Below are 57,671 nucleotides of genomic sequence, written 5' to 3'. Positions count from 1 at the left end.
CAAGTCATTTTAAAAATCTAAACGCTAAGATTATTTCCAAACAAATGGCGATTTCTTTTGTGCATTCTCAGCTTCATCGGTTGGTTCCAGTGTAATACCTGTGCGGTCTTTAAGTACACAGATTGCAATGAAAGCAATAACAGCCATAACCGTCAGATAGGTGCTTACCAAGAAAATGCCGTTAGCTTTAGTGATTAAAGCTGCAGCAATCAGGGGAGCAAATGCACCACCAATGATTGAACCCAGTGCATAAGTAATCGAAATACCAGAGAATCGAATAGATGCAGGAAAGAGTTCAGAATAATAAACAGCTTGCACACCATAGGTGATTCCAATTCCCATAGCGAGTATTGCTAAACCAAGCATAATGTATACATATTCACCAGTGCTAACCAATGGGAATAAGAATAGTGCAGTTAAAATTTGGATGATTGAACCTAAAATATAAATAGGTTTTCGACCAAATTTATCGGACATGACTGCTGAAAGCCAAGTAAAAAATGTCCAAATGACTGCAGAAGTACAGACTAAACTCAAAATTGTTGGTCGATCTAACGCCATGCCATTTGGATTAGTAGTAAAACTTTGAATGAAACCGCCTGCTGTCATATAACCAAGTGAAGTTGTACCAGCAGTAAGAAGGGAAGCTGTTAAAATAAGTTTTTTATACTCAGAAAATAGTTCCCGTATTGGTTTTTTTGCTGTGCCTTTACGCTCTTTTAATTGTTCGAACACTGGACTTTCTTCAACTGAGCGACGAATCCAATAGCCTAAACCAAATAAAATAATACTGAGTAAAAATGGTACGCGCCATCCCCATTCTAAAAATGCATCACCAGGAGAAACATAAGCGGTCATAATCACCAGAACAAAGGATGCAAGTAACAAACCTAGTGGTACACCTAACTGTGGAAATGAACTAAATAAGCCACGTTTTTTGGTAGGAGCGTGTTCAACAGCCATTAATACAGCTCCACCCCATTCACCACCTGCAGAAATACCTTGTAAAATACGCAATAAAATTAAAATAATCGGAGCTGCGATACCAATATTCTCATAGGTTGGAAGTAAACCAATCATGGTCGTTGTCCCACCCATCAAAAGCAAAGTCATAGCGAGTACAGCTTTACGTCCTAATTTATCGCCAAAGTAACCTGCAATAAAGGCACCAAATGGTCTGAAAATAAAACTAATACCAATCGAGGCGAAGACTAATAGAGTTCCGAAAGCAGGTCCGGCAGGTGTAAAAAAAAGTTGGTTAAAAACTAAACCTGCAACAGCAGCATAAATAAAATAATCATACCACTCGATGGTGGTACCAACGATGGTTGCTAAAGCAATTTTCTGTGTCCTCGATTGTTCGGGGATATCCATTGCAAGTTCTGGTGTATTCATTTCTATTTGCGAATTATTCATGCGAAATTCCTTTTATTCATGTCCATAAAACTACCTACTTTGATTAAAATGGCAGGTTGCTTGATGCAACCAACTGTTTCTAAAACCATTGTTTTGTCATTCATTTTGCAACTTCCTGTGCAAAGCTATTATTGAAATATATTTGATACATTTATTATTTATTTTAGTTTTAAAAAGTATCATTAATCGAATTTAGGTTGAAATTCATTATTCGTCAATGTTATTTACAAAAAAAGATACAGATAAATCTATAATATAAAAAAAAGGAATCATATTGATTCCTTTTTTGGTTGAGTCGAAATTATGCATCACGCTCGACAAGCGTTAAGATGTCATAGGTTGCAACCAATTCACCACGTTGGTTTTTCACTTTAATGTCCCACACCACCACGCCGTGAGGTTTTTGTTCTGGATCACGCAAGGTTTTTGGTGTTTTTTGCTTACAGGTCAGTTCCACTTGAATGGTGTCGCCAATTTTGACGGGCTCTACAAAACGTAAATTATCCATACCGTAATTGGCAATAACAGGGCCTGCTGCGGCATCTACAAATAAACCGGCTGCTGCAGATACAATAAAGTAACCATGCGCAACGCGTTCACCAAACAATGATTCTGCAGCGGCAATTTTATCCATATGTGCATAGAAATAGTCGCCACTCAAACCACCAAAATTAACGATATCTGCTTCGGTAATGGTGCGTCGTGCTGTTAGTAAACGCTCACCAATACGCAGTTCATCAAATGACTTTTTAAATGGATGCACGCGATCTTCAAAGACTTGTGCACCTGCTGTCCAGCGATGACCAATTTGGGTTAACACATTTGGTGAGCCTTGTAATGCTGTACGTTGCATATAATGTTTGACTGCACGTAAGCCTCCTAATTCTTCACCACCACCCGCACGCCCAGGTCCACCATGAACTAAAAGTGGTAGGGGGGAACCATGACCTGTACTTTCACGTGAACTTTCGGTATCTAGAATATGCAGGCGACCGTGCCATGGTGCAATTTTTGCGACTAAGCTTTCAATATTTTCATCCGCATTGCGTACAATGGACGCCACAAGACTGCCTTCACCTTTGGCAACCAAGGTTGCCAACTCGCTTTCTGTGCTATACGGCATCAGTGTCACCACTGGGCCAAACGCTTCAACCTGATGGACGTACTGTGCATCAAGCGGTTGACGGCAAAGTAAAACTGCAGGTGGATATAAGGCTGATTTTTCAGAATATGAACCATTTATAGTGATATCTTGGCGTAAATGGCTGCCAAAAATAATCTCAGCATCTTGTGCCAATATTTCGACTTTTTCTGCTACATCGAGCTTTTGTTTATAGCTCGCCAAAGCACCCATCGTCACACCTTCTTGGCTTGGATCACCCAATACGACTTTTTTCAGCTTCTCAATTAAACGCTGTTGCACCGTCTCTAATAAGGCCGTAGGGACAAATGCTCGGCGAATCGCGGTACATTTTTGTCCGGCTTTGGTGGTCATTTCACGGAAAATTTCACGGACAAACAAATCAATGCTTTCATCTGAGGCTTGGGTTGTCAGGATGGCACTGTTGACTGAATCCGCTTCCATACTAAATGGAATGGAATAGGCATTTAAATGCGGATGTGCACGTAATTTTTGTCCCGTTGAGGCAGAACCAGTAAATGTCACGGTGTCCTGTTCATTTAAATGTTCAAAGAGATCGTAGGTTTGACCGCAGATCAGCTGTAATGCACCTTCAGGCAAGAAACCACTTTCATGAATGGCTTTCACCACCGCATGGGTCAACTGAGCACCTTCGGTTGCAGGTTTTACAATACACGGCACACCCGCCAATAAAGTCGGTGCAATTTTTTCCAACATGCCCCAAATCGGGAAGTTAAAGGCATTGATATGTACTGCTACGCCGGCTTTGGGACTCAGTAAATGCTTAGCACCAAATGAACCATGTTTAGACAGTTGAATAAAATCATCCTCAATCCAAACTTTTTCATCGCTCAGCTCACGGCGGACTAAACTTGAGTAGGCAAATAAAGTGCCGATACCGCCTTCGATATCAATCCATGCATCTTTACGGGTACAGCCCGTTGCTGCGGCAAGGGCATAGTAGTCTTCTTTACGTTCCAATAAGTACTGTGCAATTTGCTTCAATGCATTGGCACGTTGATGAAAGGTCCAATTGGCAACACTTGAACCATGCGTTTTGGCATATTGCACCACGGCTTGAGTGTCAATGCCATGACTACTGACTTGGTAAATGGCTTGACCTGAAATGGCGTGAAATACTGTACGTAAGTCTGCTGATGCAACGTGTTCTTGTCCAAGAACCAATGAACTTAAGCGCAGTAAAGATTCCGATGGCTCATATTTGCCATCCACTGAAATGGTATTGTCTTGTGAATTTTGCTCAAGATCCAACATCGATATAACTCCATTTATGATACGTTGTTAATATTAAATTTATAATATGTGTTTCATAAATTGCATTCAAAAAAACAGATTGTCAATCAAATTCCCTGTTAAAAAAATTATTTTTTAGTATAAAAAAAATATTAATTAAGTAAAAACAATATCTTATTAATAGATGTTAAAAATATTTATATGATACCAATAAAAAGCAATTGAATTATTTTTTGTATCGTATTAATTTAAATCTAACGACACTTGGGATAAGTGAGACAACATGAACACGCAACAACAAAGATTTGATGACAACATTGTCAATAATGTATCGATTGAGCCAAAGGATTGGATGCCAGACGCTTATCGTAAAACTTTAATTCGCCAAATTGGACAACATGCACATTCTGAAGTGATTGGTATGTTGCCAGAAGGCAATTGGATTACCCGTGCGCCCACCTTAAAACGTAAAGCGGTATTACTTGCCAAAGTACAAGACGAAGCAGGTCACGCGTTATATCTCTATAGCGCAGCTGAGACCTTAGGCGCAGATCGTGACGATATGATGGATAAACTGATTGCAGGCCGCATGAAGTATTCATCAATCTTTAATTATCCAACCTTAAGTTGGGCAGATGTCGCAGCCATTGGTTGGTTGGTCGATGGCGCGGCGATTGTCAATCAGGTTGCTTTATGCCGTACCTCGTATGGTCCTTATGCACGTGCCATGGTGCGTATTTGTAAAGAAGAAAGTTTCCATCAACGTCAAGGCTTTGAAGCCATGATGCGTTTAGCAGAAGGCACACCTGAACAAAAACAAATGGCGCAAGATGCAGTCAATCGTTTTTGGTGGCCTGCACTCATGATGTTTGGTCCAAGTGATGACAATTCACCGAACAGTGAACAAAGCATGAATTGGAAAATTAAGCTGTTTAGTAATGATGCCTTACGTCAAAAATTCGTGGATAACACCGTGCCACAAGTTTTACAGCTTGGTTTAACTGTGCCAGATCCAGACCTGAAGTGGAATGAAGAGACCGGTCATTATGAGTTTGGTGAAGTGAATTGGACTGAATTCTTTAATGTGATCGCAGGTAAAGGTCCATGCAACCATGAGCGTATTGAAGCACGTCGTAAAGCATGGGAAGGCGGCAAATGGGTTCGTGATGCAGCAGCAAGCTATGCCAAAAAACAACAGCAATTCAATGATACGCGCAAAATTGCATAAGCATTTAAGTCATCAATGACATACAGGAAGTTTAATCATGGATAACAAAAACAATTGGTCTTTATACGAAGTCTTCGTACGTAGCAAACAAGGTTTAAGCCATCGACATGTGGGTAGCTTACGCGCACCGGATGATGAAATAGCCTTACAAAATGCGCGTGACGTGTATACCCGTCGCAACGAAGGTATCAGTATTTGGGTGGTCAAATCTGAGTTAATTACTTGTTCACAACCAGATGAAAAAGCGGAGTTTTTTGAACCACATTTGGATAAGGTTTACCGTCATCCAACCTTTTACAACATTCCACACGGCATTGAGCATATGTAATTGGAGGATCACAGCATGACCAATAAAGTTTTATCCGAATTTCTATTACACATTGGTGACAGCCAACTGATTTTGTCACATCGTTTAGCAGAGTGGTGTGGGCATGCACCTGAACTTGAGCTTGATATTGCACTTGCGAATATTGGCTTGGACTTATTAGGTCAGGCACGTACTGCGCTTTCACTGGCAGGGAGTATTGAAGGTTTAGGACGTGATGAAGATCGTTTAGCGTACTTCCGAACTGAGCGTGAATATCGCAATTTACTGCTCTGTGAACAACCCAATGGCGACTTTGCACAGACCATCGTACGTCAATGGTTAATGGATCATTATCATGCCTTGTTATTTGCCGCGTTAAGCAATAGCAACAATGCCGAACTGTCTGCCTTTGCGATTAAGTCTCTCAAAGAAGCGAAATATCACCAACGTTTTTCAACAGCTTGGATGGAGCGCTTAAGTCTGGGTACGCAAGAAGCACATGACAAGGTGCAACATGGTTTAAATCAATTGTGGCGTTTCACCGAAGAGCTATTTGCACTGACTAACGATGAAAAACAATTGGTAGAAGCCGGCATTGTTCCTGACTTAACAATATTACCTGCGAAATGGTTAGAACTAATTCAATCGGAATTAACGCGTTTCGAGCTACAACTACCACAAGAGGGAGCCTACCGTAGCGGAGCCAAGCAAGGTTTGCATACTGAACATTTAGGTTATGTCCTTGCCGAGTTGCAATATTTACAACGCAGCTATCCAGAGATGGTGTGGTAATCACAGCGTTCACAGGGAGTGAGTGACATGAACCGAATTCAACACGTTGAGCAGCAATGTTGGGAGATTTTACAACAGGTGTCTGACCCAGAAATTCCGGTGTTATCGGTCTTGGATTTGGGCATGATTCGTGGTGTAGAACTCAATGCAAGCCAAGAGATTGTGGTCCGTTTGACCCCAACTTATAGCGGTTGTCCTGCCACTGATTTACTCAAAGACGAAATCAAAACAGCGTTGTTGGCGCATGACATTCACCCTGTCAAAGTAGTGGTGGATTTATCTGAGGCATGGACCACGGATTGGATGAGTGAATCAGGTAAAGAAAAGCTACGCGAATACGGTATTGCACCACCACAAGGTTCATCTCATCTGTGTGGTACGCATGTGGCGCTGACGGATGGCGTGGGTTGCCCACATTGTGGCAGTGCACATACACAGCTGTTAAGCGAGTTTAGTTCTACTGCATGTAAAGCCTTATACCGCTGCAAAGACTGCTTAGAACCCTTTGATTACTTTAAATGTATTTAATCTAATGGACATCGATGTGCGCTGAACAGCACAGCAATAAAATAAAAGAAGGATTTTAACAATGAGTCAATTTATTCCCTTAACCATTAAATCAATCCAGCCGCAAACGGAAAATGCCATTTGTATTTCTTTTGCTGTGCAAGATGAACAAACCTCAGCGTTTCAATATCAACCAGGTCAACACCTGACTATTCGCCATCTCACAGAGCAAGGTGAAATTCGTCGTTGCTATTCGATTTGTAGCGATGTGCAAGAAGATATGAGTATTGCCATTAAAAAAATTGATCAAGGGCAATTTTCAACATGGGCAAATGAACACCTCAAAGTAGGGGATGTGTTAGAGGTGATGCCACCTCAAGGGGTATTTTTCCAAAAAGCAGCAAAAGTCGGTGGACAACATTATTTAGGCTTTGCTGCAGGCAGTGGAATTACGCCAATTTTATCCATCGTGAAATCAGTGCTGAATCGTCAGCAAGATGCCACATTTACACTGGTTTATGGCAATCGTTCATGGAAACAAACCATGTTTGCTGAACAAATCATGGATCTTAAAGATCGCTTTCATCAGCGTTTGCAACTGGTGAATATTTTTTCACGTGAATTGAATGACAGCGAGATCTTTAACGGTCGTATTGATACTGAAAAGCTCCAGCAGTTGGCCAAAGCCGGTTTGATTCGTACAGATACTGATCACTGCTTTGCCTGTGGTCCAGAAGAGATGATGACGGCCGTTGAGGAAATTTTGCCGACGCTAGGGATTGAGCGCAGCAAGATTCATACAGAACGTTTTAATACAGGTACGACTACAAAAGCATCAGCACAACAAGTTGCGCAACGTAGTGAAGAAAAGGTCAACATTATTTTAGATGGTCGTGAGTTGATCATTGAGGTATCAAAACAAGATGACAGCATCCTCGATGCCGCATTACGTGCAGGTGCAGATTTACCTTATGCCTGTAAAGGTGGGGTGTGTGCCACCTGTAAGTGTAAGGTACTTGAAGGTGAAGTCGAGATGGCCATCAACTACAGTCTTGAAGAGGATGAAGTTGCAAGAGGTTATGTCTTGAGCTGCCAAGCCCGTCCAACCACTGCCAATGTACGCTTAAGTTTTGATGAATAACGCCGTGTGGAATGAAAGTATGGACATGCAATATCTCAAAAGTAGTTCTCCAAAAACCGGTGTGGTGCTCATTGAACTGAATCGCCCTGAAAAGCGCAATGCCTTAAACAATGCCACATTGCAAGAGCTCGCGGATTATTTAACAACCTTAGATACAGACCGTGAAGTGCATGCAGTCGTGATTACAGGTCATTCACAATGCTTTGCTGCAGGTGCGGATTTGAATGAGCTTGCCCAACTTGATGTGGTCAGCATTCAACAGGATCAACGACCACAGTTGTGGAAGCGGATTGATGAGTTTTCAAAGCCTTTAATTATGGCCGTCAACGGTTATGCCTTAGGCGCAGGTTTTGAGTTGGCATTGCATGGTGACATTGTGTTGAGTGGTGAAAATGCACAATTTGCTTTACCAGAAATTGGTTTAGGCATGTTGCCCGGTGCAGGTGGAACACAGCGTTTGGCACGTCTCGTCGGTCAGCAACTGTGTATGCGTTGGGCAATGACAGGTGAAATGATCAGCGCCCAGACCGCATTGCAACACGGGATCAGCAGTCAAATTTGCCCAACAGCTTTAACGGTGCAATATGCCGTTGAATTGGCAGAAAAAATTGCCAAGCAAGCACCCCTAGCGATTCGTGTGATTAAACAGTCGCTAAAAAGTATTCATGAAGTGACCCTAAGCCAGGGTTTAAAACTCGAGCGTCAACATTTTGTGTGGTTGGCAGCAACCCAAGATCGTCAGGAAGGCATTCAAGCTTTCTTAGAAAAAAGACAACCCGCATTTAGAGGTGTGTAATGGATTACCAAACAATTATTGTCGAAGAAAAAAATGCAGTCGGTTATTTAACGTTTAATCGTCCAAAGCAACTCAATAGCTTTAATGAAATCATGCATCAAGAAGTTTCAGGAGTTCTCAAAGCATGGGCAAAAAATGCTGAGATTCGTGCAGTGGTGATTTCTGCGGAAGGTCGAGGTTTTTGTGCAGGACAAGATTTAAGTGACCGCGTGGTTGATCCAAATGCCGATGCACCTGATTTAGGCCGCTCGATTGAAATGTATTATAACCCACTGATCAAACTGATTACTGAAATGCCGAAACCAGTGCTGTGTGCAGTGAATGGTGTAGCAGCGGGTGCAGGTGCCAACATTGCTTTGGCGTGTGACATTGTACTGGCTGCAAAATCAGCATCCTTTATTCAAGCCTTTTGTCGTTTAGGTTTAGTTCCAGATTCGGGTGGAACATGGTTTTTGCCACGTTTGGTTGGTCGTGCGCAAGCAATGGCTTTGGCTATGCTTGGCGATAAGATTCCTGCTGAGCAAGCACAACAATTGGGCATGATTTGGCAAGTGGTTGAAGACGAAAAACTGAAAGCCGAAGCCAGCAAATTGGCAGAACATTTAGCGACACAACCCACTTATGGTTTGTCATTGATTAAAAAAGCCATTCATGCTGCAGCAGCTAATAGCCTCGATGAGCAATTGATTTTAGAACGTGATTTACAGCGTTTAGCAGGGCGTAGCAGTGACTATCGTGAAGGCGTACAAGCCTTTATGCAAAAACGTACACCACAATATACAGGATGCTAAATCATGGCAGAACTTCACTTACAGCATGCCCCTGTGGCAGTGATTGGTGCCGGTACCATGGGCATCGGCATTGCACAATTGGCGGCCATGCATGGCCATCCGACCCATGTGTATGATGTCGATCCACAACGTGTAGAAAGTGCTTTTGCTGCACTAAAACAGCAATTACAAAAACGTGTAGATGCCGGAAAAATGGCGGCTGATCTCTTGCAACTGACCTTGTCCAATTTAAACGTGGCAGCGGATTTACACGCATTAGCAGACAGCCAACTGATTGTAGAAGCGATTGTAGAAAACAAAGACGTTAAACAGAAGCTATTTCAACAGCTTGCTGATATCTGCTCGCCTGAGACGATCTTTGCATCCAATACATCTTCAATCTCGATTACTGCGATAGCTGCCAATATTCCACATCCAGAACGCGTGGTCGGTTTGCATTTCTTTAACCCAGCACCAGTGATGAAGTTAGTGGAAGTGATTGCAGGCTTAAAAACAGACCCAGCAATTTCTGATGCTTTAGTCAGCTTGATGACAGCATGGAAAAAAGTGCCAGTACGTGCAAAATCCACCCCTGGTTTTATCGTCAATCGTATTGCACGTCCTTATTATGCGGAAGGATTTCGTGCCCTGCAGGAAAATGCCACCACACCTGAGCAGCTTGATTTTATCATGCGTGAATGTGGACGCTTTTCGATGGGACCGTGTGAGCTGACCGATTTAATTGGCCAAGACATTAATTTTTCTGTCACACAGAGTGTCTATGATGCCTTTTTTGATGAACCGCGTTATCGTCCATCCTTAATTCAAAAAGAATTAGTCGATGCAGGCTGTTTCGGTCGCAAAACTCAACAGGGTTTTTATGACTATCGAACAGAACATTCTAAAAAAGTGTATCAACTCCCTGTGATTTACAGTAAATCACCTGAAAAAATTGAGGTGGTGGTCAAAGGTGATTGGTCACATTCACAGGGTTTGATCGCGCTATTGCAACAATGTAAACATATTCATCTGCGTATTGAAGCGGCGCCAATGGCTGAAATTCTCATCGGTGATGTGTCTTTACGTTTATCAATGGGGCAATCTGCCGAAATTGATTATGCATCACAAAAAGTGGTGTTGATGGATTGGCATGGTGATTGGGAAAAAGCCAAAGCCATTGCAGTTACAGCTTCACCAGCGTGTACAGAGATAGATCAAAAAACGATTGAACAGTTGTTTATCGGTCTTAATATTATCCCGATTTGGTCACAGGATCATCCAGGCTTATATGTGCTGCGTAGCATTGCCATGTTGGTCAATGAGGGGTGCGAGGCTGTTTTACATCAAATTGCATCTGAACAAGACATTGATTCAGCCATGAAATTTGCTGTGAATTATCCTAAAGGACCATTCCAATGGGCACAAGAATTAGGATACAACATTATTTTACAGACTTTGCAAAATCTGTATCGTATTTATGGTGAAGAGCGTTATCGTCCTAATCTATATTTATTAAAAAAAGCGGCACAAGGAAACGTGTCAACTCAGCAGCCATTACGCGCTGCCAGTTAAGGATAAAATGATGCAAGACGTATTTATTTTTGATGGGATTCGTACCCCAATTGGGCGCTATGCCGGTGGTTTAAGTAGTATTCGTACCGATGATTTGGCTGCATTGCCGATTCAGTATTTGAAGCAACAACATCCAAATTTGCCTTGGACGGAGGTCGATGAAGTGATTCTCGGCTGTGCCAACCAAGCGGGTGAAGACAATCGTAACGTGGCACGGATGGCAAGCTTACTTGCCGGTTTACCTGACAGTGTACCAGCCATTACCGTGAACCGTTTATGTGCTTCAGGTTTAGATGCAGTGGGGCTTGCTTCACGTGCGATTAAATCGGGTGAAGCGCAGTTTGTATTAGCGGGTGGGGTGGAAAACATGTCACGTGCGCCCTTTGTTCAGTCTAAACCGACGAGTGCATTTAGCCGTACACCTGAAATTTTTGATACCACTATTGGTTGGCGTTTTATCAATCCGCTATTTAAAGCCAATTTTGGCGTCGACAGCATGCCTGAAACTGCTGAAAACGTGGCAGAAAAATACAATATCAGCCGTGCCGATCAAGACCAATTTGCCTACTACAGTCAGCAAAAAGTCGCAAAAGCACAGGCTGAAGGTCGCTTTGAGCGTGAGATTCTACCAGTCGAGATTAAAAGCAAAAAAGGTGTAGTGCGTGTTGCTCTAGATGAACATCCACGTGCAGAAACCACACTAGAAGCTTTAAATGCACTTAAAGCACCATTTCGTAAAGAAGGAGGTTCGGTCACAGCAGGCAATGCATCAGGTGTCAATGATGGTGCTGCATGTTTACTCTTAGGTAATAACGCCTTTGTTGAGCAGCATGGTTTAACTCCCCAAGTGAAAGTTTTAGGGATCGCAAGTGCTGGTGTAGAAGCACGTTATATGGGTATTGGGCCTGTACCTGCAGTGCGTAAAGTTTTAGCACAAACGGGCTTAACTTTAGAGCAAATGGATGTGATTGAACTCAATGAAGCCTTTGCAGCACAAGCTTTAGCTGTGATTCGTGAACTGGGTTTAGCGGATGATGATGCACGTATCAATCCAAATGGTGGTGCCATTGCTTTGGGCCATCCACTTGGCATGAGTGGTACACGTTTAGTCCTTACCGCAATGCATCAACTGAAAATTCAACAAGGAAAATATGCGCTGTGCACCATGTGTGTGGGCGTTGGGCAAGGTGTTGCCTTAGTACTCGAAAATATCAATTCAGGACGTAATTGATTGACATAAAACCAGCTGTCGCGATGACTGCGTAAGGAGTAAGACAATGAATAAAAATGCAATGGAACACATCGAAACCGCATCAGTAGATGAATTACGTCAACTGCAAGTTGAGCGTTTAAAAAAGACGCTCAATCATGCTTATCATAACAGCACGGTGTATAAGCAAAAGTTTGATGAAGCAGGTGTACATCCGGATGATTTTAAACATCTTGAGGACTTAGCAAAATTCCCTTTTACCACCAAAAAAGATTTACGTGACAATTATCCATTTGGCATGTTTGCGGTGCCTCAAGAGCAAATTGTGCGCGTACATGCTTCATCGGGCACCACAGGTCAACCGACGGTGGTTGGCTATACCGAACATGACATCAATATCTGGTCGGACGTAGTCGCACGATCGCTGCGTGCTGCAGGGCTAAGCAGTAAAGACACCATTCAAGTGTCGTATGGTTATGGTTTATTTACCGGTGGCTTAGGTGCACATTATGGCGTAGAGCGTTTGGGTGCTACTGTCATTCCAATGTCAGGCGGGCAAACAGACAAACAAGCGCAGTTAATTCACGATTTTAAACCAACAGCACTCATGGTGACACCATCGTATTGCTTGAATATCATTGAAGCTCTTGAGAAAAAGTTTGGTTCAGCCAAAGACTGTTCTATTAAAACTGGTGTATTTGGTGCTGAACCTTGGACCAATGAAATGCGTAAAGAAATTGAAGCGCGTTTAGGTATTGATGCCTTAGACATTTATGGCTTATCTGAGGTCATGGGTCCTGGGGTGGCAATGGAATGTTTAGAGTCCAAAGATGGCCCAACCATTTGGGAAGATCATTTCTATCCAGAAATTATCAATCCTGAAACAGGCGAAGTGGTGCAAGATGGTGAGCTGGGTGAATTGGTATTCACGACAATTACCAAAGAAGGCATGCCGGTTATTCGTTATCGTACCCGTGATCTGACACGTTTACTGCCAGGCACATCACGTACAATGCGTCGTATGGATAAAATTGTCGGTCGCAGTGATGACATGATGATTATTCGTGGTGTGAATGTGTTCCCATCGCAAATTGAAGAGCAAATTTTGCAAATTCCACAATTAATTGCCAATTATCAGATTCATATTTGTAAGCAAGGTCACTTGGATACATTGCATATTCGCACTGAAATGCGTCAAGATAGCAGTCCTCAATTGGCGATGCAGCTTGCAAACCAATTAAAATCACAGATTAAAACCATGGTGGGGATTAGTGTGAGTGTTGAAGTGCTGAATGAAGGGAGTTTACCTCGCTCTGAAGGCAAAGCGCAGCGCGTTTTTGATATTCGACAATCCGCTTAAATGAACATGCCTGACGATAAAGGTCGTCAGGCAATTCAATAGGTAAATGAAAACGCAATGAATCCTAAATTAAAACAAATTATTGATGAGTTTATTCAACGTGAAGCGCTCAGTGGGACTTCATTGGTCATGACCATTTTTGGTGATAGCATTTATCACCGTGGCGGTGTCATCAGTCTTGCGAGCTTAATTCAGCTAATGGACGTATTTGGCTTGAATGAACGTTCAGTGCGTACGGCGGTCTTTCGTTTGGTACAAAATGGCTGGCTCAGTTCAGAGAAAATTGGGCGCACCAGTTATTACCGTATTACGGAAAGTAGTCGTCAGCGTTTTATCATGGCCGATCAAAAAATCTATGGCTTTAGTCATAAAGATTGGGATAAAAAGTGGGACTTGGTGCTACTGAGCTCAGTTGAACTTGAAAACAAATTGGTGTTAAAGAAAGAGCTTGAGTGGTTAGGGTTTGCCAATATTGCAACTAATGTCATGGCTTATCCAGGCTGTGATCAACAAAAGCTGCAAAATTTATTACTTAGTCATCAAATGACCGATCAAGTGGTGGTGTTTCGTGCCGAAACCCTAGAACTTTGGCAAGAATCTTATCCTACGATTAAACGTATGGTGGTTGTGAATTGGCCCATTCAAGAATTACATCAACGCTATGAAAAATTCATTAGTGATTTTCGTGAGTTTTTCTATTTTGTCGAGCAAGATGAAGAAATAGATGCCGTCCAAGCCTTTCAAATTCGTATCTTATTGATTCATCAGTTCCGTCGTATTTTACTTAAAGATCCAAATTTACCATTTGAGTTGTTACCGACGGACTGGCTGTCGTTAATTGCACGTAATTTAAGTACCAATTTGTATCAGGCGGTATTTATGGCAGGCGATGAGTTTTTCTTAAATGTTGCACGTACGGCTGAAGGCAGTATGCCGCCTGCACACCCACAGTTTTATAAACGTTTTGGTGGTTTAAAACAGCCAGATTTGAGCTATTAAATTAGCGTCTAATTTAAAATTAACAATAAGGATATAACAATGCCGTGCTATGCCATTGATGGCGTGATTCCAGTGGTCGATCCTAAGGCTTTTGTACACCCAAACGCCGTGTTGATTGGCGATGTGATTATTGAGGCAGGGGTTTATATTGGACCTTTTGCTGCCTTACGTGCCGATTTTGGCCGTATTCATATTCAAAAAAATGCCAATGTACAAGATTCTTGTACCATTCATGGCTTTCCAAACAGTGTGACCTTGGTGGAAGAGTATGGTCATGTGGGGCATGGTGCTATTTTGCATGGCTGTGTGGTACGCAAGAATGCCCTCATTGGCATGAATAGTGTGATTCTCGATGAAGCTGTGATTGGGGAAAATGTGATTATAGGTGCCAACAGTACAGTTAAGGCAAAAGCAGAGATTCCTAATAATATGCTGGTATTGGGCAGTCCTGCACGGGTGGTGAGAGCCTTAACCGATCAAGAAATTGCTTGGAAACGTCATGGTACAGCGCAATATATTGATTTGACCGAACGTTGTCTCAACAGTCTGCAAGAAGTGAAGCCTTTACCCCATGACACAGCAGAACGCTTAACATATAAAAATTTTCAGGCAGATCATGTCTTAAAGCAACAGATATAAGCTCCTCACATATTTAATTCATCGCGGTCCAAACGTCTCTGGCATGTTGCAAATATCCGCTTTGATATACAGCGTTGCACCTGATTCGGTGACGTGTAGATCAATAACATAATCTGAAGGGAAGCGCATCCAGGTTCCCGTAGGATATACATGGTGTGCTGAGCTAAGCGCACCTTGCAAGGATAAAAATTTCAATGCCATGTTCAGCACTTTCAGCCATGCATTGATTGGGTTTTAATTTTTCCAAAAAAGTCTGTTCAACATTTGATTTAAATAAGGAGCAGATTTCTCGGCCTTGCTGAATACGTCAATGCTTTGGGTCATGAGTATTAATGCGTGTTGGAGTCACTTCATGTTCTGTCATTTGTATGAGTTTGACAAAAATTTGGCAACCCATTTCACTCGATACCCGATGGCTAGATTGATGTGGATTACGCATATACCATCCTGCAAGATAGTGTTGATCCTCATTTTCAGTAAATGTTCCAGTTAAGACCAAAACCTCTTCACCAAGGGGGGGCGTATGTTCAGTGAATGAAGTCTGTGGCGAAAATTCAACCACACTGGTTGCGCGCGCTTTTTCTGCACAAATTCGGTCAAGCATCATACGATTGACTTGACCGCCTGGAGATTTGACCCAATGGTAATCTTGCGGAGTGATGATAATAGGTTTTGAAAAATCAGCATGAAGATGCATAACACAATACACGTTTGTAAATTTAAAGAGAAAATAAATGTAACTTTTTCAACAACACTATATGAGTTTAAAAACTAATGCAAGTTTTTGATTTATCGATTAAAATTCATTAAAAAGGACTGAAATGGGAAGGGGGATGTCGGTTGCATGTAAAGGTGGGGAGGCAGGTCCGAGTAATCACTAGGGCCTTAGTACAAGGAGATACTATGATGATTCATGGCTCAATTTAGCGGTTCAAAAGTATCCTTACACCGCATAGCAAGATCAGCATTGTGATTATCTATAAACAAAATACCTGTTGCGACTTTAACTTCTCCACAGCGCCCAAAATTTTATAATTTCAAGCACAAGACGGAATTTCTTACGAGCAGATTGCGACTTTACATAGTCATGCTGTGATATCGACTTGCGTTAATTTGCTTTAAAAAGCATGCAGTTGCTTGGACGTTTTGGTGATTCTAAAGATCACTCTTATTTACTTTTCAGTCGATGTTACAGTAAAAATTAGACTAAGCATCATTGGTTTACCATGGTTATATACATGGGCTTTTTGTGTTTCTTAGGAATTGATCAAAATGCCAAATATGTGTCAAAGCATATTTTAAAATGTTATCAAATTTTTCAAATATGCTGGGAGGATTGCTTGGCGTTAATATGACGGATAACAAGATGACTCTGGGAAAATAGGGTCATTAGTAAATCCTAAGAAAAACGTCATGTGATAATTTTTTGGAATCAAAGCATTAAACAAGTGATTAATGTGAGAAAATAAGAATAGCTTTTGTGCCAATTAAAGAATCAGAGAATTACGTAAGCCAGACAATAGGTCAATATCGTATTTAGGTTTGCATAATACCTTATTTAACATAATATACATTATACGAAATGCTTCAACTTTATTTACAAAGATGATAATTCACGGCTCTTGCACATCAACTGTATTCAAATTGCTATGTTCCTAAGCTACGCTAAAAATAAATTTGTCCTGACACAATCCTTAGACAAGAAAAAGCCATAACAATTGTTGCTATGGCTGTTCACATGTATTTCTATATTTAAATCAGTCTTCTGTTTTCCTGATTGTTAATTTAGGAAGATTTCATTTCCTCACTGCTAAATGCTTTTGTCTTTTGCTCTATTTGATCCGGCTTTAAAAATGATGATGCAATAATCGCAATCACTGCAAAGCCTGAAATATAGGCAATAATTAAATTTGGGCTTCCATCACCAATACTTAGCAATTTCGTCGCGATTAATGGTGCTAAACCGCCACCTAGCACGCCTGCAAATTGAACTGAGATTGAAATACCGCTATAACGTATTTCTGCTGGAAATTGGCGCGAAAATAACTGTGACTGCGGCGCATACATCAAAGGAAAAACCACACCAATACCAATCACAATGGCCGTCCAAACCAATACTGGATCTTTAGTATTTAACATCGCAAAAAATGGATAGCTGTATAAAGCCAGTACGCATAAACCAAATCTAAACATGTTTTTTTGCCCAACTTTATCAGACAAATGTCCAAAAATTGGCGTAATAACCATGATGACTGCAGCACCACAAATCGTTGCAAACAAGATATCTTGCCTAGGAATATTTAGCTGTGTGGTGGTATAGGCTAAAGCAAATGTCGATGCCAAATAGAACCAAGCATTTTCAGCAGCTCGAGATAAAATAATCGTAATCAACTGCTTAGGATGATTTTTAAAAACTTGTTTTGCTGGAACTTTAATTGATTTGGTTTGAGCTTTAACTTTTTCAAAGTCTGGTGATTCAGGTACTTTTACACGAATGTACCAACCTACAGCCAGTAAAATAATGCTGGCTAAAAATGGTAGACGCCAACCCCAGCTAAATAACGCTTCTTCAGGTAACATTGAGACTAAGCCTAAAGCTACCGAAGCGAGCAATAAACCACCACCGGTACTGGCTTGCGGTAAACTTCCCCAAAAGCCTTTTTTACCCGCTGGCGCATGCTCTACCGCCATGAGGACTGCTCCGCCCCATTCTCCACCCATGGCCATGCCCTGTATAAATCTTAAAATAATTAAACAGACCGTTGCCCAATAACCAATGGTTTCAAATGTCGGTAACAACCCAATCATCACTGTGGGAATACCCATCAACATTAATGTGACCAATAACATTGATTTACGACCGATTTTATCGCCAAAATGACCAAAAACAATGCCACCGAGTGGACGACCAATAAAGCCTACAGCATAGGTAGCAAATGCTGCCAATACGCCCGTTAACGGATCAAGATTTGGGAAAAAAAGTCGATTGAAAATGAGTGCTGCGGCAGCACCATAGATAAAAAAGTCATACCATTCGATGGTTGTACCCACCATGCTGGAAATACCCGCTAAACGATGCGAGGACTTAGCTGGTGGAGCTGTGTTTCCCTGTACATTTTGCATTGTTATCTTCCTTATTCTGCAAGATATTTGTAAATTGCATTTTCACGATGCTTGATTTGTATGATGATTTTCTTCTTGAAAATCAATATTTTTCAGATCTTATATATGTTTAATTTACGCTGAGTCACTTGTTCATATCGAATAAGAAATTAAGTATGAATATTGACCAATGGTTTGAACCGTTAAAGTTTATTTAAATCACTGATTAAATAGATATTTCCTCCAATATTTTGTCTAAAGTCGGACTAGACTGTTGCCACTTTGGCTGCTTGTCTTTATCCACAATTAATGCGCGCACACCTTCGACAATATCGCCATGTTGAAACCAAACGTCTTGTAAATGTCGTTCAATTTGCATGCATTGCTTCAGTGAAAGACCTCGACCTAAATGTTGGAGCTGTAAACTGATCCTTTTTGCGATTGGAGACCGTTGTTCCAAGGTATTGCGTATTTTTAACGCCCACGCTTGAGCATCATTATGCTGTTCATTTTCAAGACTATTTTCAATGGCATCAATGCTCTCAAAACCAAAATGCTTACGAATTAAATCTGCATTTTGACTGAGTTCACTTTCCGCTGGTCGAGTAATATATTTCGCAATCAATTGTTCAATATTTTCCTTGCTTAGTTGTTTAGAATTTCTTAAATCTTCTTCTAATTGAACAAGTTGCTCACTCGGAACATGGTAGTCAATCAAATCTAGGTATAACGCATCGCTGGCACTGATTTGATCGCCCGTAGTTGCCATGTACACACCAATATCATCTAAACGTGATAAAAAGTGTGTCGCAGCCACATCTGGGAAAAATCCAATGGCAGTTTCAGGCATGGCAAATCTAGATTTTTCGCTGCTGACAAGCACATGACATGCTTGGGCTAAGCCAAATCCACCGCCAAGTACATAGCCATCGAGTATGACAATAATGGGTTTTTCATACGCACGAATGGTATTCAGCATTTCATACTCAGCTTGAAAATAAGCTTGATGATCTTCTTTACCATTCATATAACTATCATAGAGATAGCGAATATCTCCACCTGCACAAAATGCTTTGGGACTATTTGAGCGAATAAGTACAGCATGAATATTAGTTTGATCAGCCCATAGCCCTAATTGCTGTTGAATCCCTTGAATCATTTCCAAAGACAAGGCATTTAAACTTGCCACGCGATCTAAACTGATTTGGCCTAAATGTCCATGTTCTTCAATCATTAAGTTATTTGTACTCATATCCGTATCATCCTTTTTTATTTTTAATTGTTTTTAAAATTGGCTTGGCGCTTTTCAACAAATGCTTGCATGCCTTCTTTTTGGTCTTGAGTGGCAAAAATCGAATGGAATGTTCTACGTTCAAAACGTAAACCTTCTTGCAAACTGACTTCAAATGCACGGTTAATTGACTCTTTGATCATCATGGTTGCGACTACAGATTTTTCGGCTATTTTTTCAGCAGCTTTTAAGGTCTTTTCGACCAACTCCTCTTTAGGGAAGACTTGAGCAACTAAACCACTCTGCTCTGCTTCTACTGCGCCCATTTGTCTCGCAGTCAGACACATTTCCATTGCTTTGGCCTTACCAATAGCAATCGTTAAGCGCTGTGTCCCACCTATCCCTGGGATTACTCCCAAAGTCACTTCTGGTAAACCGAATTTTGCATTATCGGCACAGTAAATAAAGTCACACATGAGCGCTAACTCACAGCCTCCACCTAACGCATAACCACTGACAGCTGCGATTAAAGGTTTACGGCGCTGTGCAATTCGATCTGCCAGATGAAAAAAATCATCCAAATAAATATTCGGAAAACTCAGTTCAGCCATTTCTTTAATATCTGCACCAGCGGCAAAGGCTTTTTCAGAACCTGTAATAACCATACAACCGATGGTTGGATCTCGATCTAAATCATCTAAGGCTAAATTAAGGTCTTGAATTAATATGCTATTCAACGCATTTAAAGCCTGAGGACGATTTAAAGTAATAAGTCCAACACCATTGTTCTTTTCGAGCAGAATCGTTTCAAATTGCATGTGATATCCCTATATATGTTCAATATTTATAAGTAGGCTTTGTCTGAAGCCTTGTCGTTTTAAATGTCTTAAAGACAACGTTATAAGCTACGGGCAATTACTAAACGTTGAATATCACTCGTACCCTCATAGATTTGGCAAATACGTGCATCACGATATATACGCTCTATCGGGAAATCTTTGAGGTAGCCATAACCTCCAAAGACTTGTAATGCTGCTGAGCAAACACGTTCAGCCATTTCAGATGAAAAAAGCTTAGCCATAGACGCTTCATTTAAACAAGGTTGTCCTGCTTCTTTTAAACGTGCCGCGTGATAGACCAATTGGCGTGCGGCTTCTATTTCTGTCGCCATACTTGCCAATCGGAACGCAACTGCCTGATGTTCAAAAATTGGTTTACCAAAGGTAATACGCTCTTTGGCATATCGGGTTGCTTCTTCTAATGCTGCTCGTGCAAGACCAACCGCTTGCGCCGCTATACCAATACGACCGCCTTCTAGATTTGATAAAGCGATTTTCAAACCTTCACCTTCTTTTCCTAACATCAGGCTTTCATGCACTCGCACGTCTGTGAGTGCAATTTGACAAGTATCTGAGGCATGTAATCCAAGCTTTTCTTCAGTACGAATCACTTCATAGCCGAGTGTTTCTCTTGGGACAATAAAAGCACTCAGGCCTTTTTTCCCTGCACTCGGATCAGTCACAGCAAAAACAATAATGACCCCTGCATTATGTCCCGAGGTAATAAACTGCTTAGCACCATTAATCACCCATTCATTGCCATCTTTTACTGCACGAGTTTTAATGGCAGCAGCATCTGAACCCGTATGTGGCTCAGTTAATGCAAATGCACCGATCATTTTGCCTTGTGCTAAAGGCACTAAATATTTCTGCTTTTGTTCTTTTGTGCCAAATTTAGCAATAGGAACACAGCCTACCGAGTTATGTACACTCATAATGGTTGAGGTTGCCCCATCGGCCGCGGCAATCTCTTCTAAAGCCATAACATAGGCAAGATTACCTGTATCTGAACCACCCCATTCATCTGATACCAACATACCCAATAAACCCAGTTCCCCCATCTGCGCTAAAGCCGCTTTGGGAAAGGTACCGTTTTTATCCCATTCAGCCGCTTGAGGTTTAATTTGTTCCTGTGCGAAACTGCGTGCCATGTCCTGAATTAATAATTGTTCTTCGGTAAATTGCATCTTATCTTCCTGTACATCAATCAATTGCTTTCATCCAGTTTGAAAATGACTAGAACTGAATGAAAGCTTGATTTTGATCCTGATTGTTCGGCATTCATTTAGGGTTAATCGTTACGTCATTTAACTTGCATGCTGCGTAGATTGTTTAGCAATCTCTTGATTTCTTAATAAGAAACGCTGAATTTTTCCACTTGGAGTTTTCGGCAGTTCTTGAACAAACTCCACCAATCGTGGATAAGCATGTGCAGATAAGCGCTTTTTCACAAATTGCCCTAGTTGCTCTGCTAACTCTTCTGACGCTGTGACATGCTCAGCTAAAATCACAAAAGCTTTTACAATTTCTGTCCGATCCGGATCAGGCACACCAATGACCGCAGCTTCAATCACTGCATCATGCTCAAGTAAAGCGCTTTCAACATCGAATGGCCCGATCCGATAACCTGATGTTGTAATCACATCATCATTACGACCAACGAAGCTCATACTGCCATCTGCGTGTAATTCTGCGGTATCACCCGTGAGGTAATAATGCTTTACAAAGGGTGACTTACGACTTTCTTTATAGCCACCAAACCACATCATCGGTGATTGACTAATATCGACAGCCAGTACTCCTGGCGTTCCTGCAGCTAGCTCTTGCCCTTGTTCATCAACAACCGCCACGCGATATCCCGGACTGGCATAACCTGCGACACCTGCGCGAATATCATGTTGTAAACCATGGTGATTACACACCACCATACCAACTTCAGTCTGACCATAATGGTCAAAGATCGGTGCATCGAGGACTTGTTTAAACCAACGGAACACTTCAGGGTTAAGCGGCTCTCCAGCACTACTCACGACTCTAAATTTCCCTTTGAGTTTTGCCATTTGTTCAGGATCAGCCGCCATCATCATTCGATACGCTGTCGGTGCGCCTGCAAGGTTCGTCACTTTGTAGTCATCTACGATCTGACACAAACTATCAATGCTAAAACCACCTTCGTAAAAGAGTGTTGCATGTCCAAGTAAAAGTGGCCCAGTAATTCCGTAATACAAACCATAAGCCCAACCCGGATCGGCAATATTCCAAAACGAATCATCTTCACGTAGCCCTACCGCATTTTTCATATATTGACCAAAAGCGATCAAAGCTTTAAGCGGGACTTCTAAGGGCTTTGCAGGACCTGTAGTACCTGAAGTAAACATCAAAAGAAATGGATCATTGATGCTCTGTAGGACAATTTCACAATCTGTAGACTGTGCGTTTACTTCATCCCAAAAGTTTAAATCTCCCTGTTGTATCCCTTGACCCGCTGGATCTGCAACAGTAACGATTTGAGGACAATGTGCAACTTCATCTAATTTACTGCGATTACCAACATCGCTAATCACCAATTTGCTTTGTGCAAGGTGTAAACGATGTTCAATGGCTTTGGGGCCAAAGGCGGTAAATAGCGGTTGATATACAGCACCTATTCGCCAAGCCCCTAAAATCACCACAAGTAATTCAACTGTACGGGGTAATAAACCCGATACACGATCACCTTTTTGCACACCCTGTGACTTTAAAAAATTGGCAAATTGGCTTGACCACTGTTGCAGCTCTGCAAAGGTATATTGTTCTTTCCGCCCATCTTTGCCTTGCCAATAAAGTGCAACCTTATCTTGATCAATCGCATGACGGTCGCAGCATTCATAACATGCATTTAATTGCTCTAAAGAGCCTGATAACATTTCTTTGGCAGCATGATTTAAGTCAAATGCCTTTGCAACATCTTGATAATTCGACATCTTCTCTACCTCAGTCTCAATTTATTGTTATTCCGACACGAGTGTTAGTATTTTTAGCCATCCCTAGGCTAGATTGGTGTTCAAAGCGATTCAGCGTCCTTAGGTAAGTATTGCTGCACAATGCTTGAAAAATCTAAGTGTGCATTACCTTGTAAACACAGCTGTTGATACATCTGCTGAACCAGTCCACCTAAAATAATCGGCTGTTTGACTTGTCCTGCGGCTTCTACAGCCAATCCTAAATCTTTCAACATCAACTGCGTTGCAAAACCATCGGTATAGCCACGTCCTGCAGGTGCATTTGCTGAGATACCCGGCCATGGATTACATACATCCGAACTCCAGCAACGTCCGCTCGAACTATTCACCACACCTGCTAAGGCTTGAGGATCAATCCCCAGACGCGCACCGAGCGCCATACCTTCAGCAACGGCTGCCATGGAAATACCAAGAATCAAGTTATTGCAAATTTTCGCAATTTGACCTGCACCCACATCACCACAATGCACAATGTTTTTACCCATGTGGCCCAATACCGCTTTGGTTCTTTCAAAGGTTTGATCATCTGAACCGACCATAAAGGTTAATGTACCTGCCTGAGCACCAATAGTTCCGCCTGAAACAGGTGCATCACAGATTTTTATCTGATGTGCAGCACCTGCCTCGGCTATGTCCTTAATGGTTTGCGGATCAATGGTACTGCTATCGATACATAAGCTTCCTGCTTTCATTACCGCCAATACACCATTTTCTCCCAAGTACACCTCTTTGACATGCTTGGCAGCGGGCAACATGCTAATTACAACATCTGCTTGTTTCGCAGCATCTTGTGGACTTTGGCAAACGATGCCACCTGCTTCAGAAAAATACTGAATCGCAATTTCGCTTAAGTCGAAACCGTAAACCGTAAAACCTGCTTTGAGTAGGTTTTGGGCCATTTTCCCGCCCATGTTTCCTAAACCGATAAAGGCAATATTCATCCTTGAACTCCTAACTTAACGTAGGTTAATGGTGGTATTCACTTCACCTTTTTCTTGTGTATCTTCGAACCAACGACTGGTGATCGTTTTGGTTTGTGTATAGAACTGAACCGCTTGCTTACCATATGGACCTAAGTCACCCAGTTTTGAACCACGCGATCCTGTAAAGCTAAAGAAAGGTACAGGTACAGGAATTGGAATATTGATACCCACTTGACCAATATCGATATCGCTTTGGAATGTACGAGCCACTGCACCGCTTTGTGTAAATAGTCCAACACCGTTGCCGAATGGATTAGCATTAATTAATTCAATCGCCTGCTCTAGAGTATCGACATGAATAATGGCTAATACGGGCCCAAAGATCTCTTCGGTATAGATGCGCATATCGGTTGAAACTTGATTAAAAATCGTTGCTCCGACAAAGTTTCCTTGCTCATAGCCGATGACCTCAACATCACGACCATCCAGCAGCAACTCCGCACCTTGCTCTACACCGCTTTGAATTAAATCCAGTACACGTGCTTTTGCGCGAGGTGAAATGACTGGGCCAATATCGGTATTCGGTTCATGCCCTGCATTGACCTTCAGCGTTTTGGCTTTTTCAACCAGTTCATTAACCCATTCTTTACTTTCACCAACCATGACAGCAACAGACAAAGCCATACAACGCTGACCAGCCGCACCAAATGCTGCACCAACGAGAGCATTTAAAGTTTGTTCTTTATTGGCATCTGGCATCACAACCACATGGTTTTTAGCCCCCATCATCGACTGCACACGTTTTCCATGCTGTCCTGCAAGGTTATATACATGTGTACCAACGGCTGTAGAGCCTACAAATGAAATGGCCTTAATAGCTTGATGTGTGCATAAACGATCAACGACGTCCTTACCACCATGCACTACGTTCAATACGCCTGCTGGAATACCGGCTTCAATCGCAAGTTCAACAAGCATCATAGTCGATAATGGATCTTGTTCAGATGGCTTTAAAACAAAGGTATTTCCACTGACAATGGCCATTGGGAACATCCACAGTGGAATCATCGCTGGAAAGTTAAATGGCGTAATTCCTGCACATACACCCAAAGGTTGTTGCAAGGTATAGGTATCCACACCACGTGCAACACCTTCTATATATTCGCCCATTTGAAGTGTGCCAACCGAACACGCATGCTCAACGACTTCTAAACCACGTTGAATATCACCCTCGGCATCTGCTAGCGTCTTTCCTTGCTCAGCCGTCAGTACACGGGCAATTTCTTTCATATTGCTACGGATCAGATCTTGTAGTTTCAGCATAATGCGCATACGTGCTTGAACGGGTGTTAAGCGCCAAGTTTTAAACGCCTCTTGCGCTGAAGCAATCGCTGCATCCACTTCTTCCATAGTCGCCATTGGTACACGACCTAAAACCTCTTGAGTTGCAGGATTTAGAATGTCTTGCCACTCTGTAGTGTTTGACTCTACAAATTTACCGTTAATTAATAATTTAGCCGTCGCTGACTGAATATTTGACATTGTGTTCATGACCTCTCCATAGGCACTTATTGTTTTGTACTGACTTAGAAAATATCCAAAAGCCTTATATTTATATTTTCCAATTCACTTCAAACTAGCAAAGAAAATTTTGACTACCAATAGAGATTCACGCACGATTGATGTGCAAATATGCACAGGGATGACAATAACAATGAAAGTAGACTGGGATCATTTACAGTATTTTTTGGTTTTGGCTCGTGCGAAAACCCTAACCAATACCGCCCGTATTATCGGTGTTGAGCACAGTACGGTTTCTCGACGTATACATGCGCTAGAACTGGCTTTAGGCACACCATTATTTAAACGTGAAGCCACAGGTTATGAGCTCACTTTAGAAGGTTTGGCACTGGTTCCTCGCGTTGAACAAATGGAACAGGCTTTTTTACAAATCGAAAAACCTAACCAACCTATGCAAGGTCGTGTGCGAATTGGCACACCCGAAGGGTTTGGAACAGCATTTTTGACACAGCTCTTGGCAGAATTGTCCAAAAAATACCCCTTGCTGACTATCGACCTTATTCCTGTGCCGAAAATGATCAAGCTTTCACATCGTGAAGCAGATATTGTTATTTCCATCGATCGACCAAAATCAGGCCCCTATATCATTACTCGATTGGCAGACTATTGTTTAAAAATTTATGGCAGTAAGGAATACCTAAAAAACACACAACCCATTCATACATTAGAAGATTTAAAATCACACACTTTTGTGAACTATATAGATGATCTAGTCTATAGCCCCGAACTGTATTGTTTAGAGCGCTTACCTATTCAGCTCAATGCTAACTTTAGAAGTAGTAGTATTTTGGCACAACAAATTGCCGTGAGTGCGGGTGCAGGATTGGCAATATTGCCCAAATTTTTGGCTGAGGAAAAACCCGAATTAGAACAGGTCTTAGCGCAAGATGTTCGTTTTGTACATACCTTTTGGATGCTAACCCTAGTCGATTTACAACATGAGCCACGCATTAAATTGGTTTGGGACTTTTTGAGAAAAAGAACTGACCAATATCATAGTTTATTAATGGATTAAGAGATGAAGCTTCCTTCCAAACTATAACTGTTATAGAAATTTAGATGAATGTTGTATCTATGCTTTCAGGCGATATACCCCAATAATCACCTATAACCACTAGGGATTTAGAGTACATCTTATGAGCAATCAAGAGCCTAAAAAACCGCAAAAATATGCAGACAGTGAAATTTCAGATAAGGCCTTTAAACGTGCCATTATTTGGTTCTCGATCTATGTGCTTTTATTCTGTATTGGTGTAGCGTTTGTCGTTGGTGCAGATAATTCCTATCTACCTTAAACGATAATCTATTCACTTATGGCAACTCGCTATTGCATGTATATCTTACATTTCATGTTTGCTCATGATCAGTTCATAAAGTATTAATCGGATCATTAGGCCAAATAAATTGGTTTAAATTTGAATTTAAAAAAAGCTTGTAAGTCTAGATTTACAAGCTTTTTTGCATTTTTAAAGTGATCAAATTACAGCTATAAAAATTACTTTCCCCTCTGAATCGCTTATGCAGGACTCTGTTTTTTTAAACTTGGTGCTGTAGATGCGTTTGAATATATTCACCGTATACCGACATTTTTTCAAAGATATGCTCTGAATAAAACATGTCTTCTACCAAGACTTGCGCACGGTCAAACTCATATAAACCTAATCGTTGTAAAATTTGCGCATTAATAAACGAAAATTTTTGGCATAAATCGATATATTGCTGATCTTTATCTTTAAATAGTAGTTTTAACATATTGATTTTACTTAGATTGAAGTCAATCGGTTCAGCTTTATCCGCCAAGACATAAATTTCAACATCTAAAAATTCAGCGAGCTGTTTTAATTTTTGTAAGTCTATATGTAGATGTGTAATACAAATGATTTTGGAAACTTTCGGATTACATAAGCTATTGATCAAACTAAAATAGAAGTATTCTGCTGGCGATAGTTGTTCATTATGTAGCTCAATGTAGACATTGAGTCCCGATAAAACATCATCAACTTTAAATGCGCTAAGTTTAGCCTCAGCATGATAATAACGATTTAATATCGCAACATTTTCAGGGCTTTGCGGTGTAGCGTAGAGCACCTTCTGATTCAAATTCGCTAGGATAAATGGTGCAAATAAAAAAGCAGCATTTTCAGCCTTGGCGTGCATATGCTCCTGACAAATACTGACATAGCCCACTTGCTGTACTTGGCGCAAAATTCGACTGCGTAACAGCACCGCTTCTAAATTAGTATGCTGTTGTTGCAGCAGATGCAGCGTTGAATCTGTCAATGGAACATCCACCAGTAAATGTTGCAACAGTTCTAATTCACTGGCTTTAAACATACTCAACTCCCTAACTTCCATACCATTTGACGCCACAAGTGTTGTGGTCAATGCACCTTATAAAAAAATCAAGCTTAAAACTAGATACAGTGAATTTGAAAAAACATATAACAGTACAGACTCATCTGTTATAAAAATATAATGTAAAGTTTCTTTTACTGATATATTTATAACAGAATCTTGACTTGTTGATGACTATGTATAAATCGGAACAGCTCGCTCAGCACCTACGTCAACTGATTGAAAATGGCACTTTAAAAGCGCACGAAAAACTCCCTTCTTTACGTGAACAAGTACAGTTGTCCGGCTTTAGTTTAATCACGGTCATGAATGCTTATCAGGAGTTGGAATCGCGTGGCTTAATCTATGCACGTGAAAAATCAGGCTACTATGTAGCTCAAGGCTTAGTCGAAATAGAGGCTGAACAAACTCAAATCGTGTCTTTAAACACCCCCATTGAAATTAACTCTCTGGTATTTAAGTATTTAAAATCGATACAAGATGAAAAAATCGTTCCATTGGGTTCAGCCTTTCCAGCTCAAGACATTGTTTTTTCTAAAAAGCTAACCCAAATCATGGGGCAAATTTCCCGAAATCCCAAAAGTTACGATGCCATTGATAATCTTCCACCCGGTAATTTAGCTCTACGTAAGTTGGTTGCACAGCGTTATTGCATGCAAGGCATTGCCACAGATCCAGAGGATATTGTGATTACCTCAGGCTGTATGGATGCACTGAATCTTTCCTTACAGGCCATTGCCTCACCGGGTGATTATATTGTGTTACAGCAAAATATTTTCTATGGCGCATTGCAAGCTGCAGAGCGCTTAGGCCTTAAAGTGGTGACCTTACCTGAACATCCACAAGACGGTTTTGATTTAACCGCGTTTGAACATATTCTAAAAACTTATCCCGTCAAGATCTGTTGGTTGATGCTGAATTCGCATAATCCTGTGGGCTTTACAGTCAGCGATGAAATCAAGCAAAAAATTGCCGTGCTCTTACACCAATATCATGTGCATTTAATTGAGGACGATGTGTATGAAGAAATGCATTATGCGTCTAAGAAACCCGTATCAATGAAATACTTTGACCAAAATAATATGGTCTTACACTGCTCATCTTTTTCTAAAACGCTAGGCGCTGCATTTCGAGTCGGTTGGGTGCATGCAGGTAAATACTCACAAGCGATTCAACACTTACAGCTTATGAGCACGATTTCCGTCAATACCTTATTGCAAAATGCCTTGGTGGAATTTATTTCAAATTATCATTATGAAAAACATTTAAGGGTCTTAAGAAAAAGTCTACAGCAACACAAATTACAGTTTTACCGTTATTTAGAAAACCGTCTACCGACTGGATGTAAATTACAATATCATCCAAGTGGTTATTTTCTTTGGTTAAAATTACCGGAGAATGTTGAAAGTATGGCAGTCTATGAAGCCTTAATTCAACAGCAGATCGGTGTTGCTCCAGGCCGTTTATTTAACGTATCAGAAGCCAAAACTCAATATATCCGTTTAAATTGTTCCTTTGCATGGAAGGATGAGATTCAACAGGCTTTAGATGCCCTCCTTAGTACAATCTCTGCACTTTCCTCAGATCAGATGAATATTTGACAATTTTTATTGTCATTATTATGCTCAAACAGATATTGTTCAAATACATATATTTGTTGTTGAGATAACAACGAATTCATTCAACATTTACCAAAATTCAAAAAACAAATAGGTTCGTTCATGGAAGATCAAAAACACAGTCAACGCATACATGCCTTTAGTTCGGATGTACTCACAGATCTGGATGCTGTGGGGATTGCACAGCTCATCAAATCTAAAGAAGCCTCCGTGCAAGAAATAACTCAAGCGGCCATTGCACGTGCGGAACAAGTGAACCCGCATCTAAATGCCATTGAACTGGACTGTTTTCAACGTGCTTTAGAGCAAAATCAATATGTTGAACATGGTCTTTTTGCGGGCGTCCCTTTTTTCTTTAAAGATAATCTAGATTATCAAGGCTTGCCCTCACGCCATGGTTCAAAGGCCATAGGTTCAAAACCAGCCGATCGTAATCCTCAAATTAGCCAACAAATCTTAGATCAAGGTTTTGTCGTATTAGGAAAATCCAAGCTCCCTGAATTTGGTCTAAATGCCAGCACCGAATATAAAGATGGATCAGCCACCTATAACCCGTGGCATTTAAGTTATTCCTGCGGCGCGTCTTCTGGGGGTTCCGCAGCTCTCGTTGCAGCCGGTGTAGTTCCGATTGCCCATGCCAATGATGGCGGTGGTTCGATTCGTATCCCTGCTGCATGCTGCGGTTTGATTGGATTAAAGCCTAGCCGTGGCCGTACTTATGACAGTGAAGCAGCAGCTTCTCTTCCGATTAATATCATCAGTGAAGGTGTCCTAACCCGTAGCATACGAGATACTGCTCATTTCTATGCAGGAATGGAGTCAAGTTATTACAATAAAAAGTTGCCACGCATAGGCATGATTCATGGGCCTTCTAAACGTCGACTACGCATCGGTTTAGTCCCGCAATCGATTACAGGGCAAATAGATAGCGAAACAACTGCAACCTTAATGCATAGCGCAGCACTCTTAGAAAAATTAGGCCATCATGTTGAAGAACTTCAGTTACCTTTTTCCTTAAGCTTTGTTGAAGATTTTAGTGAATATTGGGGGATGTTGTCCTTTTTACTGAGTACCTTTGGTAAGAAAATTTTTGGCGCTGACTTTAATCCAAAAGAGTTAGATCACTTAACCGTTGGTTTATCGATGTTATATAAAAAGAACTTTTATAAAACCCCGCTATTTCTGTATCGATTAAAGAAAATGCAGCAACAATATCGTGAAATCTTTAAGCATTATGACGTTTTGCTATCGCCTGTACTTGCACATACCACACCTAAAATTGGCTATTTATCACCTCAATTACCGTTTGACCAATTATTTGAACGTATTCAGAACTATGTGACATTTACGCCTATTCAAAATGTAGTGGGTGCGCCGGGTATGTCGATTCCTATGGGAGAAACGCAAAACGACGGACTACCGATCAGTATGCAAATATCAGCCGATGTCGGTGATGAAAAAACCTTGATCGAACTGGCATATGAAATTGAAGAAGCTCAGCCATGGCGACGTATTCAAGATATGCCTCGAACTGCTTAACAAACTAATCAAAGGTTTAAAAAAGGGAGCTGATTGGCTCCCTTTTTTTATTCAAATCCGCAGAATAAGGCTTTTCAAGGGATCACTGTATTGGAATACAAGATGCTTAATTAAAATGATACGTCAGTCCTGCATATACCGCCCGACCTTCACCCGGTGTTAAACGAGCAGGATCTTTGCCGGCATCGTTATAGCCCGGTGTCACGGTAGATGCATATTTTTTATTGGCTATATTTCTGAAATCCAACCAAGCCATATACTGTTTTTGCGGTTGAATATAGCCGAACGATGCTCCCCAAATTTGCCAATCTTTTGCGTAGAAACTATTGGCATAGTCGGTTGTGACCTTTGCGGCATAAAGTGTATTCACCGCAGCATAAAAGCCTAAAGGATGTTCGTATTTCAGTTCAGCCTGATAGATGTGTTTTGGTATACCTGCAAGCTCATTTTTTCCAAATACCGCATCATTTTTATAGTGAAAATCATTCAAGGTATAGGCTTGTTTCAGTTGAACTTGTCCATATTCATCATTTTGCCAAAGTGAACTGTTTAAACCGACTTCAATCCCTTGATGAATGGTGTCTGAAGCATTCGATTCGGCAATAATCTTTTTAGGCTCTGTTTGGATTTCAACAGCCAACAGTTCATTTTTAACCTGTGAATAGTAATATGCAATATTCCACTCACCTAGTGCATGTTGACCACGCCCACCCAGTTCAAATGTATTCGCAGTCTGACTATTCAAATGAATCGGAGCGCTTTGGCGTCCCGTTGCTGCGCCACTACCATCTGGGAAGTATTGATCCGCCCCCCAAATTAAAGCCCATGGATGTGGTGCTTCTAAGCTTCGACTGACATTGGCAAAGAGCTGTGTTTCTGGTTGGATTTGATATCGAAAACCTAGCGATGGCAGGACATTCCATTCACGAATATTTTCTTTATGACTTTGCACAGGCCATGTCACTTCACTTTCACGATGGGTGTACGCCAATGCAACTCGACTATCGAGCCAAAACTGTGGGTGTAGTGCCAAGGCGTTGGCATAATGTAAAACATAGTCACCACCTTGGTAGGTGTAATGCCGCGTTTCTGTACCCGAAGCATAGGCGCCTTGCGCAACACGCAAGCGTTCAACGACCTGACCATCTGGCAAATGTGTGGTACTACGAAAACCTAAGGTGTTCTGACTTTCATGCCCCCACAAGGTTCGGTCAAATTGGTAGTTAAATAAGGTACTGATATCGTCATAGTCTACATCAGTACTATATAACCCTTCTTGCAAATCCATCGGATAATGATGATAGGCCAGACCCAACTGTAAGCGATCACCGGAGTCCAAAGTCATATTGGTTTTATTCGCCAACCAAAGACTTCCCGGCTGCGGGCGATTGTTATTTAGTGAGATATTTAGGGGGATTGCTTGTTTTGGATCTTGTTCAATCTGTTGCTGGGTTAGACGTCCCGGTGTTTGGTGTTTAGTTTCTCGGTAACGCAGATAAAAACGTGTATCTAGGTTTGGATTTATTTGATATCCCACATTGGCCGATATACCTTTACTCTGGCTTGAAGCATGATCTTGAAAACCGTCATCATCACTTTGCGTTAAGGAAAGATAATAGTCTAAGTCGCCAATTTGTTGTCCTGAATTGATTTCACTTTTTTGATAACCGTGGCTGCCCATTTCATGATGCACTGACAGTTTTGCTGCATTTTTTCCTGTCGGGCTTGCATAGTTAATTAGACCACCCAAGCTTAATGCGCCACGTGTTAAACCATTAGCCCCTCGTAAAACCTCTATATGGTCTACCCACAGCGGCTCAAGCAGTTCATAAGGTGTTCCTCCTGGCCCTGTAAATGGCAAATCATCTAAGGTCACATACAACCCTGAAGCATGCGCCCCCGGTGCACGATTGATCCCCGAGCCACGTATCGACAGTTTTACCCCTTCATTTCCTGAAGATGCTGCGTAAATCCCCGGTTGATTTTTAAATAAATCAGCATTTGTTCGCTTGGGTATATCTTGAATGTTTGCTACAACGATTGCATTGGTTGCACCATTTACTTTGGTCAGTGCTTTTTTTATTTTTTCATCCATTGAACTTTGTTCAACGTTGATGGTGATTTCAGGTAATACATTGCTATCTGCAACACTATACTGTGCCATTGCAGTAAGCATCATCAGGCTTAAAAGCTTAAGTGACGTGTTGTTATATTTGGAAAATTGAGGGACATCCATGATTGCGTCTTCTAAGTGAAACGAAATTTACGGCAAGGATTGTAGTGTGTTTTATCGTCATGTATGTATCAAAATATTTCAAAATTCATGATTTTTATCAATATCCTTCTTCGTATTTTTATATTCAAATGATTTGTTAAATGAAATAAAACAGATAATTATATTTTTTAGTCAAAAAATATAAGTTTCTAAATAAGATAAAAGCCCTCAATCAGTGAAGATCAAGGGCTAGTATGAATTGAGAGCACGCATTGAAAGATTGTCGGAAAGTCAGATGTTAAAACCTGAATATAATTTCAATCACGCTCTCGTTAAATTGATATTGAAATTTCTAAGGCAATTTAAATTAAACTATTCTCTGTAATAGCATTAGAAGTTGTACATCGCGACTGCATTGATTCGGTTATCTTCCCCCTTAGTACTGCCATTTGGTGCGGCGCCAAAAGCTTCACGTTCACCGTAGACATATTCCAGACCTAAACTAATCGGCTTAACAGGGCTGTAAAATACATTTGCCCATGCTTGCCACAAGTTTTTATTGGCCTTGGTTTTATCGACTAATGAGTTGACATAATCAGCATTATTATCTGCTTTCATATAACCATAGCCCAATGTTCCGCGCCATTGTGCTGAAATTTGTTGAGTTAAACCTACAGTAATCGAATCAAATTCATTGGTGGCGATGATGTCTTTATCCGCATTGGTCACAAAACCTTGGTTCGTCCATGACACAAAACTACTGTCGCCTTTGACATGGTAATAATCCGCTTTGAGCACTGTTTTATCCGTCAAATCTAGTTTTGCGCCTAGACCAAGCCCCCATGCAGTTTCTGTATCCGTATCCGTTTTCTTTTCAGCACCCATCGCACGTGCGCTCAACATGAGTGTATCTGTCATTTTATGGTTTAACCGCGCTGTTAATGCAGGCAAACGCATATTTGAGCTGTCATCCTTAGAATCTTCTGCAGCGAGTACTAGATTTGTCTCTGGACTAAATTTGTGACTATAGCGAACTTGCGGTGTACGTTTAACAGCACCACCGACATAGCCCAATGCATCAATGGTTTCAGGCATATAATCAGGTACAGCAAAGTTAGACCATGTTTGCCCCACCAGCCAATCACCATAGGTCAAATAGGCATGACGAATCCGCAGTCCATCATTTGCACCCAAAAAGTCGACTTCAATTTTACCGCCTACATCGCCCACTTGAGTCGGCGTTTTAAAGTCTAGGCCTAAACGTGTGGCAGCAAGTGTTGCTTTTAAACGATCTGAACTTTCAGCATTCCCTTCTAGCGGAACACTATTCATTTGGTTATACAGGCGAGATAAGCTGCCGCCTTCTGCCTGATAAGATGCATCTGCACGCACATTGCCATACAAGCTAAACTCAGCGCCCGATTTGGTATTTAAACTCAGGCTCGGTGTTTGAGTCTGTGCAGCAACTACAGGTCGTTGTTTTACGTCTTTGATTTCACTCGACAAAGTGTTTTGCTGTTGAACATATTGCTGCATCATGGCTTTTAATGCTTTGACTTCATCACGCAACTGTTCAACTTCAGCTTCGCTGACAGCCGCGTGTGTCCACATGGGGAACACGGCTGCACAAGCCAGTATCATCGGTTTCATTTTAAAGGTTTTTTTGACTAAATTTAGCTTTTGAGTTTTCATCCTGACCTCGATTTGGGCGATGCCCTTTCCTTATTTTTTTGTCACAATTTCCCACTAGTCCTCATGCTGTGCATCAGGGCCTGGAAACTAAAATTTTGGGGTAATGTTAAATCTTTAAATACCGGCTTAATTCGCTGGATTTTTAATGGCTTGTGTATTGATCTTTCGTGATTGACCTTGAGTTGATGCCTCTACTGACGCTTGTAAATTCACCATAAAAATTGCTAAAGAAGCAATGGCACCGGGAATGGCAATCACCAAGAAGTTCATTTGATGCGGCAAATTCATGGTTAACAGCGCACCAGTAAGTACCGGTCCAACGATTGCACCAATTCGCCCAATGCCCGATGCCCAGCCCATACCTGTAGAACGTACCGTGGTTGGGTAGTATTGTGCGACAAAGGTATAAAGTAAGATTTGTGAACCGATGGTAGCTGCACCTGCAACAGCAATTAAGGTATACAAAACCATTTGCGGACTGTTAAAGCCTAGTAAGATTAAAGCCAATGCGCCACACATGAACATGATGCTCAGTACTTTTTTGATATGGAATCGGTCAGCCAAAGCACCACCACCAATAGCACCTACCATTCCACCAATATTCAGTGCAAAGAGGAAAATCATACTTGCACCAAGCGAATAGCCGGCTTGAATCATCAATTTTGGTAACCAACTTCCAAGTGCATAAACCATCAGTAAGCACATGAAAAATGCAATCCAGAACATAAACGTACTGAAACTACGGCCTTGTTGAAATAATGCTTTTAACGGAGCGTTATCTTCTTCAGAAACTTCATTGAGTACAAATTGAGTATATGTTGTGAGGACTTGTTCAGGGGCAATTTTAGAGACAATCGTTCGAGTCGTATCTGTTTGATGCTTTGAGGTTAAATACATCAATGACTCAGGGAGGAATTTCCAGATTAAAGGCAGTGCAAGACATGGAATAATCGCAATATAAAACATGATTTTCCAGCCATATACTGGCACTAACCAAGCTCCCAATAATGCTGAAGCCATACCACCAATGGCATAACCACTAAACATTAGTGCAACCAAGGTGCTGCGTATACGTTTTGGCGCGTATTCCGTCATTAATGCGACAACGTTCGGCATAACGCCACCGATGCCTAGACCCGCAAGAAAGCGTAAAATACCAAATTCAACTGGGGTACTTGCAAAAGCGCCGCAGAAGGTAAAACCACTAAAAATACCGACACAGATCATAATGGTTTTTTTACGACCAATTTTATCGGACAGTGTGCCAAAACACATGGCACCAAACATCATGCCAAATAAAGCCGTACTTGCCAATAAGCCGGCTTGTACCGCAGATAATGACCACTCTTGCATCAACAGCGGTAAGGCAACGCCATAGATCACCAAGTCATAACCGTCAAAAATAATAATCAAAAGACACCAAATCAATACACCCCAATGAAATGGCGTAAATTTGGCTTCATCAACCAAGGTATTAATATTAATTTTCTGGTTTTGCATAGCCCACCTCCTAATTGTGAAGCTTGTAAAATTCGCTTTTCACAATGAATAAGTTGGTGCTTAATGTCCAAAACCGATTAGGCATGTTTGTATACCTAAAAAGTTGAATACAAATTAATCCCTTGATTCCGCTTTATTTAAATAGATCATTTCATATGTGCAGTTCATCTGAACGTCTAGCGACAGCATACTCAAAACACAGCACGATCATAAGGAATCGCTTCTAAATCATATACTTGATAAACACTATCAAATAAACCACGAATATCTTCGCTTTCATCCATATGACGCACAGCCATAAATACAGGGCTAATCGCGGCTTCATCTAAGATAGGAACAAAGGTTAAATGTGTTAATTGCACACTTTGGGCACTCATTGGGGTGATACAAACCCCTTCGTTCGCTGCAACAAAGCCCAATGCCAGTTGTAATTCACGAACTTCACGTACTTTTTTAGGTTCCAAACCATACTCTGAAAATATGCCACGCACTTGGGTCGAAAAATTCGGTTTATTGTGATTTGGGTAAAAAATCAATTGCTGATCGATCAGATCTGCAAGATATACCCCTTCCTTTTTTTGTGCCAAAGGATGACTAGCATGTAAGGCTACTACTAAGCGTTCTTCGCGCAGTAAAACCCGTTTGATCGCGGGGTCTGAAATACGCAATCGACCAAAGCCGACATCTATACGACCTTCTTTCAATGCTTTGATTTGTTCTGTGGTGGCCATTTCCTCCATTTCTATTTTTAAATGTGGGTGTTGTTGTTTAAATAAATACAAAATATTCGAAAGTAAACCAAACAATAAAGAGCTCACAAAACCAATCGTCACGGTCCGTTCTGTCAAACCGATTCGTTTCGTCATCGATTTTATTTCTTCTGCATTAGACAAAAGTTTTAAAGCATGATGATAAAAAAATTGGCCCGCTTCTGTAGTCTTAAGCGGACGGCTACCGCGTTCAAATAACTGAATTCCAAGCTCATGTTCCAAATTTTGAATCTGCCGACTCAAAGGTGGTTGAGCTATATATAGTTTTTCTGCCGCTTTGGTAAAACTCTGCTCTTCAACCACTGCGACAAAGTATCTTAAGTGTCTTAGTTCCATGGCTATCGATACCTATTAAGTATAATAAAATGCAAATTTGATCTTCGACGTGAAGATTTTATTCTTTTAAGGTATATCACATAGACAGGATTAAGCAACTTTAATCCCATCCAACAGATCAAAAACATCGTGCAGCCCATTACCTGAAAGAAACTTCAGCCGCTACACGAAACAACTTAAAAAGTATTGTTAGACAACCAAACAAGGAACGTGGCAGCCAAAGACCTCTTTTATCGAGTGATAGCCACCCATACTTAAATGCATACTTAAGGAGATATAGTATGAACCGTCAAGAGATTGATGTTCTGGTTAAACAAATGAACGTAGATACAGCGACAGGGCCTGTTGACCAACGTGTACAGCAAGTTGTGGTACGTTTATTGGGTGATTTATTCCAAGCGATTGAAGATCTGGATATTACTCAAACTGAACTATGGAAAGGTCTAGAATATTTTACAGACGCGGGTCAAGCAAACGAATTAGGTCTTTTAGCCGCTGGTTTAGGTTTAGAGCACTACCTTGATTTACGTGCCGATGAAGCTGATGCGAAAGCAGGTATTACAGGTGGTACACCACGTACCATTGAAGGTCCTTTATATGTAGCTGGCGCACCTGAATCAGTTGGCTTTGCTCGTATGGATGATGGTACGGAAACCGATAAAATTCCAACTCTGTTTATTGAGGGTACAGTAACAGATACCGAAGGCAACATCATTGAAGGCGCTAAAGTTGAAATTTGGCATGCCAACAGCCTGGGTAACTATTCTTTCTTTGATAAGTCACAATCTGACTTTAACCTTCGCCGTACGATTCTTTCTGACCAAGACGGTAAATATGTTGCACAAACTACGATGCCCGTTGGTTATGGCTGCCCTCCAGAAGGTACAACTCAATTTGTTTTAGACAAATTAGGCCGTCATGGTAACCGTCCATCACATGTTCATTATTTTATCTCTGCACCGGGTTACCGCAAGCTAACTACTCAATTCAACATCGAAGGTGATAAATACCTTTGGGACGACTTTGCCTTTGCAACTCGTGATGGTCTGGTGGCAACTGCTGTTGATATCACAGACGAAGCTGAAATTGCACGTCGTGGTCTAAACCAACCGTTTAAGCACATTAGCTTTAATGTTGAGTTAGTTAAAGAACAAGCTGCTGCACCAAATACTGAAGTAGATCGTCGACGCGCTAGCGCTTAATTACTCAATCTAAGGAAGCCGAGCTGTCTCATCCAAGTTTGACAACTCGGTGACTATCCCCTCATTGGACAGTCGGAGAATGGACATGCCACGTATTCCTGTAATTAACACCAGCCATCTAGATCGTATTGATGAACTTCTTGTCGATAATTTTGACACTGGTGAATTTAAACTGCACCGCTCAGTATTTACTGATCAAGCGTTATTTGATCTTGAAATGAAATACATTTTTGAAGGTAACTGGGTGTATTTAGCACATGAAAGCCAAATTCCAAATAACAATGATTATTACACGACTCATATCGGTCGCCAGCCGATCATCATTGCACGTAACCGTAATGGTGAACTGAATGCCATGATCAATGCCTGCTCACACCGTGGCGCACAGTTATGTCGTTATAAAAAAGGCAACAAAGCAACCTACACCTGTCCATTCCATGGTTGGACTTTTAATAACTCAGGTAAATTGCTCAAAGTTAAAGACCCTGCTGAAGCTGGTTATTCAGATTGCTTTAACCAAGATGGTTCACATGACTTGAAAAAAGTCGCGCGCTTTGAAAGTTATAAAGGCTTTTTATTTGGTAGCTTAAATCCTGATGTGCCAAGCCTTGAAGAATTCTTAGGTGAAACCACCAAAATTATCGACATGATCGAAGGTCAGTCGGAAAACGGTTTGGAAGTTTTACGTGGTTCATCTACCTATACCTATGAAGGTAACTGGAAACTGACAGCTGAAAATGGCGCAGATGGCTATCACGTATCAGCCGTGCATTGGAACTATGCAGCGACCACTCAGCACCGTAAAGAAGCACAAGCGGCAGATAATATTCGTGCCATGAGTGCGGGTTCTTGGGGCAAGCAAGGTGGTGGTTCTTATGGTTTTGACAGTGGTCACATGTTGTTATGGACCCAATGGGCAAACCCAGAAGACCGTCCAAACTTTAGCAAAGCCGATGAATATACCGAAAAATTCGGCGCACCGATGTCGAAATGGATGATCGAGCGTTCACGTAACCTATGTCTTTATCCAAACGTCTATTTGATGGATCAATTCGGTTCACAAATTCGCGTTTTACGCCCGATTTCTGTCAATAAAACTGAAGTCACCATTTACTGTATCGCCCCTGTCGGTGAAGAGCCAGAAGCACGTACACGTCGTATTCGTCAATATGAAGACTTCTTTAATGCTTCAGGCATGGCAACACCTGACGATTTAGAAGAATTCCGTGCCTGCCAAGCAGGTTATGCAGGGATTGAACTGGAATGGAACGACATGTGCCGTGGTTCAAAACACTGGATTCATGGACCGGATGATGCAGCCAATGAAATTGGATTAAAACCACTATTAAGTGGCATCAAAACCGAAGATGAAGGTCTTTACCTTGCTCAGCATCAATATTGGTTAAAAACCATGAAACATGCCATCGCTGAAGAAAAAGAATTGGCAGAACAAGTCGCAAATGAACAAGGAGATGTCGCATGAATGCAACTGCACATTTAGACAGCGTAAGCATTGAAGCTGTATCTCAGTTCCTCTACCGCGAAGCGCGTTTTTTAGATGATGAACAGTGGGATGAGTGGCTAGCGTGCTATGCCCCATCTGCATCATTTTGGATGCCGGCTTGGGATGACGATGACCGCCTGACAGAAGATCCGCAGTCTGAGATTTCTTTGATTTATTATCCAGACCGCCAAGGTTTAGAAGACCGTGTCTTCCGCATTAAAACTGAGCGTTCATCTGCCACGATGCCAGATACCCGAACCAGCCACAACATTAATAACGTCGAGATTATTGAACGTGATGGTGACAAAGTAACGGTGCGTTTTAACTGGAACACCTTAAGTTTCCGCTACAAAACCAACTATAGCTACTTTGGCATGTCACGTTATGAAATTGATTTTTCAGGTGAGCAGCCAAAAATCCTCAGCAAATATGTTGTTCTGAAAAACGATTATATCAACCAAGTTATTGATATTTATCACCTCTAAAAGCTTATTTCACTAAGCAAGTTTTTACTTTCAGCCAGAAGGATATTTGGCTGAAAGGACACGTTATACCAGATTTTCAAAAGGATATTCAGCCATGTCAAACCATAATGTTGCACTTCAATTTGAAGATGGCGTTACTCGTTTTATTAGTGTTGCTCAAGGTGAAACCCTATCCGACGCAGCCTATCGTCAAAAAATCAATATCCCTCTAGATTGCCGTGATGGCGCCTGTGGGACATGCCGTGCATTTTGTGAGTCGGGTACTTACGACATGCCTGAAGAATCTTATATCGAAGACGCTTTAACCCCCGAAGAAGCTGAGCAAGGTTATATTTTAGCTTGCCAATGTCGTCCAAGTTCAGATGCGGTTTTCCAAATCAGTGCATCATCTGACGTGTGTAAAACTGAAATTCATGAGTTTCAAGGCACATTGTCTCGTGTTGAAAATATGTCGGATTCTACGATTACCTTTGATATTCAACTGGATGAAGATCAACCTGACATTAACTTCTTGGCAGGTCAATACGTCAATGTCGGCATTCCGGGGACTGAAGAAACTCGTTCGTATTCGTTTAGTTCAAAGCCGGGTAATCGTTTAACAGGCTTCGTGGTTCGTAATGTCCCTGAAGGCAAAATGAGTACTTTCCTAAGTGCCGATGCGAAAGCCGGCGACAAAATGACCTTCAAAGGACCTTTCGGTAGTTTTTATCTGCGTAATGTCGTCCGCCCAGTGGTCATGCTTGCAGGTGGTACAGGTATTGCGCCGTTTATGTCCATGTTACAAGTGCTTGAAGAAAAAGGTTCTGAACAACCTGTTCGTCTTGTATTTGGCGTAACCAATGACTTTGACATCGTGGCAAAAGACAAGCTCGATGAATTACAAAGCAAACTCCCGTGGTTCGAATACCGTACTGTGGTCGCTCACCCTGAGTCACAGCATGAACGTAAAGGCTATGTGACCAGTCATGTTGAAAAAGATTGGTTAAACAACGGCGATGTAGATATTTATCTCTGTGGTCCTGTGCCGATGGTTGAAGCTGTACGTGGCTGGTTAGATACAGAAGGCGTTAAACCTGCAAACTTCTTGTTTGAAAAATTCTCAGCGAATTAAGGGAGAATAGTTTAATGTCAGAACAAGCCAGATTTAGCAATAAAGTTGTGATTGTAACCGGTGCCGCTCAAGGTATCGGTCGTGGAGTCGCACTACAAGTGGCCCGAGAAGGCGCTCAAGTGGTATTGGCAGATCTTTCAGATTTTGTTGAAGATACGCTGAACGATATTCAAGCCCATAATGGCGATGCCATTATTATTAAAGCCAATCTTGAAACATATTCAGGCGCTCAATTAGTTGCTACCCAAGCCATTAAAAAATATGGCCGAATTGATATCTTGATCAATAACGTTGGCGGTGCGATTTGGATGAAGCCCTTCCAAGAGTTTTCAGAAGAAGAAATCATTAAGGAAGTTAATCGTTCATTATTTCCAACTATGTGGTGCTGCCGAGCCGTGTTACCTGAAATGATTAAAAATCAGCAAGGGACGATTGTGAATGTATCTTCTATTGCAACCCGTGGTATTAACCGTGTGCCATATTCAGCGTCAAAAGGTGGGGTCAATGGCTTAACCGCTGCACTCGCTTTTGAGCATGCCAAAGATGGTATTCGAGTCAATGCCGTAGCCACAGGTGGCACAGAAGCGCCACCACGGAAAGTACCAAGAAACGCAAACCCATTGTCAGATCATGAAAAACAATGGATGCAAGACGTAGTCGATCAAACCATTGACCGTACATTCTTGGGACGCTATGGCACAATTCAGGAACAAGTCAATGCCATCCTATTTTTGGCATCCGATGATTCATCTTATATGACAGGAACAGTCGTCCCTGTTGGTGGTGGAGATCAAGGTTAATCTCTAAAAATCATTGGTTAAATTCAACAGGCTCATTGACATAGTCGCATGGAGGCAAAAGCGATGGCACCCCTGTTAAAAACATTAAAAGAAGATTGGTCGATCTCAGCGACGGTTGCAGGATTTTTAGCCGTGCTGATCTCCTATTCAGGTCCACTGATTATTTTTTTCCAAGCCGCACAAAAAGCTCAAGTTTCCCCAGCCATAATGATTTCATGGATTTGGGGGATTTCTATTGGTGCAGCACTGGCGGGTATTTATCTCTCTATTAAATATAAAACCCCAGTGATTACCGCGTGGTCAGCGCCTGGTACGGCGCTTTTAGTCACCCTCTTTCCGAATATTTCACTGAATGAAGCCATAGCAGCTTATATCACGTCCGCTATTGTTATTTTTTTGATCGGCATCACTGGTTATTTTGACAAACTCTTAAAATGGATTCCTCAAGATGTCGCTGCGGGGATGATGGCAGGTATTTTATTTCAGTTTGGACTTGGACTGTTCATTGCTACAGATAGTATGCCGATCATTGTCTTTGGCATGTTATTGGTCTTTCTGATTTCTAAAAGACTATCGCCACGCTACGCGATGATTTGGGTCTTATTGACTGGAGTCGTTTTGAGTTTTTCATTAGGAAAAATTAATCCTGTTGATGTGAATTTTCAACTCGCTATACCGCAGTTTATTGCCCCAATTTGGACTTGGAACTCAACTTTAAATTTGGCGATTCCCTTAATCTTAGTCAGTCTGAGTGGTCAATTCCTTCCGGGGATGGCGATCATGAAACTCAGTGGATATGACACGCCAGCCAAGCCGATTATCACAGCGACCAGTATTGCCTCGCTCGCTGTCGCATGTGTCGGAGGCATTACCATTGTTTTAGCGTCTATCACCGCAGCCATGTGTATGGGCAAAGATGCACATGAACTGAAAGAAAAACGCTATATAGCCGGTATTGCCAATGGTATTTTTTATATTTTAGGCGGCTTATTTGCAGGCAGTATTGTCATGTTATTTAGCCTATTACCTAAAGAGTTGGTCGCTGCACTTGCAGGTCTAGCGTTATTAGGTGCGATTGGAACAAATATGTCGGTTGCGATGAAAAATGAGGCCAACCGTGATGCAGCGCTGATCACATTTTTAGCGACAGCCTCAGGTATGCATTTTTTAGGGCTAAGCTCAGTATTTTGGGGGATTTGTATCGGTGTCGCGGCACATGTCATTTTGACCAAACGAGTAGCCACACAAGCACCGATAATAACGACTCAAGATTCTAAAAGTTCATAATATCCAAACGCATTGTTAATACAAAGAAGATGGAAAATTACATCTTCTTTGTTTAATCAAAAATAAAATGCTTTCATTTAGACTTCGGTTAATTCAGGCAATTCTCGATGAGCGATTTCAAAAGCTTCTTGAACATCTAATCCCACAGCAGTCAATAAAAGCTCTACAACTTTGGCAATCCAGTGAACCCTTTAGGCAAATAAGCATAGCAACGCACAGATTCAATTTTTATGATGAAGTAATCGCCACCTAGCCTTAGTTTAAAAAAAACCATCTAATTTGAACCAACATAAACTTTATCAGCAGCGTAAATCTAAAGGTTTTTACCCCCTAAGAAGATTATTTATTGAACAGAATCATTTAACTAAATGATATACTTCAATCAAACTTCAAATGAAAAAAATCGTTAATTAAATTTATAAATGCTTGCACACTAGGTGATGAATTTGTACTGCGCTTACTCATATATAAGTTGATTGTTGGAAGGTCCGTATCTAACTTTTTGACAATAATATTTTCATAAGCAATATCTGCAATATAACTCGGTAAAATCGTACACGACTGTGTGATATTGATTGAATTAATGTTGAATAAAATATTACTGGCGCGTTGGATGATTTTTAAGTTGATCTTTTTGTCTTCTGCAAATTTTAAAATCTTATGATGCAAAACTGACGACACTTCCTCAGCCGGAATAATAAAATCTATTTCTTCTAAAGATTTGACTGATATTTTATTTTGATTTGCAAATGGATGCTGATTATTCATCAAGAAAATCAAAGGCTCTTCAAATATCAACTGGCTCGAAATTTCATGGTTATTAACATCTGCCCTTGATATGGCGATATCAATACGCCCATTATGTAAATCACTGACGATTTGCGTGTCATTTAAGCTCAAAAGTTCAACTTTTAAGTCAGGAAACATCTCTGTGAGTTTCGGAATAATAAAAGGAAAAATTTTCATTTCTGCAACTGGTACAAAGCCAATGGTGATCTTTTGGTCTTTGGCTTTTTTGACTTGGCGCGTCATTGCAACTGCTTTATCGGCACTTTCTAAAATGTTTTTGGCATGTTCTAAAAACACAATTCCTTCATCGGTCAGTTCAACTTTACGTTTAGAGCGAATAAATAACTGTACGCCAATAAACTCTTCGAGATCTTTGATTTGTTGGCTAAGAGAAGGCTGAGCCGTATAAAGTTTTAAGGCCGCTTGGCTAAAATTAAGTTCTTGTGCAACCATGACAAAATATTTTAAATGTCTTAATTCCATTTAAGTCACCTGTGTAGTCCAATCCTTAGGACGTTTTTAATACAATTCTGTTAGCAAGCTAAAATAGTCTTATATTTTGTGGTGAAGTGTTCATTTTTTATTTAAATATCATTTTTTCTCATATTTTACTTCTAAATAGTTCAAAATTTTTAATCAATTGAACTCATGCTAAATTTTTGTGATTTCAAAATAGCGACTTCTCTAGCACCGCAAAATTCAGTTTAGAAATACATTTTCAAATATATATTTTGACAAAAACAAAAAAAAAGGGATCATGTTGCATCATCCCTTTTTTACTTATCTTTGAATTATTTACGCTTTTTCTTACCACTGAGCAGATCTATGGCTTGGGCATAACGTGTAGGTGCAATCCGCTGAATTAAATCAATGATTTTGGCGTCATTGCCGATTAAAACACGACGTTTATTCTGTTTCACTGCATCTAAAATCACTTTTGCTGCAACTTCAGGCGGTGTTTTCAGCACTTTATTAAAGGCTTTCGTGGCTCTATCTGGGTTCATACCCAACGCGCGAATACTGTCACTCATATGTGCGCTATTTGCAATATTGGTTCGAATTCCACCCGGATGCACGCAGGTAGCGCTCACTCCGACATTTTCCAAATCTAATTCTTGACGTAAAGATTCTGTAAAACCACGGACTGCAAACTTCGTTGCATTATAGGCACTTTGAGTCGGTTGAGCTGTCAAACCAAATAAGCTGGAAATATTCACAATATGTCCATCGCCACTTTGTCTTAAGTACGGTAAAAATGCTTTTGTCCCATACACCACGCCCCAGAAATTGATATTCATAATCCACTCAATTTCATCATAATGCATACCTTCTACTGTACTGGCTAGCGCGACACCCGCATTATTAAAGATCAAATTGACCTGACCAAATTCAGCTTGGGTTGCAGCCGCCCATTGCTCGACAGCGGCACGATCAGATACATCTAACTGGGTCTGAGTTATTTTCACACCGGTGTGCTTAATCATTTCAGCCGTTTGTGCAAGGCCGTCGAGGTTGCGATCACTTAATGCTAGATGCGCACCTGATTGAGCCAGTTGAATGGCTAATTGCTGTCCAATACCTGAACCTGCTCCAGTAATGGCTGCGACTTTGTTGTTAAAATTTTTCATCGTTATTCCTATACACACTTAATCCAGTTCAGTGATCAAGCCGCATTTTCGTATTATTCATAGCACAAGCTTAACGAGATCTAATCTATGAATGAAATGATTTTATTTAATTTTAAAATATGAATACTATACATAGTTTTTTAGCGGTATTTCTTCAAATCAAATGAATGTAATTCGTCATGATTAGAGCAAAAATTAAAAGCTTAAATGAGCCTTTTAGCTCCTGCTTTTTTGCGGATTGTAGCTCCAATTTTTTTAAATCAAATTGCGTTTGATATTTATAAAAGTGATACAAACCCCAAATGTTATAAACAAAGCTCAACATTTATTCTATTTTTCTACACGATCCAGATTCTAGATATTCAAAATCAGTATATAAAATCCACAATATATACTTATTTTTTTGTGAATATAGTCCTTGAAGAAAGCAAGGCTGATGCTTTGTAATTTTCCAAGTCTTGTGTATCCACCCTTTGGAAGATCAGGGATGCACATCTCTTACTATGTTCAATAGAGGTTCTAAAATGATAAAAACAACTCTTAGCCTAATCGGTTTATCACTGATGTCTAGCTTAGCATTGGCTGCTGATCCATTGCATGGTACTAAATGGAAAACCATCGATGACCAAACCAAAAAACCTTTATCTGTAGTTCAATTTAACGAAACCTCAAATGGCGTTTTATCTGCAAAAATCGTTGATGTACTCACCCCGGGTGAAGCAGAAAACTGCCAAAAATGTGTAGGTAAATTCCACAATAAACCATTACTCGGTGTACAAATCGTGAACGGTTTAAAAAATACCGGTAAAAATACCTATGACGGCGGTAAAATTACTGACCCCAAAAATGGTAAAACCTATAGCTTCAATGCGAAAATGTCGAATGACGGCAAGACTTTAAATGGTCGTGGCTATATTGGTGTATCTGCGCTTGGACGCAGCCAAACATGGATACGTGTAAACTAATCCTTAGTGTACAAATTCAAAAAGCGGCTCGATTGAGTCGCTTTTTTGCATGAATACTTCAAATATAAAATTATTCGAATATAAAATTTAAACGGTATAACGTTTGCTTAGCCCCCATTCGGCTAATATGCGACGATAGGTTGTGGATGAGCGATCTGCTTCGAAATGCGCCTCCATACTGATATCCAGTGGCAATTCCTCAGGTTTTTGACTTTCCACCATGTCCTGATCTTCAGCAAAAATTTGTGCATTAAAATCATAAACTGCTTGTAAATCTCCTGTGGTATCAAAATTTCGAGTTAAAGGCACAAATAAACGGGTTTTATTATGTGATACAGGACAACAGGCATTTAAGATTTTCAACACCCCATTTTCAGGAAAATCGATGGTTAAAATTGCTGAAAATGGCGGATAGACATCAAATGTTCTTTTCCATAAAAAATCTTCTGGCGCTAAATGTTGTAAGCCATGCGGATAATTACTCACATCACTGAGATATTCTGTATGTAGTCCATAGTCCGTACGTACTGTGGAATATTTTTGTACTTTAGGATTTTCACGGTCTGCAAAGCTCTCATGATGCACCCATGCGAAATGTGCAACATCAATAAAGCCTTCGAGCTGACGCCCACTTGAACCACCAATATCTACATAAGGTGGCAATATCGATTGGTGCTGCTCGGTATCCCACGTGTCTAAATCTGGAAAATTGGCCGTAGATTCGTCTCGGTTAAATAAACTGGTCCACACCAATCCATATTTCAATACAACTGGAAATTTAGTTAATGAAAAACGCTCTGAAATTTGAGTCAGCTCTGGCTGTGCGGGAATTTTTACACACTTTCCTGCGCCGTTATAATGTAAACCATGATATGGACAAATAATGTCTTCACCCTTGACCCAGCCTTTAGTTAATGGCACCCCTCGATGTGGACAAATGTCACGAACCAAATGAATTTTTCCACTTTCAGTTTGATATAACGCCATTTTTACATCGAGTAATTGCACTTGTTGCGGTTCAGTCGAAACATCTTCTACACGTGCAACGGGATACCAATGCTGCGCCAAAATATTCCAGTCGTTAGCATCAAATGTACTGCACTGAGGTTGGGTAAATAAATTGAGTACTGGAATGGCATTCATAGTTCATCTCGACATTTTCAATATTTCTTCAGCATTTAGCATCATCAAAATTTACTAAATCCTTATTTTCTAAGTCGAAATTAAAATCCAAACACATTTCTGTCTATTAGAATGATTTGCATAGATTGTTCTGTTTTTTAGAACATTAAGTGTTGAATACTGCTTGATTTGATAAAGCTGGCATGAATATCGCTTAAAATACATAACATTATGATTCGCTGATCACGCGATAGAGATTGAAGCCTGTATGTCGATTACCTTTTCTAGATTTTCTGAATATTTTATGGCGGTTGCACGCACTGGGAGTCTACGCAAAGCTGCTGAACAACTTTTTATTTCAGTTTCGGCAGTACATCGACAAATCGTTTTGGCAGAGGAAGAACTGGGGGTTGCCCTATTTGAACGATTACCTCAGGGCTTAAAACTGACGCTTGCAGGTGAATTACTGTATGCCGATTTATTAAAATGGCAAAAAGAATATCAACTGACACGAACTCGATTTGATGAAATCCAAGGTTTAAACCGTGGAAACATTGAAATGGGCTTTATTGCGGCTTTGAATGACAGTTTTGTCGTCGACTGCATTCAAAAGATGGCTGAAACTTATCCGTGGATCAACCTCAACATCAACATGAATAGCAGTGATGATATATCCAGAAAAATCGTCGATGCAGAATTAGATTTTGGCATTATCTTAAATCCCAAAAGCCATAGCCAATTAGAGATTTTATCCTTTATAGAAATTCCGTTAGGCTTTGTGATGTCGCCGCATCATACCCTGGGTGGAATGGATAAAATTTATCTTTCAGATACGTTAAATGAACGGCATATTTTACCGAGTGAACCACTCATTATTAGTGAATATGTACAGACTTTATATAAACATCATAAGTTTAGTCCGATTCAAAAGATCGAATGTAATGACATTAGAATGATATTGTCATTGGTTCAGCAACAATTAGGCATCAGTTTGATGTCATACATGGATGCTTTGCCACTGCTTGAGAATAATAAGATTATTTTTAAACCAATCCGTGAAAAAGGCTTACACAGTTTGACCATCGCTTTATGTGTCGCATCGAAGCGCCAAACCTCTCGAATTTCTCAGATCATGATTAATCTTTTGGTGGAAAAAATGGAAGAAATTAAGATCAATTTAAAATCTTTGAACCCCTAAAACCATTATTTAGGCTTTTTTTGTCACTTAATTTTTTGAAAAAAAAATGCCAGTGCGAATAACCCGTACTGGCTGCTGAAAGCTAAAGTTTTATTAGTTTATTTTTTTAATCCAATGGATTACCTACAATATTACTGATAATACCTTTCATAATATGATTGCCTTGTTCCTTACGCAGTTCTGCATACCATTCGCGCGTTACGCTTACATCTTTCATATGGGTTACATCACAACGCTTACGCGCTCGCAGAACCAATTCATTGGCACGTTCATTACGTTTATTTTGATAACGACGCAATGAATCTTGCAACCCTAAAGTATTGATTTGCAAAGAACGGGCTAAATATATTGCGTCTTCCATTGCTTGGCAGCCGCCTTGTCCAATATCCGGCGTTGTGCTGTGTGCTGCATCACCCACAATCACCACACGACCTTTGTAGAAATCTGCAAAAGGTTCAATATCATGAATTTCTACCCGATTGGTTTTTTGGGCATCTACAGCATCAATTAGCTTTTGAACCGGTTCACACCAGCCCTTAAAGTATTCTTTAAATAAAGCCTTATATTGTGTTCGGTCATTTTCTAAGCCTGCTGCTAAAGGGACATCAAAGAAGAAATAGAATCGATTGTCGGCAACGGGCATCAGCGAAACACGTTTACCTTCTCCTACAAATGTCGTCCATTGATCTGCCGCAGCAAATTCTTCTGAAATATCGACTAAACCGTTCCAATTGACATAACCTGCATAGCGGCGCTCAACTTGTTCCCCCAATACATACGCCCGTGTCAATGAATGTGTACCATCGGCGCCAACCAATAAATCAGCCAGAACCTCACTTCCGTCAGCAAAATGTGTGATCACTTGATCATCTTGTTCTGAGAAGCTCACCATTTTTTTGCCTAGATGAATATTCTCACGACCAAATTCATCCATAAGCATATTTTGTAAGTCAGCACGTGAAACGGGATAAGGTCGCTGTCCAACTTCTTCGATTAAAGGAAACAGACTAAACTGCGTCATAACATCGCCCGTTAAGCCATCGATATAGGCTAAATGATCCATCTTGCCACCGAGCTTTTCGACTTGTTCGGTTAGCCCCAAATAGTTCAAACATTTGACACCGTTAGACCATAAAGAAATGGCGGCTCCAACAGGTAAAATTTGTTCTGCCTGTTCATAGATGGTTACTTGGTGTCCAAATTTTTTCAAAGCGATCCCAGTCGTTAGGCCCGCCATACCTGCACCAATAATTGTAATGTCCATCTATAACTCCCCTGTGTTTTTTTAAATATCTTTCTCCTAAAAAGCGAAAAGCATGCCATTTTTTCAAACAAACAATAAAAAATTCTAAAGTTGGCACAGGCTGTGCTTCTAAACACGTGTAAATGCTAGTTTTTATCAAATGTTAAATTTTTAACACTAAAAACAAAATGCATATGTTTTAAATGAAAATAGTGAATGGATTTTATATATGGCGACTTTACTCGCACCAAGTTTTGATATTCCTGCACAATTACAGACACTTACAAATTTAGCAGATGACCGTATTGGTGCAAAAATACTTGAATGTTCAGATGATTTTTTTGCAGAAGCAAAACGCATGCTTCAATTTAATGCACCTATCTTTGTCGAAGATAAATTTGATGAGCATGGCAAATGGATGGATGGTTGGGAAACGCGTCGTAAACGCCATGCAGGTTATGATTGGGCAATTATCCAACTCGGTGTTGCTGGCCGAATTCAAGCCTTAGATATTGATACAACATTCTTTACTGGGAATTATCCAGCTTCCGCATCAGTTGAAGCCTGCTTTGCACCGAGTGGTGAACTAGCACAGGCAGCATGGGTCAATATCTTAGGCAATACCGTATTGGGCCCGAGCCAACACCATATATTGAAGGTCTCAACTGATCAGGTTTTTACCCATGTGCGTTTAAATATATATCCAGACGGCGGTATTGCACGATTTAAAGTCTATGGTGAAGTTCAGGTTCAAATTCAAGACAGTATGAGCACATTAGACCTCGTTGCACTAGAAAATGGTGGACGTGTTATTGCTTATAGTGATGCTCATTTTGGACATCCACGAAACATAATTAACCCTGGTCGCGGCATCAATATGGGAGATGGTTGGGAAACTAAACGTCGCCGTGCACCAGGTTTTGACTGGTGCATTTTGGCTTTGGGCCAATCTGGTGCAATAGAGAAAATTGATATTGATACTGCCCATTTTAAAGGCAACTTCCCTGTGCAGGTTTCCATACAAGCGATTTATGTAGAAGATGCCACTGACCCTCAACTGATTCCGCAAAGTATGTTCTGGCCGTTTTTGCTCGACGCACAAGACATGCAGATGGATCATATTCATAGCTTCGTTAGTGAGATTTTAAAGCATGAAAAAATATCGCATATCCGCATCAATATGATTCCTGACGGGGGGATTAGTCGCATACGGTTATGGGGAAAAATACATCCTTAATTGCAGTGTTAATCAAATAGGAAGCCTTCGTGCTTCCTATGTGTATGGTTTCAATTTTTTTTAATTAAATGCCCTATAAGATATCTAAACATGACACACAGCATAAAAATACAAGCTCTAAGTATTGAAGGCTTTGCGCCTTTTGGTGAGGTTATTTGTACGACTGGACATGATTTTTTCCACATCAATGACGCACATACAGAGCGATATCATGCCCTCGTAGAAACAGAAATTTCAGGTGATGCGGTTGCTGGAATTAGCCTCTTTAGAAATATCAAAACTACTGAGTTGCCTTTTACGATTTCGATGTTGGAGCGTCATCCCAACGGCTCGCAAGCTTTTATTCCAATGCAAGCACAGGCTTTTTTAGTGGTTGTTGCACCTGCGTTAGATGATCACAGTCCCGATCTTACACAGCTATATGCTTTCATTACTGATGGTAGCCAAGGAGTCAATTATCGTGCAGGAACATGGCATCATCCTCTCCTAACACTCGAAGCACCGAGTAGCTTTGCCGTTATCGATCGTATTGGCGCTGGGCATAATTGTGATGTGTTTCAGTTCCCAACGCCTATTCACATTTCAAATTAATGTATTTTTAGCTTAAATACTTACAGTTAAATAGACTAAAAATCACTTAACCATCTGTTAATACATTCTTTATTTAACCTATTGATATAGTTTAATTAAAAAATATCGCAATAAAAAAGCCCTCTACTTCGAGGGCTTTTTTAAACTATAAAGTTTTTATTTTATGAATCATCGTGAGGTTTAAGACTTAAAATCTGCCATGATTAATGTTGCACATCTATCGCCATGCTTGGTTTTTTAACCTGATCTTTGCTCATAGTCACTTCTTTATTTTTAAATAAATTCAGATGATTGAACACAATATTTAAAATAATCGCCATCAAACAAGTCGAACTAATGCCTGAATGAAAGAGTGTTTGCACCCATTTCGGGAAGTTTGCATAGAAAGAATGATCGATAATTGGAATCATTCCTGCTGCAATCGCAGTCGCAACTATGATGAGATTCTTTTGCTCGTTATAGTCAATTTTCGCCAAGGTACGAATACCACTTGCCGCAACTGTTCCAAACAAAACTAAACCTGCACCGCCTAAGACAGGGACTGGAATCGCTGCAATCAGTCGCCCCATAATTGGCAGAACGCCTAATACGACCAAGATCATCCCACCCGCTGCGACAACAAAGCGACTTTTCACGCCTGTAATCGCTACTAAACCGACATTTTGTGCAAAAGCACTTTGCATGAATGAACCGAAGATTGGTGCTGCTGCACTAGATAGCATATCAGCGCGTAAGCCATTGGTAATACGCTCAGCATCTACTTTAGTACCAACAATTTCACCGACAGCAATAATGTCTGCCGTCGTTTCAGTCATAATGACTAAAGTCACGATCAGCATGGCAATAATGGCACTTAACTCAAAAGTTGGCATACCGAAAGCAAAGAAGCTTGGAAATTGAATCCAGTTACCATTTGCAACTTTAGAAAAATCTCCAAAGCCAAAGGCATAAGCGAGCACTGTACCGAAAACGATGGCTAACAAAATAGATAAACGTCGGATGGTTGCATTACGGGTTAAGTTCAGCGCAATCACAATACCCAAAGTCAAAAATGCCAAGCTGATGTTCTCAGCACTTCCCCAGTCTGGTGCTTTATTGTTCCCCCCCATCATCCAGCGTACCGCTACAGGAAGCAATGAAAGACCAATCACGGTGATCACACAGCCAGTCACAATCGGTGGGAAAAAACGAATAATTTTTGAAAAATATGGAGCTAGAAAAAAGCCAATTAGAGATGCAACAATCACCGCGCCATAAACAGCAGAAAGCCCACCGCCTGCGGTTACTATGGCAATCATCGTCGCCACACCTGCAAATGAAACACCTTGTACTAAGGGTAATTTTGCACCGATATATTTCACACCTACGGTTTGTAGGATGGTCGCCAAGCCACCGACAAAAAGCGCCGCCGCAATCAATAAACCGATCTGCGCAGGTTCAAGTCCCGCGGCTGTACCAATAATCAATGGCGGAGCGATAATACCGCCATACATGGTTAATACATGCTGTAGTCCATAGGCAAGGCTTTTCCCTGCGCCTAAATATTCATGTTCTGGTGAAACTGTTTTATCTTGTTCTGTCATTTTTATATCCCCTATTTTTAAACTTTGCTCTTAGCTTCCGCGATACGTTGAATATGCAAATGGGCTGATGAGTAAAGGAATATGAAAATGCTGCGAGGCATCTTTTACATAAAAATGAATCACAGCTTTTGGAAAAAAGGTTTCGGTATTTAAAGTCTGAAAATATTCAGCAGTCGCAAATTCAAGGCTATAAGCACCTGCTGTAAAGTCCTTCAGCGCAAAATCATTGACACGACCATCTGCATTGGTTTGGGCTGAACCTAGTAACTCTCCGTGTGCATTAAATAATTGAATGCTGACGTTTGCTGCGGGTTTGCCTAGATTGGTATCTAAAATATGTGAGCTAATCATGCGCTAAGCTCCTGTTTTAATCTTAATAAGGCAATTTCAGCCAGTTGATGATGAACAATTCGTTTTTCGGTTTCAGGATCATTCAATAATCGATATTGCAGCGCCTGTAATACATCTTCACTACTGAGGCCAGAAGCTTTGATTAAAAAGAGGTATCCGTACTTTTTCTCATACGCGACATTGCCTTTGAGCAATGCAAATTGAGTTTCTTCATCTGCTGAAATTTCAGACTGTTCTCGATTGGAAAATTGTTGCTCTAAACTACTTAATTCAGCCTGTGCCTTTTTTTCACCAATCCGTGGATGGTTATCTAGAGCATTTTTGATTTCATCCCAAGTCCAAGCATTTGCAGCTTTTACTGCTTGCTCTGTGATTTGCGTGACAGAGGTATAAGGGCGCTGCGCCACAATGTGTTCTGCCCAGCCTTCAATTTGCACACAGTGCTTTAAAAAAGTTTTTACATCTGCTTCGGATGCTTTATTAAATTCAACAAGTTGCACTATAAAATCGCCTAAAATTATTGAATGATTGTTCAAATTTAGTTTTGCAATATCAGTGCCAACCTAGGTCTATGATGTCAGTTACCTAAGTTCAGGCCTAAAAAAAGAGGAGCTAAGCTCCTCTTTATCCAAATATTTTTTTATTAGACTGCATGATGTGTATACCAATGTTCCGCGATATCACCACGGCGACAGATCCAGACTTTTTCATGTGATTGCACATAATCTAAGAATCGTTGTAGTGCTTTAAAACGGCCTGGTCGCCCTAAAATACGACAATGCATCCCAATCGATAACATTTTTGGCGCGCTTTCACCTTCTGCATATAGCACTTCAAAAGCGTCTTTAAGGTATTGATAAAATTGTTCACCACTGTTGAAACCACCCGGTGAACAAAACTTCATATCATTGCTTTCGAGTGTATAAGGAATAATTAAATGTGGACGGGTTTGACCACTTTCATTCGTCAAATGACTCCAAAAAGGTAAATCATCACCATAGTGATCGCAGTCATATTTGATTTGCGGAAATTCAGCCAATAGCTGACGTGTGTTGGGACTGTCACGCCCTGTGTACCAACCAATAGGCGTCTTTCCAAATAATGCTTCAAGCACACTAATTGCCTGATCCATGTGCTGACGTTCCAACTCTATCGGCATATCCTGATAATGTAACCAGCGTTGACCATGTGAAACGACATCATAATTGGTTTGTTTGATCGCATCGACAATATAAGGATTGCGTGCTAAAGCCATACCAACGCCAAAGACCGTCATGGGTAAATCACGTTTTTTAAATTCTTCATGAATCCGCCAAAAACCGGCTCTGGAGCCATATTCATACATCGAGTCCATCGACATATGTTTGGCAGGAAAACTGGCCGCTCCAATAATATCGGATAAGAATTGTTCTGATCCTGCATCCCCATGTTCGATGTGGTTTTCTCCACCTTCTTCATAGTTCAACACGAACTGCACTGCGATACGTGCCTGATTAGGCCATACGACTTGAGGTACATCGCCATGATATCCAATTAGGTCTCTGGAATAATCCTGTTGTTGGATCTGGTCAATTAAGTCTTGTCCACGTAAGTAGCCTGTAGTCACTTCAACTTCCTAATTTGTTATATCAAACAGTAAAAAATTAGGTAGAAGCAAGCAAATTATGCGCCAATGTCATAGATGGCTAAATAGCTTTTCATATCAGAGACCATTACCTTTTTTTAAAATATTGAATGGTTGCCCTGAATCATCTGCAATGATTGAAATTTGCCAAATTTCATCTATTTCTGGAAACTTCTGATGCAGTTGATCAATGAAATAGTAATAACCCGGTGTAGTTTCGGTAATATAAATGATTGTATTTGAACACAATATATAGAGCTGAATCTCATCAATGGTTCCAAGATCTTGGCGTACGACATCTATACTTTGAATATCTTTCCATAATATAGTTTTAGTGCTTATTTCAGGCCCAGTTATAGTGTATGTGAAACCATCATTAAAATATTCAAAATCACCTTTATCCTGTCTTAGAATTTCAAATTCGTTTGTTTTATTTTTTATATCTTGTTTTAAATCAATTGAATCTACAAACCAAATATGAGGATGACAAATTATTGCATTCCAAATAATAAAAATACAAAGTGTAAAAAACCATATATTAGCTGTAATTACTATCGTAAGTACTGCCAATATAAATAAGATAAAACCCAAATTTAGGTTTAAAAATAATATAGTTGAAGTTCTTATTGGTAGTTGTACTTTCATTGGCAACTGCTTGAATAAAATATTACCATCATTCAATTTTTCGTTATATTTAAAGTAAAAACAAATTGCCAGTATTAAGAATGAAATTAAACTAATGAATGTAAAATGTTTTTCCCATATTTGCCAATTAGATAAAAAATATATAAAAATGACCATAAATATTGAAATTGAACAATACATCGTAAGTAAGGAATTTAAAAAAATATGCATTCTCATTGTTTGTTTAATCTAGTAATTTTTTAATGGTATAACTATAAAGCCTCTTTCATAAATCAAAAAACGAACAGTCTCTTGCTGATTATTTGTACCGAAGAATTTTAAATATTCATGCATAATCTGCGGATGAATTATATCGATTCAAAGAAGCTTTCTGAAACACAGTTTAAGCGATACACCGGCATATCATGGTCAACCTTTGATTTAATGGTTGAACAACTGAAAATGCATGTTCCTGCTAAAGGTAGACCAAC

At 40.5% G+C, this 57,671-nt stretch carries 49 protein-coding genes and 1 pseudogene; 26 read left to right on the top strand and 24 right to left on the bottom strand.

Annotated features, from left to right (window positions below):
- Positions 1-30: 30 nt before the first annotated feature.
- Together M5F03_RS05490 and paaZ are read right to left on the bottom strand one after the other, a co-directional pair.
- Positions 31-1,416: an MFS transporter gene (locus M5F03_RS05490; RefSeq protein ID WP_249707324.1), complete on the bottom strand. Its 1,386-nt coding sequence runs from the start codon at positions 1,414-1,416 to the stop codon at positions 31-33.
- 301 nt (positions 1,417-1,717) lie between these two features.
- Positions 1,718-3,832, bottom strand: coding sequence for a phenylacetic acid degradation bifunctional protein PaaZ (paaZ, locus tag M5F03_RS05485; RefSeq protein WP_249707320.1), 2,115 nt, complete (start codon positions 3,830-3,832; stop codon positions 1,718-1,720).
- Positions 3,833-4,094: 262 nt separating this feature from the next.
- Here paaZ and paaA point away from each other — a divergent pair, with 262 nt between their 5' ends.
- The 12 genes from paaA (at position 4,095) to M5F03_RS05425 (ending at position 15,132) form a co-directional block, all read left to right on the top strand.
- Entirely contained in the window at positions 4,095-5,039 is a 945-nt protein-coding gene (gene paaA / locus M5F03_RS05480; protein WP_111884663.1) for a 1,2-phenylacetyl-CoA epoxidase subunit PaaA, read from the top strand.
- A gap of 37 nt (positions 5,040-5,076) precedes the next feature.
- Positions 5,077-5,367 carry a 1,2-phenylacetyl-CoA epoxidase subunit PaaB gene (gene paaB, locus M5F03_RS05475; protein WP_078193737.1) on the top strand — a complete coding sequence of 97 codons (291 nt, stop codon included), beginning with the start codon at positions 5,077-5,079 and terminating at the stop codon, positions 5,365-5,367.
- A 15-nt stretch (positions 5,368-5,382) separates the two neighbouring features.
- The gene (gene paaC, locus M5F03_RS05470) at positions 5,383-6,138 is read left to right on the top strand and encodes a 1,2-phenylacetyl-CoA epoxidase subunit PaaC (RefSeq protein ID WP_249707318.1); all 756 of its coding nucleotides are present in this window, start codon (positions 5,383-5,385) and stop codon (positions 6,136-6,138) included.
- A gap of 27 nt (positions 6,139-6,165) precedes the next feature.
- Positions 6,166-6,666, top strand: a complete 501-nt coding sequence (gene paaD / locus M5F03_RS05465) for a 1,2-phenylacetyl-CoA epoxidase subunit PaaD (protein ID WP_249707316.1) — start codon at positions 6,166-6,168, stop codon at positions 6,664-6,666.
- 61 nt (positions 6,667-6,727) lie between these two features.
- The gene (gene paaE / locus M5F03_RS05460; protein WP_249707314.1) at positions 6,728-7,786 is read left to right on the top strand and encodes a 1,2-phenylacetyl-CoA epoxidase subunit PaaE; all 1,059 of its coding nucleotides are present in this window, start codon (positions 6,728-6,730) and stop codon (positions 7,784-7,786) included.
- Between the two features lie 25 nt (positions 7,787-7,811).
- A complete protein-coding gene (locus tag M5F03_RS05455) occupies positions 7,812-8,582 on the top strand; it encodes an enoyl-CoA hydratase-related protein (protein ID WP_180085091.1) in 771 nt (256 codons plus the stop codon).
- Positions 8,582-9,373 carry a 2-(1,2-epoxy-1,2-dihydrophenyl)acetyl-CoA isomerase PaaG gene (gene paaG / locus M5F03_RS05450; protein ID WP_180084975.1) on the top strand — a complete coding sequence of 264 codons (792 nt, stop codon included), beginning with the start codon at positions 8,582-8,584 and terminating at the stop codon, positions 9,371-9,373. Before M5F03_RS05455 ends, paaG begins: the two co-directional genes overlap by 1 nt.
- 3 nt (positions 9,374-9,376) lie before the next feature.
- On the top strand, positions 9,377-10,924 hold the full coding sequence (locus M5F03_RS05445; RefSeq protein ID WP_249707302.1) for a 3-hydroxyacyl-CoA dehydrogenase: 1,548 nt from the start codon (positions 9,377-9,379) through the stop codon (positions 10,922-10,924).
- A 10-nt stretch (positions 10,925-10,934) separates the two neighbouring features.
- The gene (gene pcaF, locus M5F03_RS05440; protein WP_249707341.1) at positions 10,935-12,155 is read left to right on the top strand and encodes a 3-oxoadipyl-CoA thiolase; all 1,221 of its coding nucleotides are present in this window, start codon (positions 10,935-10,937) and stop codon (positions 12,153-12,155) included.
- Positions 12,156-12,201: 46 nt separating this feature from the next.
- Positions 12,202-13,494 carry a phenylacetate--CoA ligase PaaK gene (paaK, locus tag M5F03_RS05435; RefSeq protein ID WP_249707300.1) on the top strand — a complete coding sequence of 431 codons (1,293 nt, stop codon included), beginning with the start codon at positions 12,202-12,204 and terminating at the stop codon, positions 13,492-13,494.
- Positions 13,495-13,551: 57 nt separating this feature from the next.
- Positions 13,552-14,493, top strand: coding sequence for a PaaX family transcriptional regulator (locus M5F03_RS05430; protein WP_111884656.1), 942 nt, complete (start codon positions 13,552-13,554; stop codon positions 14,491-14,493).
- A gap of 39 nt (positions 14,494-14,532) precedes the next feature.
- On the top strand, positions 14,533-15,132 hold the full coding sequence (locus tag M5F03_RS05425; protein WP_249707290.1) for a gamma carbonic anhydrase family protein: 600 nt from the start codon (positions 14,533-14,535) through the stop codon (positions 15,130-15,132).
- Positions 15,133-15,145: 13 nt separating this feature from the next.
- Here M5F03_RS05425 and M5F03_RS16700 read toward each other — a convergent pair.
- The 8 genes and pseudogenes from M5F03_RS16700 to M5F03_RS05380 form a co-directional block, all read right to left on the bottom strand.
- Positions 15,146-15,829, bottom strand: a pseudogene (locus M5F03_RS16700) (cupin domain-containing protein).
- A gap of 1,088 nt (positions 15,830-16,917) precedes the next feature.
- A complete protein-coding gene (locus tag M5F03_RS05410) occupies positions 16,918-18,255 on the bottom strand; it encodes an MFS transporter (RefSeq protein ID WP_249707279.1) in 1,338 nt (445 codons plus the stop codon).
- 205 nt (positions 18,256-18,460) lie between these two features.
- A complete protein-coding gene (locus M5F03_RS05405; protein WP_249707278.1) occupies positions 18,461-19,486 on the bottom strand; it encodes an enoyl-CoA hydratase/isomerase family protein in 1,026 nt (341 codons plus the stop codon).
- 23 nt (positions 19,487-19,509) lie between these two features.
- Positions 19,510-20,283 (bottom strand): enoyl-CoA hydratase, encoded by a 774-nt coding sequence (locus M5F03_RS05400; protein WP_249707277.1) that lies wholly within the window; start codon positions 20,281-20,283, stop codon positions 19,510-19,512.
- Between the two features lie 80 nt (positions 20,284-20,363).
- On the bottom strand, positions 20,364-21,491 hold the full coding sequence (locus M5F03_RS05395) for an acyl-CoA dehydrogenase family protein (protein WP_249707276.1): 1,128 nt from the start codon (positions 21,489-21,491) through the stop codon (positions 20,364-20,366).
- 120 nt (positions 21,492-21,611) lie between these two features.
- Positions 21,612-23,267 (bottom strand): AMP-binding protein, encoded by a 1,656-nt coding sequence (locus M5F03_RS05390; RefSeq protein WP_078193325.1) that lies wholly within the window; start codon positions 23,265-23,267, stop codon positions 21,612-21,614.
- An 80-nt stretch (positions 23,268-23,347) separates the two neighbouring features.
- Complete coding sequence (gene mmsB / locus M5F03_RS05385; protein ID WP_249707275.1) at positions 23,348-24,247, bottom strand: 3-hydroxyisobutyrate dehydrogenase; 900 nt, start codon at positions 24,245-24,247, stop codon at positions 23,348-23,350.
- 15 nt (positions 24,248-24,262) lie between these two features.
- Complete coding sequence (locus M5F03_RS05380) at positions 24,263-25,780, bottom strand: CoA-acylating methylmalonate-semialdehyde dehydrogenase (RefSeq protein WP_249707274.1); 1,518 nt, start codon at positions 25,778-25,780, stop codon at positions 24,263-24,265.
- A 163-nt stretch (positions 25,781-25,943) separates the two neighbouring features.
- Between M5F03_RS05380 and M5F03_RS05375 the strand changes: the two genes are divergently transcribed.
- Together M5F03_RS05375 and M5F03_RS05370 are read left to right on the top strand one after the other, a co-directional pair.
- The gene (locus M5F03_RS05375) at positions 25,944-26,825 is read left to right on the top strand and encodes a LysR family transcriptional regulator (protein WP_078193328.1); all 882 of its coding nucleotides are present in this window, start codon (positions 25,944-25,946) and stop codon (positions 26,823-26,825) included.
- A 121-nt stretch (positions 26,826-26,946) separates the two neighbouring features.
- Positions 26,947-27,105, top strand: a complete 159-nt coding sequence (locus M5F03_RS05370; RefSeq protein WP_168379604.1) for a hypothetical protein — start codon at positions 26,947-26,949, stop codon at positions 27,103-27,105.
- A gap of 241 nt (positions 27,106-27,346) precedes the next feature.
- On the opposite strand, the gene M5F03_RS05365 is transcribed toward M5F03_RS05370, so the two are convergent.
- Positions 27,347-28,144: a hypothetical protein gene (locus M5F03_RS05365; RefSeq protein ID WP_249707273.1), complete on the bottom strand. Its 798-nt coding sequence runs from the start codon at positions 28,142-28,144 to the stop codon at positions 27,347-27,349.
- Positions 28,145-28,341: 197 nt separating this feature from the next.
- Between M5F03_RS05365 and M5F03_RS05360 the strand changes: the two genes are divergently transcribed.
- Positions 28,342-29,766 carry an aminotransferase-like domain-containing protein gene (locus M5F03_RS05360; RefSeq protein ID WP_249707339.1) on the top strand — a complete coding sequence of 475 codons (1,425 nt, stop codon included), beginning with the start codon at positions 28,342-28,344 and terminating at the stop codon, positions 29,764-29,766.
- Positions 29,767-29,886: 120 nt separating this feature from the next.
- Positions 29,887-31,323: an amidase gene (locus M5F03_RS05355; RefSeq protein ID WP_249707272.1), complete on the top strand. Its 1,437-nt coding sequence runs from the start codon at positions 29,887-29,889 to the stop codon at positions 31,321-31,323.
- A 106-nt stretch (positions 31,324-31,429) separates the two neighbouring features.
- Here the strand turns inward: M5F03_RS05355 and M5F03_RS05350 are convergent, their stop codons facing one another.
- From M5F03_RS05350 to M5F03_RS05335, 4 genes are all read right to left on the bottom strand, one after another.
- The gene (locus M5F03_RS05350) at positions 31,430-33,559 is read right to left on the bottom strand and encodes a TonB-dependent receptor family protein (protein ID WP_249707271.1); all 2,130 of its coding nucleotides are present in this window, start codon (positions 33,557-33,559) and stop codon (positions 31,430-31,432) included.
- A gap of 369 nt (positions 33,560-33,928) precedes the next feature.
- Entirely contained in the window at positions 33,929-35,230 is a 1,302-nt protein-coding gene (locus M5F03_RS05345) for a DcaP family trimeric outer membrane transporter (RefSeq protein WP_180084954.1), read from the bottom strand.
- A 126-nt stretch (positions 35,231-35,356) separates the two neighbouring features.
- Positions 35,357-36,730, bottom strand: a complete 1,374-nt coding sequence (locus M5F03_RS05340) for an MFS transporter (protein WP_249707270.1) — start codon at positions 36,728-36,730, stop codon at positions 35,357-35,359.
- Between the two features lie 191 nt (positions 36,731-36,921).
- Positions 36,922-37,836, bottom strand: a complete 915-nt coding sequence (locus M5F03_RS05335; protein ID WP_180027179.1) for a LysR family transcriptional regulator — start codon at positions 37,834-37,836, stop codon at positions 36,922-36,924.
- A 281-nt stretch (positions 37,837-38,117) separates the two neighbouring features.
- Here M5F03_RS05335 and catA point away from each other — a divergent pair, with 281 nt between their 5' ends.
- The 6 genes from catA (at position 38,118) to benE (ending at position 44,225) form a co-directional block, all read left to right on the top strand.
- Positions 38,118-39,038: a catechol 1,2-dioxygenase gene (catA, locus tag M5F03_RS05330; protein WP_078193335.1), complete on the top strand. Its 921-nt coding sequence runs from the start codon at positions 38,118-38,120 to the stop codon at positions 39,036-39,038.
- An 85-nt stretch (positions 39,039-39,123) separates the two neighbouring features.
- Entirely contained in the window at positions 39,124-40,521 is a 1,398-nt protein-coding gene (gene benA / locus M5F03_RS05325; protein ID WP_078190863.1) for a benzoate 1,2-dioxygenase large subunit, read from the top strand.
- Complete coding sequence (gene benB / locus M5F03_RS05320) at positions 40,518-41,027, top strand: benzoate 1,2-dioxygenase small subunit (RefSeq protein WP_078190730.1); 510 nt, start codon at positions 40,518-40,520, stop codon at positions 41,025-41,027. Before benA ends, benB begins: the two co-directional genes overlap by 4 nt.
- Before the next feature lie 94 nt (positions 41,028-41,121).
- Positions 41,122-42,138, top strand: a complete 1,017-nt coding sequence (benC, locus tag M5F03_RS05315; protein ID WP_111884641.1) for a benzoate 1,2-dioxygenase electron transfer component BenC — start codon at positions 41,122-41,124, stop codon at positions 42,136-42,138.
- A 14-nt stretch (positions 42,139-42,152) separates the two neighbouring features.
- Positions 42,153-42,938 carry a benzoate diol dehydrogenase BenD gene (gene benD / locus M5F03_RS05310; RefSeq protein ID WP_111884640.1) on the top strand — a complete coding sequence of 262 codons (786 nt, stop codon included), beginning with the start codon at positions 42,153-42,155 and terminating at the stop codon, positions 42,936-42,938.
- A 63-nt stretch (positions 42,939-43,001) separates the two neighbouring features.
- A complete protein-coding gene (gene benE, locus M5F03_RS05305; protein WP_249707269.1) occupies positions 43,002-44,225 on the top strand; it encodes a benzoate/H(+) symporter BenE in 1,224 nt (407 codons plus the stop codon).
- Between the two features lie 378 nt (positions 44,226-44,603).
- Here benE and hcaR read toward each other — a convergent pair whose 3' ends face one another.
- Positions 44,604-45,497 carry a DNA-binding transcriptional regulator HcaR gene (hcaR, locus tag M5F03_RS05300; RefSeq protein WP_180133767.1) on the bottom strand — a complete coding sequence of 298 codons (894 nt, stop codon included), beginning with the start codon at positions 45,495-45,497 and terminating at the stop codon, positions 44,604-44,606.
- A gap of 308 nt (positions 45,498-45,805) precedes the next feature.
- Positions 45,806-46,642 carry an SDR family NAD(P)-dependent oxidoreductase gene (locus tag M5F03_RS05295; protein ID WP_249707268.1) on the bottom strand — a complete coding sequence of 279 codons (837 nt, stop codon included), beginning with the start codon at positions 46,640-46,642 and terminating at the stop codon, positions 45,806-45,808.
- A 524-nt stretch (positions 46,643-47,166) separates the two neighbouring features.
- Between M5F03_RS05295 and M5F03_RS05290 the strand changes: the two genes are divergently transcribed.
- A complete protein-coding gene (locus M5F03_RS05290) occupies positions 47,167-47,607 on the top strand; it encodes a DUF2147 domain-containing protein (protein ID WP_249707258.1) in 441 nt (146 codons plus the stop codon).
- Positions 47,608-47,694: 87 nt separating this feature from the next.
- Here the strand turns inward: M5F03_RS05290 and M5F03_RS05285 are convergent, their stop codons facing one another.
- The gene (locus tag M5F03_RS05285) at positions 47,695-48,750 is read right to left on the bottom strand and encodes a Rieske 2Fe-2S domain-containing protein (RefSeq protein WP_078193340.1); all 1,056 of its coding nucleotides are present in this window, start codon (positions 48,748-48,750) and stop codon (positions 47,695-47,697) included.
- Positions 48,751-48,997: 247 nt separating this feature from the next.
- Here M5F03_RS05285 and M5F03_RS05280 point away from each other — a divergent pair, with 247 nt between their 5' ends.
- Complete coding sequence (locus M5F03_RS05280) at positions 48,998-49,927, top strand: LysR family transcriptional regulator (RefSeq protein WP_180079085.1); 930 nt, start codon at positions 48,998-49,000, stop codon at positions 49,925-49,927.
- A 106-nt stretch (positions 49,928-50,033) separates the two neighbouring features.
- Here M5F03_RS05280 and hpxO read toward each other — a convergent pair whose 3' ends face one another.
- Positions 50,034-51,191 carry an FAD-dependent urate hydroxylase HpxO gene (hpxO, locus tag M5F03_RS05275; protein ID WP_180079084.1) on the bottom strand — a complete coding sequence of 386 codons (1,158 nt, stop codon included), beginning with the start codon at positions 51,189-51,191 and terminating at the stop codon, positions 50,034-50,036.
- Between the two features lie 208 nt (positions 51,192-51,399).
- Between hpxO and alc the strand changes: the two genes are divergently transcribed.
- Both alc and M5F03_RS05265 read left to right on the top strand, forming a co-directional pair.
- On the top strand, positions 51,400-52,407 hold the full coding sequence (alc, locus tag M5F03_RS05270; RefSeq protein WP_249707256.1) for an allantoicase: 1,008 nt from the start codon (positions 51,400-51,402) through the stop codon (positions 52,405-52,407).
- 90 nt (positions 52,408-52,497) lie between these two features.
- Complete coding sequence (locus tag M5F03_RS05265) at positions 52,498-52,998, top strand: ureidoglycolate lyase (RefSeq protein WP_180035231.1); 501 nt, start codon at positions 52,498-52,500, stop codon at positions 52,996-52,998.
- A 203-nt stretch (positions 52,999-53,201) separates the two neighbouring features.
- On the opposite strand, the gene M5F03_RS05260 is transcribed toward M5F03_RS05265, so the two are convergent.
- From M5F03_RS05260 to M5F03_RS05240, 5 genes are all read right to left on the bottom strand, one after another.
- Entirely contained in the window at positions 53,202-54,581 is a 1,380-nt protein-coding gene (locus M5F03_RS05260) for a nucleobase:cation symporter-2 family protein (protein WP_249707254.1), read from the bottom strand.
- A 30-nt stretch (positions 54,582-54,611) separates the two neighbouring features.
- Entirely contained in the window at positions 54,612-54,932 is a 321-nt protein-coding gene (uraH, locus tag M5F03_RS05255; protein ID WP_180023718.1) for a hydroxyisourate hydrolase, read from the bottom strand.
- Positions 54,929-55,432, bottom strand: coding sequence for a 2-oxo-4-hydroxy-4-carboxy-5-ureidoimidazoline decarboxylase (gene uraD / locus M5F03_RS05250; RefSeq protein WP_249707252.1), 504 nt, complete (start codon positions 55,430-55,432; stop codon positions 54,929-54,931). Before uraD ends, uraH begins: the two co-directional genes overlap by 4 nt.
- Positions 55,433-55,575: 143 nt before the next feature.
- Positions 55,576-56,538: an allantoinase PuuE gene (gene puuE, locus M5F03_RS05245; RefSeq protein WP_249707250.1), complete on the bottom strand. Its 963-nt coding sequence runs from the start codon at positions 56,536-56,538 to the stop codon at positions 55,576-55,578.
- Positions 56,539-56,634: 96 nt separating this feature from the next.
- Entirely contained in the window at positions 56,635-57,201 is a 567-nt protein-coding gene (locus M5F03_RS05240; protein WP_249707248.1) for a hypothetical protein, read from the bottom strand.
- Positions 57,202-57,671 lie beyond the last annotated feature (470 nt).

It is taken from the genome of Acinetobacter amyesii (genome assembly GCF_023499985.1).
GTDB lineage: Bacteria > Pseudomonadota > Gammaproteobacteria > Pseudomonadales > Moraxellaceae > Acinetobacter > Acinetobacter amyesii.
The sequence above is the reverse complement of the archived record's forward strand: the minus strand, read 5'-3'. Positions and strand labels throughout refer to the sequence as shown.

What these genes read in the sequence shown, in the direction of transcription:
- M5F03_RS05290 (WP_249707258.1), top strand. Translation starts at nt 47,167, where the DNA reads ATGATAAAAACAACTCTTAGCCTAATCGGTTTATCACTGATGTCTAGC.
- M5F03_RS05340 (WP_249707270.1), bottom strand. Translation starts at nt 36,730, where the DNA reads ATGCAAAACCAGAAAATTAATATTAATACCTTGGTTGATGAAGCCAAA.
- paaE (WP_249707314.1), top strand. Translation starts at nt 6,728, where the DNA reads ATGAGTCAATTTATTCCCTTAACCATTAAATCAATCCAGCCGCAAACG.
- M5F03_RS05350 (WP_249707271.1), bottom strand. Translation starts at nt 33,559, where the DNA reads ATGGATGTCCCTCAATTTTCCAAATATAACAACACGTCACTTAAGCTT.
- benE (WP_249707269.1), top strand. Translation starts at nt 43,002, where the DNA reads ATGGCACCCCTGTTAAAAACATTAAAAGAAGATTGGTCGATCTCAGCG.
- M5F03_RS05265 (WP_180035231.1), top strand. Translation starts at nt 52,498, where the DNA reads ATGACACACAGCATAAAAATACAAGCTCTAAGTATTGAAGGCTTTGCG.
- M5F03_RS05295 (WP_249707268.1), bottom strand. Translation starts at nt 46,642, where the DNA reads ATGAAAAATTTTAACAACAAAGTCGCAGCCATTACTGGAGCAGGTTCA.
- paaC (WP_249707318.1), top strand. Translation starts at nt 5,383, where the DNA reads ATGACCAATAAAGTTTTATCCGAATTTCTATTACACATTGGTGACAGC.
- M5F03_RS05240 (WP_249707248.1), bottom strand. Translation starts at nt 57,201, where the DNA reads ATGAAAGTACAACTACCAATAAGAACTTCAACTATATTATTTTTAAAC.
- M5F03_RS05365 (WP_249707273.1), bottom strand. Translation starts at nt 28,144, where the DNA reads ATGTTTAAAGCCAGTGAATTAGAACTGTTGCAACATTTACTGGTGGAT.
- M5F03_RS05370 (WP_168379604.1), top strand. Translation starts at nt 26,947, where the DNA reads ATGAGCAATCAAGAGCCTAAAAAACCGCAAAAATATGCAGACAGTGAA.
- mmsB (WP_249707275.1), bottom strand. Translation starts at nt 24,247, where the DNA reads ATGAATATTGCCTTTATCGGTTTAGGAAACATGGGCGGGAAAATGGCC.
- M5F03_RS05410 (WP_249707279.1), bottom strand. Translation starts at nt 18,255, where the DNA reads ATGCAAAATGTACAGGGAAACACAGCTCCACCAGCTAAGTCCTCGCAT.
- catA (WP_078193335.1), top strand. Translation starts at nt 38,118, where the DNA reads ATGAACCGTCAAGAGATTGATGTTCTGGTTAAACAAATGAACGTAGAT.
- M5F03_RS05375 (WP_078193328.1), top strand. Translation starts at nt 25,944, where the DNA reads ATGAAAGTAGACTGGGATCATTTACAGTATTTTTTGGTTTTGGCTCGT.
- paaB (WP_078193737.1), top strand. Translation starts at nt 5,077, where the DNA reads ATGGATAACAAAAACAATTGGTCTTTATACGAAGTCTTCGTACGTAGC.
- M5F03_RS05360 (WP_249707339.1), top strand. Translation starts at nt 28,342, where the DNA reads ATGTATAAATCGGAACAGCTCGCTCAGCACCTACGTCAACTGATTGAA.
- paaK (WP_249707300.1), top strand. Translation starts at nt 12,202, where the DNA reads ATGAATAAAAATGCAATGGAACACATCGAAACCGCATCAGTAGATGAA.
- uraH (WP_180023718.1), bottom strand. Translation starts at nt 54,932, where the DNA reads ATGATTAGCTCACATATTTTAGATACCAATCTAGGCAAACCCGCAGCA.
- M5F03_RS05280 (WP_180079085.1), top strand. Translation starts at nt 48,998, where the DNA reads ATGTCGATTACCTTTTCTAGATTTTCTGAATATTTTATGGCGGTTGCA.
- M5F03_RS05335 (WP_180027179.1), bottom strand. Translation starts at nt 37,836, where the DNA reads ATGGAACTAAGACACTTAAGATACTTTGTCGCAGTGGTTGAAGAGCAG.
- M5F03_RS05390 (WP_078193325.1), bottom strand. Translation starts at nt 23,267, where the DNA reads ATGTCGAATTATCAAGATGTTGCAAAGGCATTTGACTTAAATCATGCT.
- hpxO (WP_180079084.1), bottom strand. Translation starts at nt 51,191, where the DNA reads ATGGACATTACAATTATTGGTGCAGGTATGGCGGGCCTAACGACTGGG.
- benD (WP_111884640.1), top strand. Translation starts at nt 42,153, where the DNA reads ATGTCAGAACAAGCCAGATTTAGCAATAAAGTTGTGATTGTAACCGGT.
- benB (WP_078190730.1), top strand. Translation starts at nt 40,518, where the DNA reads ATGAATGCAACTGCACATTTAGACAGCGTAAGCATTGAAGCTGTATCT.
- M5F03_RS05400 (WP_249707277.1), bottom strand. Translation starts at nt 20,283, where the DNA reads ATGCAATTTGAAACGATTCTGCTCGAAAAGAACAATGGTGTTGGACTT.
- paaA (WP_111884663.1), top strand. Translation starts at nt 4,095, where the DNA reads ATGAACACGCAACAACAAAGATTTGATGACAACATTGTCAATAATGTA.
- alc (WP_249707256.1), top strand. Translation starts at nt 51,400, where the DNA reads ATGGCGACTTTACTCGCACCAAGTTTTGATATTCCTGCACAATTACAG.
- paaG (WP_180084975.1), top strand. Translation starts at nt 8,582, where the DNA reads ATGGATTACCAAACAATTATTGTCGAAGAAAAAAATGCAGTCGGTTAT.
- M5F03_RS05380 (WP_249707274.1), bottom strand. Translation starts at nt 25,780, where the DNA reads ATGAACACAATGTCAAATATTCAGTCAGCGACGGCTAAATTATTAATT.
- M5F03_RS05285 (WP_078193340.1), bottom strand. Translation starts at nt 48,750, where the DNA reads ATGAATGCCATTCCAGTACTCAATTTATTTACCCAACCTCAGTGCAGT.
- M5F03_RS05445 (WP_249707302.1), top strand. Translation starts at nt 9,377, where the DNA reads ATGGCAGAACTTCACTTACAGCATGCCCCTGTGGCAGTGATTGGTGCC.
- paaD (WP_249707316.1), top strand. Translation starts at nt 6,166, where the DNA reads ATGAACCGAATTCAACACGTTGAGCAGCAATGTTGGGAGATTTTACAA.
- M5F03_RS05455 (WP_180085091.1), top strand. Translation starts at nt 7,812, where the DNA reads ATGCAATATCTCAAAAGTAGTTCTCCAAAAACCGGTGTGGTGCTCATT.
- paaZ (WP_249707320.1), bottom strand. Translation starts at nt 3,832, where the DNA reads ATGTTGGATCTTGAGCAAAATTCACAAGACAATACCATTTCAGTGGAT.
- benC (WP_111884641.1), top strand. Translation starts at nt 41,122, where the DNA reads ATGTCAAACCATAATGTTGCACTTCAATTTGAAGATGGCGTTACTCGT.
- M5F03_RS05345 (WP_180084954.1), bottom strand. Translation starts at nt 35,230, where the DNA reads ATGAAAACTCAAAAGCTAAATTTAGTCAAAAAAACCTTTAAAATGAAA.
- pcaF (WP_249707341.1), top strand. Translation starts at nt 10,935, where the DNA reads ATGCAAGACGTATTTATTTTTGATGGGATTCGTACCCCAATTGGGCGC.
- M5F03_RS05490 (WP_249707324.1), bottom strand. Translation starts at nt 1,416, where the DNA reads ATGAATAATTCGCAAATAGAAATGAATACACCAGAACTTGCAATGGAT.
- M5F03_RS05405 (WP_249707278.1), bottom strand. Translation starts at nt 19,486, where the DNA reads ATGAGTACAAATAACTTAATGATTGAAGAACATGGACATTTAGGCCAA.
- hcaR (WP_180133767.1), bottom strand. Translation starts at nt 45,497, where the DNA reads ATGGAATTAAGACATTTAAAATATTTTGTCATGGTTGCACAAGAACTT.
- M5F03_RS05430 (WP_111884656.1), top strand. Translation starts at nt 13,552, where the DNA reads ATGAATCCTAAATTAAAACAAATTATTGATGAGTTTATTCAACGTGAA.
- M5F03_RS05260 (WP_249707254.1), bottom strand. Translation starts at nt 54,581, where the DNA reads ATGACAGAACAAGATAAAACAGTTTCACCAGAACATGAATATTTAGGC.
- M5F03_RS05425 (WP_249707290.1), top strand. Translation starts at nt 14,533, where the DNA reads ATGCCGTGCTATGCCATTGATGGCGTGATTCCAGTGGTCGATCCTAAG.
- M5F03_RS05355 (WP_249707272.1), top strand. Translation starts at nt 29,887, where the DNA reads ATGGAAGATCAAAAACACAGTCAACGCATACATGCCTTTAGTTCGGAT.
- M5F03_RS05395 (WP_249707276.1), bottom strand. Translation starts at nt 21,491, where the DNA reads ATGCAATTTACCGAAGAACAATTATTAATTCAGGACATGGCACGCAGT.
- benA (WP_078190863.1), top strand. Translation starts at nt 39,124, where the DNA reads ATGCCACGTATTCCTGTAATTAACACCAGCCATCTAGATCGTATTGAT.